This window comes from Streptomyces sp. NPDC058457 (assembly GCF_042720695.1).
Classification (GTDB): domain Bacteria; phylum Actinomycetota; class Actinomycetes; order Streptomycetales; family Streptomycetaceae; genus Streptomyces.
Genome location: NZ_JBHXLU010000095.1, coordinates 1 through 45,390, shown reverse-complemented (window position 1 = coordinate 45,390; position 45,390 = coordinate 1). Strand labels below are relative to the sequence as shown.

At 72.1% G+C, this 45,390-nt stretch carries 41 protein-coding genes and 2 pseudogenes; 13 read left to right on the top strand and 30 right to left on the bottom strand.

Features of this window, described 5'->3' with window-relative positions:
* Nucleotides 1-193, top strand: a 193-nt coding sequence (locus tag ACFWPS_RS44395; RefSeq protein WP_383717250.1) for an SDR family NAD(P)-dependent oxidoreductase, incomplete at its 5' end; no start/stop codon positions are given.
* Here the strand turns inward: ACFWPS_RS44395 and ACFWPS_RS44390 are convergent.
* From ACFWPS_RS44390 to ACFWPS_RS44365, 6 genes are all read right to left on the bottom strand, one after another.
* Nucleotides 180-1,661, bottom strand: a complete 1,482-nt coding sequence (locus ACFWPS_RS44390) for an aldehyde dehydrogenase family protein (RefSeq protein WP_383717247.1) — start codon at nucleotides 1,659-1,661, stop codon at nucleotides 180-182. The two genes, ACFWPS_RS44395 and ACFWPS_RS44390, sit on opposite strands and share 14 nt — an antisense overlap.
* Before the next feature lie 50 nt (nucleotides 1,662-1,711).
* Nucleotides 1,712-2,734 (bottom strand): oligopeptide/dipeptide ABC transporter ATP-binding protein, encoded by a 1,023-nt coding sequence (locus tag ACFWPS_RS44385; protein WP_383717244.1) that lies wholly within the window; start codon nucleotides 2,732-2,734, stop codon nucleotides 1,712-1,714.
* On the bottom strand, nucleotides 2,727-4,718 hold the full coding sequence (locus ACFWPS_RS44380; protein WP_383717241.1) for a dipeptide/oligopeptide/nickel ABC transporter permease/ATP-binding protein: 1,992 nt from the start codon (nucleotides 4,716-4,718) through the stop codon (nucleotides 2,727-2,729). The genes ACFWPS_RS44385 and ACFWPS_RS44380 overlap by 8 nt, the downstream gene beginning before the upstream one ends.
* Nucleotides 4,715-5,653, bottom strand: coding sequence for an ABC transporter permease (locus ACFWPS_RS44375; protein WP_383717238.1), 939 nt, complete (start codon nucleotides 5,651-5,653; stop codon nucleotides 4,715-4,717). The genes ACFWPS_RS44380 and ACFWPS_RS44375 overlap by 4 nt, the downstream gene beginning before the upstream one ends.
* A gap of 64 nt (nucleotides 5,654-5,717) precedes the next feature.
* A complete protein-coding gene (locus ACFWPS_RS44370) occupies nucleotides 5,718-7,331 on the bottom strand; it encodes an ABC transporter substrate-binding protein (RefSeq protein ID WP_383717235.1) in 1,614 nt (537 codons plus the stop codon).
* 565 nt (nucleotides 7,332-7,896) lie between these two features.
* Nucleotides 7,897-8,700, bottom strand: coding sequence for an IclR family transcriptional regulator (locus ACFWPS_RS44365; protein ID WP_383717232.1), 804 nt, complete (start codon nucleotides 8,698-8,700; stop codon nucleotides 7,897-7,899).
* Between the two features lie 158 nt (nucleotides 8,701-8,858).
* On the opposite strand from ACFWPS_RS44365, the gene ACFWPS_RS44360 reads away from it, so the two are divergent.
* The 4 genes from ACFWPS_RS44360 (at nucleotide 8,859) to ACFWPS_RS44345 (ending at nucleotide 13,063) form a co-directional block, all read left to right on the top strand.
* Nucleotides 8,859-9,725 carry an alpha/beta hydrolase gene (locus ACFWPS_RS44360; protein ID WP_383717229.1) on the top strand — a complete coding sequence of 289 codons (867 nt, stop codon included), beginning with the start codon at nucleotides 8,859-8,861 and terminating at the stop codon, nucleotides 9,723-9,725.
* A gap of 259 nt (nucleotides 9,726-9,984) precedes the next feature.
* The gene (locus ACFWPS_RS44355; RefSeq protein WP_383717226.1) at nucleotides 9,985-10,614 is read left to right on the top strand and encodes a carboxymuconolactone decarboxylase family protein; all 630 of its coding nucleotides are present in this window, start codon (nucleotides 9,985-9,987) and stop codon (nucleotides 10,612-10,614) included.
* The gene (locus ACFWPS_RS44350; protein WP_383717223.1) at nucleotides 10,614-11,546 is read left to right on the top strand and encodes an aldo/keto reductase; all 933 of its coding nucleotides are present in this window, start codon (nucleotides 10,614-10,616) and stop codon (nucleotides 11,544-11,546) included. The genes ACFWPS_RS44355 and ACFWPS_RS44350 overlap by 1 nt, the downstream gene beginning before the upstream one ends.
* Entirely contained in the window at nucleotides 11,543-13,063 is a 1,521-nt protein-coding gene (locus ACFWPS_RS44345) for an MDR family MFS transporter (protein WP_383717220.1), read from the top strand. The genes ACFWPS_RS44350 and ACFWPS_RS44345 overlap by 4 nt, the downstream gene beginning before the upstream one ends.
* Here ACFWPS_RS44345 and ACFWPS_RS44340 read toward each other — a convergent pair.
* Complete coding sequence (locus ACFWPS_RS44340) at nucleotides 12,966-13,913, bottom strand: LysR family transcriptional regulator (RefSeq protein ID WP_383717217.1); 948 nt, start codon at nucleotides 13,911-13,913, stop codon at nucleotides 12,966-12,968. The two genes, ACFWPS_RS44345 and ACFWPS_RS44340, sit on opposite strands and share 98 nt — an antisense overlap.
* A gap of 158 nt (nucleotides 13,914-14,071) precedes the next feature.
* Here ACFWPS_RS44340 and ACFWPS_RS44335 point away from each other — a divergent pair, with 158 nt between their 5' ends.
* Nucleotides 14,072-14,767, top strand: coding sequence for a type 1 glutamine amidotransferase domain-containing protein (locus tag ACFWPS_RS44335; protein WP_383717214.1), 696 nt, complete (start codon nucleotides 14,072-14,074; stop codon nucleotides 14,765-14,767).
* A 28-nt stretch (nucleotides 14,768-14,795) separates the two neighbouring features.
* Complete coding sequence (locus ACFWPS_RS44330; RefSeq protein ID WP_383717212.1) at nucleotides 14,796-15,311, top strand: SRPBCC domain-containing protein; 516 nt, start codon at nucleotides 14,796-14,798, stop codon at nucleotides 15,309-15,311.
* 243 nt (nucleotides 15,312-15,554) lie between these two features.
* Here ACFWPS_RS44330 and ACFWPS_RS44325 read toward each other — a convergent pair whose 3' ends face one another.
* From ACFWPS_RS44325 to ACFWPS_RS44295, 7 genes and pseudogenes are all read right to left on the bottom strand, one after another.
* Entirely contained in the window at nucleotides 15,555-15,689 is a 135-nt protein-coding gene (locus ACFWPS_RS44325; RefSeq protein WP_383717209.1) for a hypothetical protein, read from the bottom strand.
* A 50-nt stretch (nucleotides 15,690-15,739) separates the two neighbouring features.
* Nucleotides 15,740-16,519 carry a polysaccharide deacetylase family protein gene (locus ACFWPS_RS44320; RefSeq protein ID WP_383717206.1) on the bottom strand — a complete coding sequence of 260 codons (780 nt, stop codon included), beginning with the start codon at nucleotides 16,517-16,519 and terminating at the stop codon, nucleotides 15,740-15,742.
* Nucleotides 16,520-16,600: 81 nt separating this feature from the next.
* Nucleotides 16,601-16,738, bottom strand: a pseudogene (locus ACFWPS_RS44315) (acyltransferase); the annotation flags it as partial.
* Between the two features lie 2 nt (nucleotides 16,739-16,740).
* Nucleotides 16,741-17,131, bottom strand: a pseudogene (locus ACFWPS_RS44310) (class I SAM-dependent methyltransferase); the annotation flags it as partial.
* 89 nt (nucleotides 17,132-17,220) lie between these two features.
* Nucleotides 17,221-18,177, bottom strand: a complete 957-nt coding sequence (locus ACFWPS_RS44305) for a transporter (protein ID WP_383717203.1) — start codon at nucleotides 18,175-18,177, stop codon at nucleotides 17,221-17,223.
* Nucleotides 18,174-19,088 carry an ATP-binding cassette domain-containing protein gene (locus ACFWPS_RS44300; protein WP_383717201.1) on the bottom strand — a complete coding sequence of 305 codons (915 nt, stop codon included), beginning with the start codon at nucleotides 19,086-19,088 and terminating at the stop codon, nucleotides 18,174-18,176. The genes ACFWPS_RS44305 and ACFWPS_RS44300 overlap by 4 nt, the downstream gene beginning before the upstream one ends.
* On the bottom strand, nucleotides 19,075-19,515 hold the full coding sequence (locus ACFWPS_RS44295) for a GntR family transcriptional regulator (protein ID WP_383717198.1): 441 nt from the start codon (nucleotides 19,513-19,515) through the stop codon (nucleotides 19,075-19,077). The genes ACFWPS_RS44300 and ACFWPS_RS44295 overlap by 14 nt, the downstream gene beginning before the upstream one ends.
* Nucleotides 19,516-19,836: 321 nt before the next feature.
* On the opposite strand from ACFWPS_RS44295, the gene ACFWPS_RS44290 reads away from it, so the two are divergent.
* The gene (locus ACFWPS_RS44290) at nucleotides 19,837-20,676 is read left to right on the top strand and encodes a hypothetical protein (protein WP_383717195.1); all 840 of its coding nucleotides are present in this window, start codon (nucleotides 19,837-19,839) and stop codon (nucleotides 20,674-20,676) included.
* A gap of 289 nt (nucleotides 20,677-20,965) precedes the next feature.
* Here the strand turns inward: ACFWPS_RS44290 and ACFWPS_RS44285 are convergent, their stop codons facing one another.
* From ACFWPS_RS44285 to ACFWPS_RS44250, 8 genes are all read right to left on the bottom strand, one after another.
* Complete coding sequence (locus ACFWPS_RS44285; RefSeq protein ID WP_383717192.1) at nucleotides 20,966-21,901, bottom strand: sugar phosphate isomerase/epimerase family protein; 936 nt, start codon at nucleotides 21,899-21,901, stop codon at nucleotides 20,966-20,968.
* A complete protein-coding gene (locus ACFWPS_RS44280; protein ID WP_383717189.1) occupies nucleotides 21,898-22,506 on the bottom strand; it encodes a nucleoside deaminase in 609 nt (202 codons plus the stop codon). Before ACFWPS_RS44280 ends, ACFWPS_RS44285 begins: the two co-directional genes overlap by 4 nt.
* A 2-nt stretch (nucleotides 22,507-22,508) precedes the next feature.
* Nucleotides 22,509-24,017: a GMC oxidoreductase gene (locus tag ACFWPS_RS44275; protein WP_383717259.1), complete on the bottom strand. Its 1,509-nt coding sequence runs from the start codon at nucleotides 24,015-24,017 to the stop codon at nucleotides 22,509-22,511.
* Nucleotides 24,018-24,113: 96 nt separating this feature from the next.
* Entirely contained in the window at nucleotides 24,114-25,244 is a 1,131-nt protein-coding gene (locus ACFWPS_RS44270) for an ROK family protein (protein WP_383717256.1), read from the bottom strand.
* Between the two features lie 8 nt (nucleotides 25,245-25,252).
* Nucleotides 25,253-26,593, bottom strand: a complete 1,341-nt coding sequence (locus ACFWPS_RS44265; RefSeq protein ID WP_383717185.1) for a carboxylesterase family protein — start codon at nucleotides 26,591-26,593, stop codon at nucleotides 25,253-25,255.
* Entirely contained in the window at nucleotides 26,590-27,474 is an 885-nt protein-coding gene (locus tag ACFWPS_RS44260) for a carbohydrate ABC transporter permease (protein ID WP_383717182.1), read from the bottom strand. The genes ACFWPS_RS44265 and ACFWPS_RS44260 overlap by 4 nt, the downstream gene beginning before the upstream one ends.
* On the bottom strand, nucleotides 27,471-28,343 hold the full coding sequence (locus tag ACFWPS_RS44255; RefSeq protein WP_383717180.1) for a carbohydrate ABC transporter permease: 873 nt from the start codon (nucleotides 28,341-28,343) through the stop codon (nucleotides 27,471-27,473). Before ACFWPS_RS44255 ends, ACFWPS_RS44260 begins: the two co-directional genes overlap by 4 nt.
* Entirely contained in the window at nucleotides 28,340-29,638 is a 1,299-nt protein-coding gene (locus tag ACFWPS_RS44250; RefSeq protein WP_383717177.1) for an extracellular solute-binding protein, read from the bottom strand. The genes ACFWPS_RS44255 and ACFWPS_RS44250 overlap by 4 nt, the downstream gene beginning before the upstream one ends.
* A gap of 276 nt (nucleotides 29,639-29,914) precedes the next feature.
* Here ACFWPS_RS44250 and ACFWPS_RS44245 point away from each other — a divergent pair, with 276 nt between their 5' ends.
* The 3 genes from ACFWPS_RS44245 to ACFWPS_RS44235 all read left to right on the top strand — a co-directional run bounded on the left by ACFWPS_RS44245 (nucleotide 29,915) and on the right by ACFWPS_RS44235 (nucleotide 33,371).
* Nucleotides 29,915-30,760 carry an MOSC domain-containing protein gene (locus tag ACFWPS_RS44245; protein ID WP_383717175.1) on the top strand — a complete coding sequence of 282 codons (846 nt, stop codon included), beginning with the start codon at nucleotides 29,915-29,917 and terminating at the stop codon, nucleotides 30,758-30,760.
* A 176-nt stretch (nucleotides 30,761-30,936) separates the two neighbouring features.
* The gene (locus ACFWPS_RS44240; RefSeq protein ID WP_383717252.1) at nucleotides 30,937-32,433 is read left to right on the top strand and encodes a hypothetical protein; all 1,497 of its coding nucleotides are present in this window, start codon (nucleotides 30,937-30,939) and stop codon (nucleotides 32,431-32,433) included.
* Nucleotides 32,430-33,371 (top strand): YbhN family protein, encoded by a 942-nt coding sequence (locus ACFWPS_RS44235; protein WP_383717173.1) that lies wholly within the window; start codon nucleotides 32,430-32,432, stop codon nucleotides 33,369-33,371. Before ACFWPS_RS44240 ends, ACFWPS_RS44235 begins: the two co-directional genes overlap by 4 nt.
* A 65-nt stretch (nucleotides 33,372-33,436) precedes the next feature.
* On the opposite strand, the gene ACFWPS_RS44230 is transcribed toward ACFWPS_RS44235, so the two are convergent.
* The 5 genes from ACFWPS_RS44230 to ACFWPS_RS44210 form a co-directional block, all read right to left on the bottom strand.
* Nucleotides 33,437-34,183 carry a response regulator transcription factor gene (locus ACFWPS_RS44230; RefSeq protein ID WP_383717171.1) on the bottom strand — a complete coding sequence of 249 codons (747 nt, stop codon included), beginning with the start codon at nucleotides 34,181-34,183 and terminating at the stop codon, nucleotides 33,437-33,439.
* 56 nt (nucleotides 34,184-34,239) lie between these two features.
* Nucleotides 34,240-36,891, bottom strand: a complete 2,652-nt coding sequence (locus tag ACFWPS_RS44225) for an FtsX-like permease family protein (protein ID WP_383717169.1) — start codon at nucleotides 36,889-36,891, stop codon at nucleotides 34,240-34,242.
* 67 nt (nucleotides 36,892-36,958) lie between these two features.
* Nucleotides 36,959-37,621 (bottom strand): ABC transporter ATP-binding protein, encoded by a 663-nt coding sequence (locus tag ACFWPS_RS44220; protein ID WP_383717167.1) that lies wholly within the window; start codon nucleotides 37,619-37,621, stop codon nucleotides 36,959-36,961.
* Nucleotides 37,608-38,342 carry an ABC transporter ATP-binding protein gene (locus tag ACFWPS_RS44215; RefSeq protein ID WP_383717165.1) on the bottom strand — a complete coding sequence of 245 codons (735 nt, stop codon included), beginning with the start codon at nucleotides 38,340-38,342 and terminating at the stop codon, nucleotides 37,608-37,610. Before ACFWPS_RS44215 ends, ACFWPS_RS44220 begins: the two co-directional genes overlap by 14 nt.
* Nucleotides 38,343-38,349: 7 nt before the next feature.
* Nucleotides 38,350-38,985, bottom strand: coding sequence for a hypothetical protein (locus tag ACFWPS_RS44210; protein WP_383717162.1), 636 nt, complete (start codon nucleotides 38,983-38,985; stop codon nucleotides 38,350-38,352).
* 153 nt (nucleotides 38,986-39,138) lie between these two features.
* On the opposite strand from ACFWPS_RS44210, the gene ACFWPS_RS44205 reads away from it, so the two are divergent.
* On the top strand, nucleotides 39,139-40,473 hold the full coding sequence (locus tag ACFWPS_RS44205) for a histidine kinase dimerization/phospho-acceptor domain-containing protein (protein WP_383717160.1): 1,335 nt from the start codon (nucleotides 39,139-39,141) through the stop codon (nucleotides 40,471-40,473).
* A 22-nt stretch (nucleotides 40,474-40,495) separates the two neighbouring features.
* On the opposite strand, the gene ACFWPS_RS44200 is transcribed toward ACFWPS_RS44205, so the two are convergent.
* The 3 genes from ACFWPS_RS44200 to ACFWPS_RS44190 form a co-directional block, all read right to left on the bottom strand.
* Nucleotides 40,496-41,590, bottom strand: coding sequence for an ABC transporter substrate-binding protein (locus ACFWPS_RS44200; RefSeq protein ID WP_383717157.1), 1,095 nt, complete (start codon nucleotides 41,588-41,590; stop codon nucleotides 40,496-40,498).
* A gap of 77 nt (nucleotides 41,591-41,667) precedes the next feature.
* A complete protein-coding gene (locus ACFWPS_RS44195) occupies nucleotides 41,668-42,549 on the bottom strand; it encodes an ABC transporter permease (RefSeq protein WP_383717154.1) in 882 nt (293 codons plus the stop codon).
* Nucleotides 42,546-43,406, bottom strand: coding sequence for an ABC transporter ATP-binding protein (locus ACFWPS_RS44190; protein ID WP_383717151.1), 861 nt, complete (start codon nucleotides 43,404-43,406; stop codon nucleotides 42,546-42,548). The genes ACFWPS_RS44195 and ACFWPS_RS44190 overlap by 4 nt, the downstream gene beginning before the upstream one ends.
* Nucleotides 43,407-43,640: 234 nt before the next feature.
* Here ACFWPS_RS44190 and ACFWPS_RS44185 point away from each other — a divergent pair.
* Nucleotides 43,641-45,390 (top strand): ATP-binding protein (locus ACFWPS_RS44185; protein ID WP_383717149.1); only part of this gene is annotated, 1,750 nt, incomplete at its 3' end.

The window sequence follows — 45,390 nt, the reverse complement described above, 5'->3', positions numbered from 1 at the left end:
CGGGATGGTGGAGCGCGGGCACGGCAGCGTCGTGGCGGTCTCGTCGGCTGCGGGGCTGATCGGAATATTCGGTTACAGCGCCTACGGACCGGCCAGGTTCGCCGTACGCGGGCTGCTGGAGTCGGTACGGGCCGAGCTGACACCCCACGGGGTGCACGGGCGGTGCGGGGCCACCCGCGTCAGCCGGCGTTGATGACCACGCACTTCACCTGCGTCCAGTCCTCCAGGTAGTCGGGGCCCATCGAGCGGCCGAAGCCGCTGTGCTTGTAGCCGCCGAAGGGTGCGCCGATCGCTCCGGCCGGCCCGCCGTCGCCCAGGGTGTTGACGGCGATCTGGCCGGCCTGGACCCGGCGGGCCAGGCGTACCGCGCGTCCGACGTCCTGGGTCCAGACGGTGGCGGTGAGGCCGTAGCGGGTGCCGTTGGCGATGGCGACGGCCTCCTCCTCGTCCTCGTAGGTGAGGACTGACAACACCGGGCCGAAGATCTCCTCCTGGGCGATGCGCATCCCGGGCCGCACCTGGTCGAAGAGGGTCGGTTCGACGAAGTACCCGTCGTCGTACGGCGCACCGGTCAGCTTGCCGCCGCCGACGACCACTTCGGCGCCCTCCTCGCGTCCGACGGTCAGGTAGTCCAGGACCCTTTTCTCCTGGCGGGCGTTGATGAGCGGCCCCATGTCGACGGGCTGGTCCCACAGTCCGACCCGGACGGCGCGGAAGGCGTCCGCGACCTCGGTCACGAGCCGGTCGTGCAGCGAGGGGTGCACCAGGACACGGGAGCCGGCGGCGCAGACCTGGCCGCTGTTCATGACGATGCTGCGCACGATCGCCGGGACCGCCTTCGTCAAGTCGGCGTCGGGCAGCACGATCTGCGGGGACTTGCCGCCCAACTCCAGTTGCAGCGGTATGAGGTTGCGGGCGCAGGCCTCCATCACGGCGGTGCCGGTGGCCGGTGATCCGGTGAAGCTCATCTTGCGGATGCCGGGGTGGGCGGGCAGGGCCGCGCCGGCCTCGGAGCCGTAGCCGGTGACGACGTTGAGGACGCCGGGCGGGATCCCCGCCTCCGACGCCAGCCTGGCCAGGTACAACGCAGTCAGCGGGGCGTCCTCGGCGGGCTTGAGGACGACCGTGTTGCCGGCGGCGATCGGGGCGGCCGTGTTGAACACCGTCATCGGGCCGGGCGCGTTCCAGGGGATGATCGCGCCGACGACGCCGTAGGGCTCCCGCAGGGTCAGTCCGAGCAGGTCGGGGGAGCGGGTGGGCAGGGTGTCGCCGAAGATCTTGTCGGCCTTGCCGGCGAGGTAGGTGAGGCGGGCGGCGATGGGGGAGGGGCCGACGGGGTGGCCGACCTCCATGGCCTCCAGCCGGTTGATGTCGTCGTCGTGCTCGCGCACCAACTCGGCCCAGCGGTAGAGGAGTTCGCCGCGCACAGCGGGGCTGGTGTCACGCCAGGCGGGCAGGGCCGCCTCGGCGGCGCGTACGGCGTCGTCGACGTCCTCGGCCGTGCCGCGGGGCACCCGGGCGAGCAGGGCGCCCGTGGCCGGGTTGCTGACTTCCAGTACGGCTTTGGAGCGGGCGGAGACCCATTCGCCGGCGATGAGGTGCGTGCCGTCGGGCAGGAGCGCGGCGATGTCGAAGGAGCTGGCGGGGGCGGTGGTGGTCATCGAGTTCCTTGTGAGGTGGGGTGGTGGGAGAGGCGGGGCCTGCTGGGTGGTCAGGCGGCTCCGGCCGGCGATCGGAGGGGCCGGGCCGTACCGGCGGCGATCTCTTCGCTGCGGTGGCAGGCGACGGCGACCCCGTCGTGCTCCACCAGTTCGGGCCGGTCGGACCAGCAGGTCTCCTGCGCGAACGGACAGCGGGCGGCGAAAGCGCAGCCCGCGCCGACGCGTCCGGTGGCCGTGGTGGTCGTGCCGGCTGTGCTCGCGAGGCGCCGCTCGGCCTGCCGGCGGCGCTGGGCGATCGGGTCGGGGACCGGGGCGGCCGCCAGCAGGGCCCGGGTGTAGGGGTGGGAGGGGTGGTCGGCGACCAGTGCCGCCGGGCCGCGCTCGACGACCCGCCCTGCGTACAGGACGACGACGGTGTCGCTGAGATAGCGCACCACGGCCAGGTCGTGGGAGATGAAGAGGTAGCTCAGGCCCCGCGTCTGCTTGAGGCGGGCCAGCAGGTTGAGGACCTGCGCCTGCACCGAGAGGTCGAGGGCGCTGACCGCCTCGTCGCACACGATGAAGTCGGGCTCCATGACCAGCGCCCGTGCGATGGCGATGCGTTGGCGCTGGCCGCCGGAGAAGGCGGCCGGGTAGCGGTGGGCGGCGCCGGGCGGCAGGCCCACGTCGCCGAGGGCGCGCAGGACGCGCTCGCGGATCTCGTCCGCGGGCAGGCCCAGGTTGTAGCGGAGCGCTTCGGCGAGGGTGTCGCCGACCGTGTGCGCCGGGTTCATGGAGCCGTACGGGTCCTGGAAGACCACCTGCATCCGGCGGGCCAGCAGCCGACGGTCCGCGCGGGTGGCGTGCGTGATGTCGGCGCCGTCGAACTCGACGCTGCCGCCGGTCACCGGTACCAGCCCCAGCACGGCGGAGCCGATGGTCGACTTGCCGGAGCCGGACTCGCCGACCAGGCCGACGGTCTCGCCGCGGCCCACGGTCAGGTCCACGCCGCGTACCGCGTTGACGTCGCCGCTGCGCAGCCGGGAGCGGCGGTAGGTGACGTCCAGGCCGCGTACCCGAAGAAGCTCACTCATGCGCTTCCCCTCCGATCAGTTCGAGCGGCCGTATGCACCGCGTCGACCGTTCCAGCTCGACCAGATGGGAGATCACGACGGGTTTCTCCTTGCAGGCCTCGGTCACCCGCGGGCAGCGGTTCTGGAAGTGGCAGCCGACCGGCCACTGCGTCGGCGGCGGCACCGCGCCCTCGACGGCGGGCAGCGGCTGCCCCGGCAGGGCGTGGTGGGGGTCGGACCCCAGCAGGCCGGCCGTGTACGGGTGCGCGGGCGTGGTGACGAGGTCGGTGACCTCGGCCTCCTCGACGACCTCGCCGGCGTACATCACCACGGCCCGGTCGCACAGATCGGCCAGCACGCCCCAGTCGTGGGTGATGAGGATGATGGAGGTGCCGCCCGCCTGCAGTTCGCGCAGCAGGTCGAGGATCTCGGCCTGCACGGTCACGTCGAGCGCGGTGGTCGGCTCGTCGGCGATCACCAGGGCCGGGTCGCCCGCCAGCGCGGCGGCGATGCCGACCCGTTGGGCCATGCCGCCGGAGAGCTGGTGCGGGTAGCTGCCCGCCACCCGGGCCGGGTCGGGCAGTCGTACCTTCGCGAAGAGCTCCAGGGTGCGCTCCCGGGCCTGCTTGCGGGAGCAGCCGGTGTGCAGGCGCACTGCCTCGGCGACCTGGGCGCCGGCGGTGAAGGACGGGTCGAGGCTGGAGACGGGGTCCTGGGAGATCCATCCGATACGACGGCCCCGTACGCGGCGCATCGCGGCGGTGTCGGCGAGGGCGAGGTCGGCACCCTCGAAGAGGACGGTGCCGGAGGCGATCTCGCCGCCGGCGGGCAGCATGCCCAGCAGCGAGGTGGCCGTGACGGTCTTGCCGCAGCCGGTCTCGCCCACGATCCCGAGCACCTCACCGGCCCGCAGGTCGAACGACACGTCCCGGATGACCTCGGTGGGCGTGCCCTCGATGCGCAGGGACACCGTCAGACCGCGCACCGACAGCAGCGCGTCGGGGTCGGGCTCCACGATCACTCGCGGGGCGTCCGGGACCTCGGCCCGCACCGGCTCGGGCGCGGCTCCCCGCGGCCGGCCCATGCGGCGGGACGGCGGCTTGTCGGCCGGGGGCGCGTACCGTTCCGCGAGTGTGTCGCGCAGACCGTCGCTGAGCAGGCCGAGCGCCAGGATGAAGCTGATGATCATGAAGCCGGAAGGGACCAGCAGCCACGGGTCGGTGCCGATGTTCTTGGACGCCTCGGCGATCATGCTGCCCCAGCTGGCCTGGGTGGTGCCGAGGCCGAGGAAGCCGAGCCCGGTCTCCAGGAGCACGGCGTAGGCGCCGAACACCGAGGCCTGGACGAGGACCACTCCGGTGACGCGGGGCAGGACGTGCCGCCGGATGATCACCCGGTCGCGGATGCCGCCCGCCACCGCCGCCCGGACGTACAGCTCCTCCTTCACGCCGAGCGTCGCCGAGCGCACGACCCTGGCCAACAGGGGAGCGCCGAGCAGGCCGTTGGTGGCCATGGCCGCGCTCTCGTTGTTCGTGAAGACCGACAGGACCACCAGCAGGACGATGATCACGGGAACGGCGGAGATCAGGTCGGCGCTCTTGAGGACGAGTCGGTCGAACCAGCCGCCCCGGTAGCCCGCGATCATCCCGGCCGGGACACCGAGGGGCAGATACACGGCCAGGGTGATCAGCACGCCGAGCAGGGTGATCTGCCCGCCGTGCATCAGCCGGCTGAGCACGTCCCGGCCGAGTTCGCCGGTGCCCAGCAGGTGGGCACCGCTGGGGCCTTGCAGCGCCGCGGTCAGGTCCTGTTCGTCGGGGTCGTAGGGAGCGAGCGGACCGGCCAGCAGAGTCACCAGGACGATGAGGAGGAGGTAGCCGGCGGAGGCGGCCGCGGCGGGCTTGCGCACCAGCCGGGCGGTGAAGCCGCGCTGCGCCGTGCCCCGTCGAGGACCTCCCTTGCCGCTCTCGGACGCCGTCCTGCTCGCGGTCGCCGGGGCCTTCATGTCCGCACCTTCGGGTTGAGCATCGCGTACACCACTTCGATCAGGAGGTTGATCAGCATCACGGTGACCGTGAAGACGAGCGCGACGCCCTGGACCATCGGGATGTCCTGCGTCTGCGCGGCGGTCACGGCCAGGCCGCCGAGGCCCGGCATGACGAACAGGGTCTCGGCGAGCACGGTCCCGCCGAACAGCGTCACCACGACCACGCCCAGGACGGTGACGATGGGCGCCGCCGCGTTGCGCAGCACGTGCCGGAAGATCACCGAGCGCTCCGGGATGCCCCGGGCGCGCAGCACACGGACGTAGTCGCGGTTCAGCTGCGTCAGCACGCCGTCCCTGGTCTGCTTGGCCACGGGCGCGGTGGCCGGCACTCCGAGGGTGAGCACCGGCAGGACGAGGGACTCGAACCACTGCACCGGCGAGTCGGTGAACGGCACGTACCCGGAGACGGGAAAGAGCGGCAGCCGCACGGCGAACGCGGTCATCAGCACCAGCCCGAACCAGAAGTTCGGCACCGCGAGGCCGACCAGCGCGATGCCGTCCACGGCCCGCCCCAGCCAGCCGCCCTTGAGCGCGCTGAGGACACCGAGGGCGACGCCGGCGACGGCCGCGACCAGGATCGCGCCGCCGATCAGCGACAGTGTGGTGCCCAGGCGGGAGGTGAGCTGGTCGCTCACCGGGACGCCGGAGGTGATCGAGTCGCCGAGGTCTCCGTGCAGGGCGGCGGTCAGCCAGTCCCAGTAGCGGACCGGCAGCGGATGGTCGAGGCCGAGTTGGGCGTCGAGCGCCTTGACCTGGGCGGGACTCGCGTTCGCGCCGAGGATGGTGCGGCCGGGGTCGCCGGGGACCAGGCTGGTCAGGACGAACGTCAGAACGGTCACGCCGAACACCACGGGAACCGCGCCGACGAGCCAGCGGAAGAGGATCCTGTGCATCTCACCTCGCTCCTTTCTCGGGCCGGGCGGCCCCCGTGGTCAGGCCGGGGGCCGCCCGGAGCGCTTACTTGGTGGCGTAGATGGCCAGGGGGCTCACGAAGGGGGCGCCCGCGCTGACCTTCACTCCGCCGATGCCGGGGCGGACGTAGTAGTTGACGGGGGTGAAGGCGACCGGGGCGTACCAGGCGTTCTTCACCAGGTACTCCTGCATCTGCTGGTCGAGCTTCGCGCGCTCGGCGGGCTCGGCGGCGGCCGCCTTGTCGAACAGGTCGGTCAGCTCGGGGGCGGTGCTGCCGAAGCCGTTGAAGACCTTCGAGCCGGGCATGAAGAGGTCCAGGCCCTCCAGGTACATCGGCTCCTCGGTGAACCCGCCGGAGACCGCCGGGTACTTGTGGTTGGTCTGGTTCTCGACGAAGGAGGTGATGCTGGTGACGGCGGTGACCTTCACCTTGATGCCGACCTTGGAGAGCTGGCCGGCGATCGCCTCGGCCATGGTGTCGAAACCGACGAAGGTGGCGGCCAGGACGGGCAGCGTGAAGCCGTCGGGGTAACCGGCCTCCTTGAGCAGCTGCTTGGCCTTCGCCGGGTCGTAGGGGTATTCCTTCGCCAGGTCGGCCGAGTAGCCGTCGCCCCCCTTGATGACGGTCTGCACGGTCGGTGTCCCGGCCGAGCCGAGCAGGGCCTTGGTGACGGCGTCGCGGTCGATGGCGTAGTTGATCGCCTGGCGGACCCGGACGTCGCCGAGCGGCTTGGACACCTCGCCCTTGCGGTCGATCAGGCTCAGACCCTGGAGGATCACCGGGAGGCCGACGGTGGACATGCCCGCGGCCTTGGCCGAGGAGGCGGAGGTGTAGTCGCCCTTGTAGACGTCGATCTGGCCGGTCTTCATGGCGTTGACCGCGGTCTGGCCGTTCTGCACGATCCGGATCACGATCTTCTTGTAGTGCTGCTTGGACTTGTCGTAGTAGCCGGGGTTGGCGGTGTAGGTGTAGTGGTCGCCGGCCACACTGTCGGACGGTTGGTAGATGTACGGCCCGGCGCCCTGGCTGGTCTTGGTCGGGGTGAGGCTGGAGGCCGCCGCCAGGCCCTTGGGGCTGATGATCTGCCCGATGCCGTACGACTGGGTCAGCAGGGTGGGCAGGATCGGGTTGGCCTTGGCCAGCTTGATGGTCAGGGTGAGCGGGCCGGTGGCCGTGATGGTGGCGTCCGTCAGGTAGTGCGCCTGGTTGCCCTGGGCCTTCTTCGCGTACTCCAGGGAGGCCTTCACCGCGTCGGCGGTGACCGCCTCGCCGTCGGCGAACTTCACGCCCGAGCGCAGGGTGACCGACAGCTCGGTGTTGCCGGAACCCACGTACTTCCAGGACTTCGCCAGCGCCGGCTGCACGGTGCCCTCGGGGGAGAGGTAGAACAGCGACTCGTACGACAGCATCGTGAAGTCGACGAAGCCGAGGTCCAGGCTGCCCGGGTTGAGCGTGGGCGGGGCCTGCTGCTCGGCGACGGTCAGGGTGTCGCCCGGCACCGCCTTGCCGGTGCCCTGGGCGCCGGTGGCCGCGTTCGTGCCGCCGCCGCAGGCGGTCAGGGTCAGGGAGAGCACGGCGCACGCGGCGACGAGGCCGGTGCGAGCGGTCCGGAGTGTTCTGGGTGTGAGCCGACGGGAGGTGCGGTCGAGGGAGTGCATGTACTTCTCCTTGCGCCACGGGAGGTCCGCCAGGGCAACAGGGGCCGGAAGGCGGGCAGCTGGGTGTCATGAGGAACATCTGCACGTGCCGGGCGCGGACGAGGGGGTCGCGGGGCCCGGGCGGCGCCCGGAAGGGAGGCCACCTGCGCGTGTTCACGGAGGGTGCGAGTCGGCCGGCGGAGGGCCGGGAGGTGCGGAGGGTCGGGTGCGTCGCGGGGGACCGTCGTGCGGTGCCGGCCGGAGCGGGCCGTGCGAAACCGGCGGTCCTGAGAGATGAGCGGCGACGAACCGGAGGTGCTCCCGCTGCTCGCGAGGATGAGGCTCAGGTACTGAGGTGGTGCCGGTCCACCGGGGGCTGGCCGGTGAACCGGGGCCTGGGCGTCCTTCGGCCGCAGTGCGGACGAGACGCGATCGGCCCAGTGGTGTAACCCTGATGAAACGGGGCCCTGCTGTCCAGCATCCGTGCAAGGGGAATTGGGTGCCGGCCGCGAAAGATAAGCGTGCGGATCATGGACTGGTGTACACACCGGACCTTGTTGTACAGGCGGGGTTGTAGAGGCGGGCGTCAGCCCAGCAGGCCGTGCAGCGCCTCCGCCGTCGTACGCACGGTGTCGGCCCAGCCCACCAGTGCCTCCCGTGTTTCCAGGAAGGTGATCGTCGAGACGTTGACCGCGCCGACGACCGCGCCCTTGGCGTCGCGGACCGGTACGGCCAGGCAGCGTACGCCGAGTTCGTTCTCCTCGTCGTCCAGGGCGAAACCCTGCTCGCGCACCTTGGCGAGTTCCGCGCGCAGTCCGGCGAGGTCGGTGAGGGACTTCTCCGTACGCGGCGGCAGCCCCGATCTGTCCACCAGAGCGGTGAGTTCCCCGTCGGCCAGACCGGCGAGGACGCACTTGCCGATGGCGGTGGTGTGCAGCGCGAGTTGCTGGCCGACCCGGGAGGAGTCCTGTACGGCGTTCGGTCCGGACACCTTGACCAGCAGGGTCACCGCGTCCCCGGTGCGCACGCCCATGTGCACGGTGTGGCCGATGCGCCGGCCGAGCACTTCGAGTTCGGCCCGCATCACCTGGTCCTCCTCGCAGCCCTGGGTGATCCGGGCCGCGAGCGCGCGGATCCGCGGCCCGGGGCTGTAGCTTCCGGCTCCGTCGGAGGCCAGGAAACCGGTCGCCACCAGGTTCTGGAGGATGCGGTGCGCACTGGCCTTGGGCACTCCCGCGGTGGCCGCGATGTCTCCCAGGCGGTGCGGATAGCCGGGGGCCGAGGCGGCCTCCAGCAGGTTGAGCGCCTTGTCGGTGGCGTTGCCCGCGTTGGAACTGCGTCCCCCGCGGCCGCCCGTCTGTGAGTCCTCTGCAGTTTCGATCCCGACCATTGACAGGCTCCCGTCGCACGGTTTCACTGATGAGCGTTCCACAAGAGAATACATCATTCCACGTAATGGAACGCCGGGTTGGTGGGTCGGAGGGCTGCCGCACCTGCCTCGGAGGACCCCGGAACCGCACCACGACCATCCCCGAGAGGACAACCCCCGTGCCAGAGAAGGTCCACAAGGTACGCACCACCCCCGAGCAGATGGCAGAGATCGAACAGCAGTGGATCGACGAGGTCCAGGAAGACCAGGAACTCACCACCTTCGGTCTCTACCCGCAGCCCTCGCGCGGCAGCGCGGACGCCCAGGGCAGCTACCAGCTCTATCTCCCGCCGCAGTACGAGACCGAGCCCGACCGGCGGTTCCCCGTCATCTACTGGCTGCACGGCGGGTTCGGCAACGCCCGCCAGGGTTCCGAAATGGTTGCGCGGATCGACAAGGCGATCCGAGGCGAGGTGATGCCCCCGGCGATCGTGGTCGTACCGCAGATCCTGCCGATCGGCTGGTACGTCGACTCCAAGGACGGCGCCCGCCCGCTCGCCCAGATCACCGCCTTCGACCTGGTCCGGCACATGGACCACACCTACCGGACGATTCCCGAAGCCGCCGCCCGTACCGTCGAGGGCTTCTCCATGGGCGGCTTCGGAGCCCTGCACCTCGGCCTGAAGTACCCGAAGATCTTCGGCAAGGTGTCCGCGGTCGCCCCCGCCATCCTGCGCCTCCTCAAGGACGAGCCCGCGGACCGGGTCAACAACACGTACTTCGGCGACCAGGAGTACTACGACCTCTGCCACCCCTGGAGCCTGGTCCTCGCCAACGCTCCCGAACTGCGCCGCACCAGCCAGGTCCGGCTGCTGTCCGGTCGGCTCGACACCCGACTGGCCCCCACCATCCGTGACCTGGACACCCGCTTCACCGACCTCGAAGTGCCGCACGACTTCTTCGAGTTCCCGGACGCGGACCACGAGTACGCGGACATCATGGACGGCTACGGCGACAAGTACTACGCGTGGTGGCGCACCGCCTGACGACCTCCGTCCACCTGCTCCAGCGGGTTGAGCATCCCGTCCGCGGTGTTCCCCGCCCGAGTCACCACATGGCCCCCTTCTCCCCGGTCGCCGAGAGGCCCTCGCCCTCGGCCCACCGGCGCGGCCGTCCGTGCCCGGGGCGCCTCCCCCGACACCCGTCCTGACCGCGGGACCGCACGCCCCTCGGGCGCGGCCCGCGGTCACGGACGGCCCTGCCCCGGGCGCGGGCCTCTCCGACGGACCAACACCGTCGTCTCCCGTGAGCGCAGACCGCGACTCGGTGATCCACCTCCCCCTGAAAGGCAGCGCGACCATGCGACTGACCCCGCTGACCAGCCTCACCCCCGAGCAGACCGAACTCCTCGAAACCATCGTCGGCCCGGGCGTCGAACCGCCCCCGCCCTTCCTCGTCTGGGCGCGCAACATGGAACTCGCCCACTGGGTGGAGAACCTCGGCCGGTACTGCCGCAACGAGTCCCGCTTCCCGCAACGCCTGCGCGAGCTGAGCGTGCTGATCGCGGCCCGGCACTTCGACAGCCAGTCCGCCTGGAACGCCCACATCCAGCAGGCCGTCGAGGGAGGTGTGCCGTCCGACTGCCTGGACCGCCTCGCGCGGGGCGAGGACCCCGGCTTCAAGGCGGAGGACGAGCGCGTCTTCCACGCCTTCGCCCACGAGATGCTCCACGACCACTTCGTCACGGACGCCACCTACGCCGAGGCGATCGGGCTGTTCGGCGAGGACGGGGTACTGGACCTGATCGGCTGCATCGGCAGCTTCAGCATGTCCGCGATGATGCTCAACACCTTCCACGTCCCGCTCCGGCCGCATCTGCCCCGGCCGTTCGCCGACGTCGACGGCTTCCGACGGGTCCCCGGGGGCGACGCCTGATGCCCCGTTCCCCGCTGCAGTTGCTCGACGGGCTCCTCGACGAGGACGGCATGGAGAGCGCCGCGCACCGCTTCGTCCTCGGGGGCCCGTTCGGCGCGGAGCCCGCCGCGGCCACCGCCGAGCGGCTCGCCCACTTCGCCGACGCCGGCGGGCTGCTGGTGGAGACCTCGCACAGCTACGCCGGCGGGCAGGCCGAGGCGGCGGTCGGCGCGTGGCTGCGCGCGAACCCCGGCACGCTGGGCGTGGCCACCAAGGTCGGCCACGACACGACCGGCGGTGACATCCCGCTGGACCGGGACACCGTCCTCGCCCACGTGCGGTCAGCGCTGGTGAACCTCGGTGTCGAGGTCATCGATGTCCTCCTCTACCACTGCGACGACCCCACCCGGCCGGTCGCCGAGCTCGCGGACACCCTCGTGAGCCTCGTCGACGCCGGACACGTCCGCCGCGTCGGCGTCTCCAACTGGCGGGCCGAGCGGCTGTCGGAGCTCGCCGCCGCACTCGTCGAGAGAGGCCACACGCCCGTCGCCAGCTACCAGTTCAGCCTCGCCGAACCAGACCCGGCCCTGCTGGAAGGCAGCCTGCACGCCGACAGCGCCGTCCTCGACGTCGTCCGCGGACACCGGCTGCCCCTGCTCGGCTGGTCCTCGCAGGCCCGCGGCTACTTCGCCCGCACCGGACCCAAAGAACACCACGGCAGGCCCGACCCCTACGACACCGAGGACAACCGCGCCCGACGGCAGCGCTGCCGGGAACTCGCCGGACAACTCGGCTCCCGGCCCGAGACCGTCGCGCTGGCCTGGACCCTCCACCACCCCGGCGTGTGGCCGTCCGTCGGCGCGCGGACGACCGCCCAGATCGACATCTCGCTCCAGGCGCGCCGCCTCACCCTGACCGAGGAGCAGGTCCACTGGCTCCGCCACGGCCGGTGAGCTCCGAGCGGCCGGCCGGGCCGCGGTTCGGTCACCGTGTCCCCGCGAAGGTCGCCGTCTGCGGTGTGTTCGTCGCCGCGAACTTCATGGCCATCATGGACACCACGATCGTCAACGTGGCCCTCCCGGCCGTCGGACGCGACTTCGCCGTCGACACCTCAGGTCTGAGCTCCGTCAACGTCGGCTACCTCGTGGCCCTCGCGGTCTGCATCCCCGTCTCCGGCTGGCTCGGCAACCGCTTCGGCACCCGGCGCACCGCCCTGGGCGCCCTGCTGCTGTTCACCGTGGCCTCCGCGCTGTGCGCCACCGCCGGCTCGCTCGAAGCGCTCACCGGGTACCGCGTGCTGCAGGGCGTCGGCGGTGGTCTGCTCGCCCCCGTCGGGATGACGATGATGCTGCGGGCGTTCCCCGTGACCGAGCGGCTGCGTGCGCAGCAGTACGTCATGCTGCCGACCGCCGTCGCCCCGGCCCTCGGCCCGGTCCTGGGCGGCTGGCTGGTGGACACCGCCTCCTGGCACTGGGTGTTCCTCGTCAACCTGCCCGTCGGCGTCCTCGCCCTGCTCTTCGGGTCGGCTGTCCTGCCCGACTTCCCCGGCCCGGGCGCGCCCCGTTTCGACGTGCCCGGCTTCGTCCTCGCGGGAGGCGGCCTCGCGGCGGTCCTGTACGCCCTCACCGGCGCCCCGGACCGGGGCTGGGGAAGCATCGGCACACTGGTTCCGCTGGTGGGCGGCGTGGCGTTCCTCGCCGCGCTCGTTCCGTGGGAGCTGCGTGCCGCCCACCCGATGATCGATCTGCGGGTGGCCGAGGACCAGCTGTTCCGCACGACTCAGCTGGTCCTGCTGCCCACCGGGGCCGCCTTCATGGGCGTCCTGTACCTCTACCCCCAGTTCCTGCAGACCGACCTGGGCTACGACGCGCTCCACTCGGGCCTGGCCACCTTCCCGGAGGCGCTCGGCATGCTGACCGCCTCCCAGATCGTGCCCCGCCTCCACGACCGGGTCGGCCCCCGCCGCCTGATGGTCGCGGGCGGCGCCGGAGCCGCGCTGGTCATCGTCCTCCTGGCGATCCTCACGGCCACCCCGCATCCCGTCGCCCTGTACCCGTCGATGTACCTGCTCGGGACCTCCGTCGGCCTGCTCTTCGCGAGCGCCCAGAACGCCGCCTTCGTCACGATCCCGCCCGCCCGTACGGCCGACGCCACCACCCTCCTCAACATGCAGCGGCAGACCGCCGGCGCCTTCGGAGTGGCCCTGGCCGGGACCCTGACGGCGTCGCTCGTCCCGCCGACCGGCACTGGCACCGGCACCGCCTTCGCCGACCGGGTCGCCTTCCTCACCCTGGCCGCCCTGTGCCTGGGCGCCTCCGTCCTCGCCCTGCGCGTCAGCGACCGACGCGTCCGGGAGGCGTACGCCGCCGCCGCTACCAGGCGCGGGCAGTGCGCTGAAGGGTGTCCCGTACCCGGAGCACGTCGGGGTTGGCCTCGGCGCCGGGGCGCTGGACGAGGAACAGCGTGTTGAGCGGCGGCTCCTGCGGGGCGTGGAGGAGAACGAGACGGCCGGAGTCGAGGTACTCCTGGCACAGTGAACGGGGCAGCACGCTGAAGCCGGCACCCGCGTTGACCGCCGAGAGCACCGCATACAGGTTGGGCACGGTGACGGCGGCACGGGCGGTGAGCGGCCTGCCGAACACGGTGCGCCAGTAGCGGCGGACGATCGGCAGGTCCTCCGCGTACGTCACCATGGGCACCTCGCGCAGGCAGGCACAGAGGTCGTCCGCCTCCGGGTGGCCGGCGAGGCGTTCGGCCCAGACCGGACTCGCGACCAGGAGGTACTCCTCGTCGGCGAGCGGTACCGACTCCAGCGCCCGGCCGCGGGGCCGCCGGGTGGCGATGACCAGGTCGTGGCGACCGGCCCGCATCTCCTCCAGCAGTGGCTCGGGCAGTCCTTGGGCGACACGGAGCCGGACGCCGTCGGCGACGAGCGGGACGAGCGCGGGCAGGACCCGTACGCACAGCAGCTCCGAGGGCCCGGCCAGGTGTACCGGCGCGGCGGCCGCACCGGACTCCTCCAGGCCGCTCAGCGCGTCGAGCGGGGCGGCGATCCGTCCCGCCATCTCGTGGGCGTACGGCGTGGGCTCCACGCCTCGGGGCAGCCTGGTGAACAGGTCGCGGCCGGTCTGCTGTTCCAGCGTGCGGATCTGCGCGGTCACCGTGGGCTGGGAGAGCCCGAGCCGCGGCGCCGCCGCCGTGAACGACCCCGCACGGTACACGGCCAGAAAGGTCCGCAGCAGGTTGAGGTCCGCGTGCTGCGGGAGCTGTCCGCCGCCTGCTTCCCCGGGCGTGACCGTGGCGTGCGTGTGGTGCTTCATGGCCTCCAGCCTAACCGGACGGGCCATCGGCTTTCCGATAGGGGAAATCGACTTCCCTATTGGTGATCGGATGGGTGGACGTCCTAGCGTGAGAGGCGTCGCCGAGTGGCGGCGGCCCGTCCGAGTGGCGACGATGCAGGCAGAAGCAGGGGAGAGACATGGCGGAGATCCTTTTTGTGATGACCGGTGCCGACCGGTGGACGCTGGCCGACGGCACCGCACACCCCACCGGCTTCTGGGCCGACGAGGCCGTCGTCCCCTACGAGGCGTTCAAGGCCGCAGGCCACGAGATCACCGTCGCCACCCCGGGAGGTGTGATCCCGCCGGCCGACCCCGTCAGCCTGACCCCGCAGGCCAACGGCGGCGAGGAGAACGCCGTGGCGGTCCGGGCGGTCGTGGCGGGCGCCCCGGAGTTCCGCTCCCCGGTCGCCCTCACGGACGTACGGCTCGACGACTTCGACGCCGTGTACGTCCCCGGCGGGCACGGCCCGATGGAGGACCTGGCCGTCGACGCCGACTCCGGCCGCATCCTCACCCGCGCCGTGGAGTCCGGCCTGCCGGTGGGCGTGGTCTGCCACGGCCCGGCCGCCCTGCTCGCCGCCGTCAGTGAGGACGGCAGCAACGCGTTCGCCGGCTACCGGATCACCGCGTTCACCAACACCGAGGAGCGGCTCGCCGGCAGCGCGGACAACGCCCGGTGGCTGTTGCAGGACCGGCTGACCGAAGCGGGCCTCAAGGTCGAGGCGGGCGAGCCGTGGGCCCCGCACGTCGTGGTCGACCGCAACGTCGTCACCGGCCAGAACCCGGCCTCCTCCGGCCCGCTCGCCGCCGAACTCCTCAAGAGGCTTTCCTGACAACGCACTTCACCGTAAGGACACCCGCATGACCACGCAGAACGCGATCAACTGGCCCGAGAAGTACCTCCCCGGCACCGGCGACAACTTCGTCTCCAACGAGGTGATCGTCAAGGGCCTCACGGCCGCCCGGGTCTGGCACTACCTGACCGACACCTCCGAGTGGGAGGGCTACTACGACAACGTCGCCGACATCTCCTTCCCCGAGGGCGGCGGCCCGCAGCTGAAGGACGACCAGGTCTTCAGTTTCGGCACCTTCGGCTTCCCGCCCCTGGACGCGCATGTCGTCGAGTTCCAGGCCCCGGCGGACGGCGTCGCGGGCCGGCTGTCCTGGACGGCGAAGCAGGACGGCAGGCCCGAGGAGCGGCTGGACGTGCTGCACGCCTGGCTGGTGGAGGACCTGCCCGGCGGCCGGGTGCGGATCCTCACCCAGGAGACCCAGATCGGCGAACCGGCCGCGGCCCTGGCGAACGAGCGTCCGAACCCGATGCTCAACGGCCACCAGGCCTGGCTGGACGGCCTGGTCCGCGCCGCCGCCAAGTGACCCGTGCTCCAGGGTGCGCCTCCGGCCTTCGGGGGCGCACCCAGCCACGTCCTCGTTGTCGCGCAGCAGGAGCTGGAGCAGGAAAGCCGACGTCATGACCGACGAGCTCACCGCGAGCGTCCCGGGCGCCGGCACCATGGGCGCCGCGATGGGCCGCAACCTCGCCGGTGCCGGACAACTGCTCGTCCTCGCCGCAGGTCCGTGTGACGCCCTACTGTCCCTCGTGCGCTCTCCCGAACGACCTCATCCGACGGCGCAGTGCTGCTGCTTGGCGTGGTGTCGGCCCTCGTTGACCACGGTACGCACCGTCGTGCCCTGGATGCCGTCCTGATCGCTTCGGGGGTGCCGCATCGAGACGTGCAGACGCGCTTGTGGCATGACGCCTTCGCTCTGACCTTGGATGCATACGGGTTCGCCGGTGAGCCGGCTCAGGGCCGGTAGACCATCCCGGGCTGGGGCTTGGCGGGGGCGAGCAGCTGCGACACGGTGACGATGGTGTAGCCGCGCTGCTTGAGTGCCTTGAGAATCCCGGGGACGGCGGGCACGGTCCCCTTGTGCAGGTCGTGCAGGAGGATGATGCCGTCGCGGTGGGTCTGGTCGAGCACCCGCTTGGTGATCAGGGCTGAGTCGGTCGTCTCGTAGTCCTTGGCGGTGACGCTCCACAACACCTGCGCCAGCCCCAACTCCCGGCAGACCTTGGCCACTTTGCGGTTGGTGCGGCCCTCCGGCGGACGCATCAGGACGGGCCTGGTGCCGGTGATCCTCTCGATGGCGTCCTGTGTCCGGGTCAGTTCCTGCCGGGCGTCTTTCTCGTCGAGGTCGGTCAACCTCCGGTGATTCCAGGTGTGATTGCCGATTTCATGCCCCTCGTCCGCGATACGGCGCAGGATGTCCGGGTACTTCGAGATGTGACCCTTGCCCTGCACGAAGAACGTGGCGTGCAGCCCTTGCTGCTTGAGGATGTCCAGCAGCCTGGGGGTCGTCGGGCTGGGACCGCCGTCGAAGCTGAGTGCCACGCACTTCGCCTTGCGGCAGTCGACGCTTCCGGTGACCGATCCCGATGCCTTGGCTCGGGCGGCGCGCGGGGAGGTGTGGTCGTAGGTCGTGACCGTCAGGGCCAGAGTCACGGCGACGGCCAGGACGGTGGCCGCCGCCGTAGCGACGGCGATGAGTATGCGTGACCGTCTTGTACGTGTGCTGAAGAGCATACGAGCCCTTTCTTCGGTGGGGTTACGGGGTTACGGGGTTACGGCGTGCGAGTGAGAGCAGGCTGCGCGGTGAGGTCCTGCGGCGCCCAGGAGTACGGCGCACCAGTAGGCAGGGAAGAGCCGTGAGATCCGGGAGACGGTGAACTCTGCGGGAGTCCGTCCCCAACTGCTCATGCAGATCACGAATCCGCTGATGAGGAAGAAGAACTCGACGCCGAGCCGGTGAAGTCGAAGAAGCCGGTTTCGGTCAGCACACGGCCGACGTGGGCGAGGCACTGGTCGATGACCTCCAGCGGCGAGTGGGAGAAGACGCTGTGCGCGTGGACGACGTCGAAGTGGTCACCGGGCGGGAAGTCCAGGGTCAGGTCGCCGGAGATCGCCAGGTGCGGAAGTCTGTCCTGGAGGCGGCGCTCGACGAGGGTCTTCTTGCCTGCCATCAGGATGTCGGGCGAGATGTTGGTCGGGGTACTTGAGACGCGGCCACGCGTCCCGGCCGGCCCGGCGGAGGTACGGGACCACGCGGCCGGGGTGGCGCAGGGCGTAACCGGTGTTGTGGGTGAGGGCGGCGCGGTTGTGGCGCAGCTTCTTCGGCGACCTGGCGTCGGCGGGCATGGCGAAGCGACCTCCGTGCAGAGAAGAGCAGAGATGAGCAGAGACAAGGGGAATCCGGGTGAGTGGTGAAGGAGATGACGGCGATGGCGTCAGACGCGGCGGCGCAGGAGCAGCACGGTGACGACCGTGAGCAGGACGGTCAGACCGCCGAGGACCGCGGTGTCGGTCCACTGGAAGGTCCAGTAGTCACCGGCCGGGTTGGCTTCGTAGAAGCGCGCGACGTACCCGTGTGCCGTCATGCACTCCTTGAGCTGGGTTCCTGACGGGAAAGGGCAGTTGAGCACGGAGTCGTGCCGCCCGGAGGCCGTGATCAGGCCGTAGTCGCCGGTCGACCACTTCTCGCCCATCGGCGCTTTGGGGATGGTGCCGGCGCTGACGTAGGTGCGCGGCGGGACCAGCAGCCGGGACCAGTGCGTCCACTCCAGCAGGAGCGTCGTCAGCCCGGTCGTCAGCAGGGTCAGGCCCATCGCTGCCAGGACCCGGCTGGTCAGCAGGCCCAGGAGTGTGCCGGCTGCCAGGCCGAACAGGGCGGCCGCGACGACGCGGGGGCCTGAGCCGCTCAGGGCCGTGTCGTCGTACCAGAACAGTCCGTAGCTGCGGTCGGCGGCCGGTCGCCACCACCAGGCGAACACTCCCGCGAGCAGGCCGGCGAGAACGGTCGTGGTCGCCGCGGCCAGGGCGAACCGGGAGGCGAACCACTGACCGCGGGTCGGACCCTGGGCGAGGATCAGGCGGTGTGTCCCCAGTTCCCGGTCGCGGCCCAGCAGCGGGGCGCCCCAGAAGACGCCGATGACGACAGGCAGGGCGATGTTCAGCGCCCCGAGGTACTTCAGCGTCTCGACGTCCAGCAGAAGGGGCAGGCCGCTGTCGGACCGGGTGCAGTACAGCGGTCCCGTGGCGCAGTGGTCGAACAGCCCGCTGCGCAGGGCGTCGAGCATGCCCGAGCGGAAGTAGACGGCGATCGCCGCGGTGAGGACCAGGGCGGCCGCGCCGATGCCGGCCGGCACGCGTTGCTGGCGCCAGGCGAGCCAGAGGGAGCCCTTCACGCCGCGGCCTCCGTCCGCTCGCCCGCGGCCGGGTGCCCCGGCGCTTCCTCGGCCTGGAGGTAGCCGATCAGGATGTCCTCCAGCCTGGGCCTTGCTATGTGGCAGTCGCCGCGCAGTGGTCCGCGTCGCCGAATCAGGGCGGTCAGCTGTCTGCCGGCGGTACGGCGCTGTACGACGGTGTGCTGTGCGGCCAGGGCGTCGGCCCGGTCGGCGGGTCCGGTCAGCACGAGGTGACTCTCGCGCAGAGCCTCGGCGTCCTCGCTCAGCACTGCGCGGCCGTCGCGCAACACCAGCACCCAGTCGCAGGTCTCCTCCACCTCGGGCAGGACGTGCGAGGACAGCACGATGCTCGTGCCGCGCTCGGCGGCCTCGGCCATGAGCTCCGCCATGATCTCGCCTCGTGCCACCGGGTCGAGGTCGGCCAACGGCTCGTCGAGCAGCAGGAGTTCGGGCCGCTTGCCCAGGGCCAGGGCGAGCGCGACGCGGGTGCGGCGCCCGGGGGACAGCTCCCCGACGCGGGCGTGGAGCGGGATGCCGCCCTCGTGGACGATCCGCTCGGCGGCCGTCCGGTCCCACGAGGAGTTCAGCTTCTCGCCCATCAGCAGGGTGTCCGCCACGGTGAAACGGGGGTAGAGCGGCTTGTCCTGGGTGAGCAGGGCGACCCGGGCGCGGGCCTCGGTCGTGCCGGGCGCGGCGCCCAGCACGCGCAGTTCCCCGGAGTCGGCTGGCAGGAGGCCGCCGGCCAGGTGCAGCAGGGTGCTCTTGCCGGCGCCGTTGCGTCCGACGAGGGCGGCGACACGACCGCCGGGTACGGTGAACTCGCAGTCCCGCAGGGCCCAGCCGCCCCGCCTTCGGTACCGGAATCCGAGTCCCGTGGCGCGCAGTGCGGCCGGCGCGTCAGGCCCGGTCATGCGTCCTCCTCTTCCGTCCCCGGTCACCCGGGGTGGGGCTGTCGTGTTCGTTGTCGTAGGCGTCCAGGACGGCTGTGACCAGGGCAAGGACATCGGCCCGCTCCAGGCCCGCGGCCCGGGCGCGAGCCACCCAGTCGGTGACCTCCCGGCGCAGCGGCGAGTCGTCCTCCGCGCCGGGCCGGGCGAGTGACCGCGTCACGAAGGTTCCGAGACCGCGGCGCAGTTCGACCAGACCGGCCTGCTCCATGTCGCGGTAGGCCCGCAGCACGGTGTTGGGGTTGATGGCGGTCGCCGCCACCACCTCCTTGGCGGTGGGCAGTTTGTCCCCGACCTTGAGGAAGCCCATCCGGAGCGCGCGTTCGGTCTGCTCGACGATCTGTACATAGGCCGGTACGCCGCTGCCACGGTCGATCCGGTAGTCGATCACGTCGCCTTCCTCGGTTCCACCATGATTGTACTAATGAATTAATGGAAGCATGGTGGATGTCCGGTGGTGCTGTCAAACACATGTGAGACACGAGGGCCGGCAGAGCGCCGCGCCGCCCGAGTCTGGACCTCGTCCTGGTGGTCGGGTTCGCCGTCGAGGACGGCGCGAGACCGGCGCGAGCACGCTCAGCCCCGGCACGCAGGTGCGTCCAGTGCCGATTCCCAACCTCACACCCCGGCCGGGACGGACGTGAACAGCCCGTGCCGCAGCGGCAACCCCGCGTGCGGTGGGCGGTAAAACGGCGGCGCCAGCCTGGTCGCCATGACCGTCCTCGCCACCGCAGCCGCGCCCCCCGCCTCCTGCCGCGACCTGCCGTGGGCGGTCGCCCGCGAACGCGCTCACGAGGCCTCGGTCCCGCTCCCCGCCCGGCAGGTTCCCCTCGCACGGGCCGCAGGGCTGACGCTGGCCGACATGTTGTGCACCCCGCAGCCGATGCCGGGGTTCGACACGGCCGCCATGGACGGCTACGCGGTCGGTCCCGGGGCCGGACCCTGGCGGGTGCGAGGCGCGGTGCGTGCGGGCAGTGCCTGGACCGGCGGTCCGCTGGACGTGGGTGAGGCGGTCGAGATCTCGACGGGGGCGCCCGTTCCCGCGGGGGCGCGGGCGGTGATTCCGCTGGTACGGATCGACCGCTCCGGCACGCTCGTGTGGGGGCCGCCCCTGGCCGACGGCAAGCACATCCGCCGCGCCGGCGAGGACGCTTCCGCCGGTTCGCCCCTGGCTCCGGCCGGCACCCGCGTCGGCCCCGCCCTGCTCGGACCGGCCGCGGCATCCGGTCACGACACCCTTCCCGTACGACCCCGCCCCCGCGTACGGGTCCTGGTCACCGGCGACGAACTCACCCACACCGGCCGCCCCGCCCCCGGCCGGGTACGCCGCCCCCTGCCCGCCCTGCCCCGCATCCCGTTGACCGGCGACATCCGCACCGCGCCCGGCCGCACCCGGCTGATCCCGGTCACCTGGGACGGCACCACCGCCCAGCCGGTCGGCGGCCACCGGCCCGCCTTCCTGCACGGCGCGGCCCTCGCGGACGCCCTCGCCGCCGTACCCCAGGACTGGCGCCCCGGACAGCCGACGCCCCTGCTCCTGCTCACCGGTTGACCCGAGAACCACACGTCCGGTCGGCGGCCTGGTGAGCGCCGGGAAATCGCGCGGCAACCCCCGGGACCCCAACCCATGCCACGCAGATCAGTGACAGACCGGCCGCATCCGCTCGGCAGGCGTCAACCTCGTCCTGACTTCCCGGCCTCTCCTCCACGCACGCCATCGAGCACGCGGCAGGCTTCGCAGCGAGCCGTAGCCTTGGACGAAGCTCACCCGTCGAGTGCCATCCGGGTGCGGGTGCGGGTGCGGGTGCGGGTGCGGGTGCGGGTGGGCGTGGGCGTGGGCGTCACGCGGCCCCGTTGAGTGATGCCCGTGCCACCGCCGTTCCGGCCCGGAGCGCCGCGACCGGGTCCGGCGCCATGTCGAGTTCGATGAGGATCGTGCCGGCTCCGGGCGTGCGGGACATGGCCCCCGCCCAGCCGTGCCAGTCCACGATGCCCTGGCCCAGTTCCGTCATGTACGGCTGCTGCCGGGCGTACACGGTCTCGTCGATGGTGAGGTGGGTGTCGATCGGTCCGACCGCGTCCTTCCAGTGCGCCAGGGCGATGCGCGGTGCGTGGCGGCGGGCGACGGCCACCGGATCGCCGCCGCCCAGGGCGATGTGGCAGGCGTCCGGGCACAGCCAGACGTACTGCGGGTCGGTGAGGGCCATGAAGAGGTCGATGTCGCGCTCGTACCAGAGGGTGCTGTTGGACTCCGTGTGCAGGGCGAGTTTCACGCCGTGCCGGGCGACGGCCTCGCCGACCGCGTGCGCGACGTCGGCCATCCGGTTCATGTAGGCGGCGTCGACGAACAGGGGCGGGCGGGTCCCGAACGTCCGGCGCATGGGCAGTCCGGCGACGAGGAGGTCGGCCCCGGCCTCGGCGAGGAAGGCCGCGCGGCGCTCCGCGTCGGCGACGATCGCCGGGAGGCCGCTGTCGTCGCGCCAGTCCGGGGCGTCGCTGTCGGCGACGAAGGCGCTCACCAACGACAGTCCGCGGGAGGCCAGTTCGCGCCGGAACGCCGACGCGCTGCCGAACGCCCGCAGCACCGAGCCGATGTCACCGGGTGCGAAGGTCAGCTCGATGCCGGTGACGCCGGATTCGGCCAGCGCGTCCATCACCCGCTCCCAGAAGGCCACGGGGTGGGCGAGGGCCCGGTCGCGCACGGCGTCGGCGGAGTCGAGTCCCCAGAAGACGGGGTGGTAGAAGGTGATGACGTCGGTGGCGAATCGCGGTGTCACTCGGACCCTCCTCGGGCGTTGTAGACGTCGACCTCGTCCGCGTCGACGGCTTCCCGGTAGGCGCGGAACACGGTCAGCGCCTCGTCGCGGAGCACGTCCCGCACGACCTTGATGCCGCGGGCCTCGAACTGTTCGGCCCAGTCCGTGCCGAGCGGGCCTTCGTCGAAGGTGGTGATCTCCTCCAGTTCCGGGCCCTGTCCCGCGACCACGAGACCGCGCACCCCTGACCACATGGCGGCGCCGTAACACTGAACGCACGGACGCCAGTTGACGACGAGTTCGTGTGCCGGCAAGCCGTGGCCGCCCAGGTCCCAGCCACCGGTCGCCGTCTGCGCGAGCCCGAGGGCGACGACCTCGGCATGGGCGCTGGAGACACCGGAGGCGAGGACGACGTTCACGCCCACCGAGACGATCCGGCCGGTGTCCTGCTCCGCGACCAGCGCGGCGAACGGACCGCCGTTGCCCTCACGCCAGTTGCGGTCGGCCAGCCGGTGCACGAGCCGCATCCGGTCCGCCCGGTCGGGGATGACGGCGGGCACGTCGGCCAGCTCGTCGTCGATCCACGCGGGCAGCGAGACGCGGAACTCCCTGGGAATGTCGATCATGGTCAGGCTTTCTGTCGAAGGGTGGTGGTGAGCGCGGACTTCCGCCGACCAGCGGTGTGTGCGGTGACGGCCCGGGCGGCCCGGACGGCGGTCACGGCGCCCGTCAGGGTGACGTTCGCGGCCATCGCCGTGGGGATCACGCCATTTCCGGCGAGGTACAGATTGTCGTGGCCCCACACCCTGCCGTCCGGGTCGCACACGCTGGTGCCGTCGTCGGCGAGGCCCGAGCGGACGGTACCGGTCAGATGCAGTGAGGAGCCGGGCGGCAGCAGGGCGCTCTCGGTAGCGGGGTCGAAGGGGCCGAACTCCTCGGCCAGTGAGCGGACTTCGTCCTGAGCCCGGCGGATCAGCGTCCGGTCGGCGGCGGAGTGGGCGAACTCGACGCCGATCCGGGGCATCCCGGCGAGGTCCGTGTCCGACTCCGAGAACACCAGCCGGTTCTCCGGACGCGACTCCATCGGGACGTACAGCGAGATGCCGACCGAGTGGGCGAGCGGGCGGCCCGCCTCGTCCAGGTACGTGCGGTTCATGATCTGGCCGTGGAACGGCTGCTCGGCACCGTTGTGCGGCAGCCACAGGGAGTCGGTGCTGAACTCGCCGGGGCGTGGCAGCGGCAGTGCGTCGAGGCCGGTGCCGAACCGGTCGAGGTCGAGCAGCGCGCGGCCGGTGACGAAGGCGTGTTCGTTGAGCCGACGGCCCAGCGCGTCCGGGCGGATGCCCGAGGCGAACAGCAGTTGCGGGGTGCGCAGCGCGTCGGCGCACACCACCACGGCGTCCGCGTCCAGGTCCGACTCGAAGCCGTCGGCGACCCGGCGCAGCCGGGCGCCCGCGACCCGGCCGTACGCGACCCGGAGCCTGGTGACGAGCGTTCCGGTCACCAGGGTGAAAGCCGGGTCCGTGCCCGTCGCGAGGGCCGGGAAGATGGTCCCCGGGGCCGTGCGCGGCATGGGACCGGCGGCCGTCGGAGTGACGGCCATCGGCATCGGCTGCGGGCGCCGGTCGGCCGGTCCGATGCCGTCGTACCGGCGCCGCAGTACGTCGAGGACCAGGTGCCCCACCCCGGTCGGGCCGATCGCGGCCGGTACGACCGCGAGGAGCCGGCGTGCGGTGTCCAGGTCCGTCGCCCAGGCGGCCGGGTCCCCGAAGTCGAACACCTCGTGGCCGGCCGGCCAGGGTGTCGCGGCCGTCCAGTGCACGCCCATGCCTCCCGCGTTCCACGCGAGCGCGGCCTGGGGCATCGCCTCGGCGTCCTCCCCGAAGGCGAGCGCGTGGTACATGCCGGGCGGCAGGGAGCCGAGGTCGCGGGGAACCTCGCGCACCACCTCGGCTCCCGTGTACATGCCCTGGATGCCGGTGGCGACCTGCTCGTTGTAGCGGGCCCACAGGAGGGGGTCGTCGAGGTCGTGCAGGTGTCTGCCGGGCGTGTCGCCGATCGTGGTGCCGGCGTCGACCATCGTGATCCGCAACGCCGGATCGGACTCGCGCAGCAGCCGGGCCACGACGGCGCCCATGATGCCGCTGCCCACGATCAGGACATGGGTGTGCGGGGCGTGGGGGGTGTGGGTCACTGGAGACTCCATAGGTCGGTGGATCGGTGACGCGAGGGATCAGAGGCTCGGTACGAGGGGGCCGAACAACTCGGTGTCCATGCGGTCGAGTGCCAGCTTCACGGCACCGACGAGGGCGGCGTCGCGGCCCAGGCCGGTGGCCCGCAGCTCGACCGCGGGGGTGCGGGCGGCGCGCAACGCCTCGCGCACCCGGGGCAGCAGCACGTCGGCCGCCTCCTCCAGACCGCCGCCCAGCACGATCAGGGAGGGGGCGACCGTCCAGGACAGCGTGGTGAGGATGGTGGCGATGTGCGCCACGAACTCGTCGACCTCGGCGAGCGCGCCCGCCTCGCCCGCCCGGGCGGCCTCGACGCGACCGAGCGCGATGGCACGGCGCTCCGGCTCCGGCGAGGTGAGCCAGGCGACCGGCCGGTGCTCGACCGAGTCCGTCCGCATCGGCACCGCCTCGATGATCTCGCCCGCCGCTCCGTCGAGCCCCCGATGCACCGCTCCCCGGATCAGGATGCCGAGGCCGGCCCGGTTGCCGAGCATCGCCCAGACGACGTTGTCGTGGTCACCGGCCACGCCGCGCCAACGCTCCCCCAGGGCACCGAGGTTGGTGTCGTTGTCCGCGAACCAGGGCACCCGGATCCGGCGCGTGAGTTCCGCGGGCAGATCCACGCCCTCCCACCGGGTCGTGTGCACGAGCCGCCGCACCACTCCGTCGTCGTCGATCGCGCCGCCACTCGCGAGCGCACCGGCGCGCAGCCGCTCGACCGACCCACCCGCGTCCTCCAGTGCCTCCCGCACCAGCGTCGCCACGTCGTCGAGCGAGGCCCGCGGGTCCGGATAGGAGCGCAGCGGACGGTGCGCGCGGCCGACGATACGGCCGCGCACGTCGGCGACGACCGCGGACACCGTCTCCGTGGTGATCTGCGCTGCCGCCAGCAGGGCGTGTTCGGCGCGCAGTTCGTAGCGCCGGGCGGGCCGGCCGGCACAGCCCTGGGCGGGTACCCGGTCGAGTTCGGCCACCCAGCCGGCCGTCAGGAGGGAGTCCAGGATCAGCTCTATGGTGCGCCTTGACAGAGTCGTCCGCTCGGCGAGGGCGGTGAGCGTCGTCGGCCCGGCCGACACCGCCAACGCCCGCAGGATCACGGAGGTGTTGACCCGGCGTACCGCGCTCTGATTCATCCCCGCCATCAGCAGGCCTCCGTCGCTGCCGGGACCACGGGGTCGTACCCGCCCGTGACGTCGGCGGCGGACACGGCGCCGCGACGGCCGTACTCGCGTGCCGTATCGCCCGGTTCGCCGGTCGCCGGTGCCCAGGACGGCCGTCGTCCGTGCACGAACCCGACGAGGTCCGCGTGCATCGGCGCGGCCAGCTCCTTCGGCGGACGAGGGCCCAGGGCCGCCCGGACGCCGGGTGCGTCGAGGACGTCGAAGAAGAACGGGATGTCGACGCAGTGGGTGGCGCCGCCGGTGATGGGGGAGGGCCACTCGAAGGAGTAAAGCCAGGTGCCGGCGGTGGCCTTCCGCCGGAGGCGTGCCACGCGCGGGCAGGCGGCGCGGAAGAGGGTGTCGGTGACCCGGGTGCCGGCCGCGCGGGCGGACCGCGCCGCCACGACCGCTCCCGCGCCGCCGTCGAACTCGTCGCCGGTCGCCCCGAGCAGCAGCGGTACGTCCAGCCCGTGCCCGGCGAGCCCTTCGGCGAGGGACACCGGCAGGATGTCGTCACCCGTGACCGGCCCGAGCACCAGAGCCTCCTCGCCTCTCACATCTCTTACGGTCGCTTGCAGTCGTGCCACGCCGACGGCGCTGAATCCCTCCCGCGTCGGCGGTACGCCGAGCCGGTCCCCGAGCCGTTCCAGCAAGCCGCGAGCGATGTCCCTTCCCACCTCGAAGAAGCCGCCGGAGATGCTCATCGCCCGCTGGAAACGGCCCCGTCCGGCCGGTGACGCCAGCAGCGCCAGCACCGCCGCGCCTCCGGCCGACTGCCCGGCGAGGGTGACCCGGTCCGGATCACCGCCGAACGCGGCGATGTTCTCCCGCACCCAGTCGAGGGCGAGCAGCATGTCGCGCAGCCCGAGATTGGCCGGCACGCCGTCCAGCGGCGCGAACCCGTCCACGCCCAGCCGGTATCCGACCGTCACGGTGACGACCCCGTCGCGGGCGAAGGAACGCCCGTCGTACCAGGGGCTCGCCGGGCTACCCGCGAGGAAGCCGCCGCCGTGGATCCACACCAGGACCGGACAGCGCTCGGCGTCGGCCGGGGCGACGACGCTCAGGTTCAGCACGTCGTCGCCCGGCACGGACGGCTCCGGGATCGTGGTCGTCGCCGACAGCGGCACCGCCTGCGCGGTCGCGCCGTGCCGGGACGCGTCGTACGGCTCGGTGAACCGGCCGCGCGGGACCGGCGCCGCGAACCGCCGTACGCCGATGGGCGCTTCGGCGTACGGGATGCCGAGGAACCGCCGCACCCGGCCCTCTCGGCGGCCGATCACCGTGCCCGCCGGGGCCCGCACCGTGTCCGTCGTGATCACCGCATCCCCGTTCCCGCGATGCCCTGCACGAAGTACCGCTGGAGGCACAGGAAGAGCACCAGCACCGGCAGCATCACCACGATCGCACCCGCCAGCATCAGACCGTAGTCGGTGACGTGCGCCGCGGCCTGGCTGGTGGCGGCGAGACCCACCGGGAGGGTGTACGTGGACATGCTCTGGGCGACGACGAGCGGCCAGATGAAGTTGTTCCACGAGGTGAGGAACGACATGATCGTGATCGTCGCGACCGCGGGACCGGCCAGCGGCAGGAAGATCCGGAAGAAGATCCGGAACTCGCTCGCCCCGTCGATCCGGGCGGCCTCCAGCAGCTCGTCGGGGACCGACAGCGCGTACTGGCGCATGATGAACACCGACAACGGCAGCGCCACGGCGGGCAGCGCGATGCCGGTCAGGGTGTCCGCGAGGCCCAGGTCGACGGTGATCACGAACTGGGTGACGAAGACCGTGGTGAACGGCACCATCATCGCCCCCATGACCGCCCCGAACGCGAGCCGCTTGCCCGCGAACTCCAGCTTGGCGAGCGCGTATCCGGCTGCCGACGCGGCCACCACGTTCCCGACGACCACCATGACCGCCACGACGACGCTGTTCACGAGGAACCGGCCGAAGCCCTGGGTGCGGAACAGCCGGACGAAGTTGTCGAGGGTGACATGGTGCGGAAGCCAGGCGCCGGGGTCGGAGCGGATCTCGTCGAGGCTGCGCAGCGAGCCGCCGGCCACCCAGACGAACGGCAGCAGCGTGAGCAGCGCGCACAGCACCAGCGCCCCGTACAGCAGGGGCTGGGCGACGGACCGGCGGCGTACGGCGATCCGGTCGGCGGCGGCGGGTTCGGCGTTCTGGTACGCGGCTACGGCGGTCATGAGCGGGGCCTCAGCAGTCGGAACTGGACGACACTCACCAGGGCCACCATGACCAGCATCACGAAGGACGCCGCGGACGACATGCCCAGCTGGCCCGAACCGAACTGGTGGTAGGTGTACAGCGCCACCGACTCGGTGGAACCTAGCGGGCCGCCGTCGGTGAGCAGGTAGGGCTCGTCGAAGACTTGCAGGTAGAAGACGGTCAGCAGGACCGACACCATCAGGGTGGTGGGCATCAGCATGGGCAGGGTGATGTGCCTGAGCTGCCGCCACCGGCCCGCCCCGTCGAGGGCCGCCGCCTCGTACACGTCGCCCGGGATCGCCTGGAGTCCGGCGAGGAACAGCACCATCGCGGTGCCGAAGTTGCGCCAGACGCCGAGCGCGATGACCACGGGCATGGCCAGATGGGTGTCGTCCAGCCAGTTCGGGCCTGCCAGGCCGACGGCGGACAGCACGCTGTTGACGGTGCCGTTCTCGTTGAAGGCGTACCGCCAGATCAGGGCGACCGCGACGACGTTGGTGACGACGGGTGCGAAGAAGACCGTGCGGAAGGCGCCGCGCAGCCGCCGGATGCCGGAGTTCAGCGCCAGGGCCAGCACGAACCCGGCCGCCATGGTCAGCGGCACCCCGACGGCCACGAACAGCGCGGTGTTGCCGATGTCCTTCACGAAGCTGTCGTCCTGGAACAACCGGACGTAGTTCTCCAGGCCGGTGAAGTCCACCGCGAGCGGATGCCGCAGGTCCGAGCCGCGCAGGTCGGTGAGGCTGAAGCCGAGTGCGGCGACGGTGGGCACGGCCGTGTAGACCAGGAAGACCAGCGTGAACGGCGCGAGGAACAGCCAGCCGACGGCCGTCCGGCGGGTCCTCACTGCGCTCCCGTGCCGAGACTCTCGGCGTACGCCTGCACGTTCGCCGCCGCCTTCGCCGCGCTCTCGGTGCCCTTGGCCACGGCTTCCATCTCCTTGCCGAGCCGGGTGGCGACCTGCTGCCAGGTGCTCACCTGCGGGAACGCCCGGGTGTTCTTGAGCTGGGTCAGGAAGGCGTCCAGCAGCGGCTGTCCCTTGATCGCCGAGTCGTCCCAGGCGGAGACGACGGCCGGCAGCGAGCTGTACGCCTTGTACTGCGCGACCTGGGCAGCGGGTTTCGCGAGGTGGCGGACGAACTTCCATGACGCGTCGGCGTTGCCGGCGTCGGCGAGCACGCCCCAGGTGCCGCCCGCGGAGAAGGACACACTGCCCGACGAGCCCGCCGGCAGTGGGGCGGTGGCCACATGGGCGGCCGTCCAGCCGGTCTTCTTCGCCGCGGTGTCGAGCTGTCCGATCACCCACGGGCCGGTGATCATCATGGCCGTCTTGCCGGACACGAAGTACGGCTGCGCGTCCAGGAAGGTCGGTCCGCTGGTGTCGGCGGCCTTGGAGGTGAAGAACGACGCGTTGTACTTGAGCGCGTCGGCCATGGCCGGGGTGTCGAGCGTCCACTTCCCGCCGGAGAGCAGCGAGCCGCCCGCCTGCCAGGCGTACATGGCGACGTCCTGGCCGTTGAAGATGTCCCAGCCGATGTCCGCCCCCAGGCCGTGCCCGGCCCCGGCGCCCTGGAGCGCCTTGAGGAAGGGCACCGTCCCCGCCCAGGTGGTCGGCGCCGTGACGCCCGCCTTCTCGGCGAGGTCGGAGCGGTAGACGAGCGCGTAGGTGTACGCGTACCAGGGGACCGTGTAGGCGACGTCCTTGACCACACCGGCGTCCCACAGGCTGGTGAAGAAGGACTTGGGGTCGACGAGGTCGTCCGGCACGGCCCGCAGGATCGACGGGTCGAGGAACTGGGCCTGCGACTCCGGGAAGAACTGGGCGACGTCCGGTCCCTTGCCCGCGGCGATCGCCGACTGGAGCTTCGTGTAGTACTCGGCGTTCGGGATCAGCGTGAACTTCACCGAGAGCTTCGGGTTCGCGGCCTTGAACGGCTTGATCACCTTGTCCAGGACGTCCGCGTCGCCCTGGGCGGCCCAGACGTTCAGGGTGCCGGTGGCCGGAGAGTCGTCGATGGGCGTGGCGGAGGACTTCGCGGCCGTGGTCGCGTCGCCGCGGCCACAGCCGGTGAGCGCGCCGGCGCCGAGCAGCGCCAGACCGGCGGTCAGCTTCAGGGCACCGCGTCTGGAGGGGAGGGACATTCGGGGGCTCCTGGATTTCGCGGGAAAGCAGCGTTATCGCTGACTGCGAAGCTACGAACGCCGTGTTGCACGGGCGTGGCCGAGCCATCACGAATAATTTCGGAACTTGTAGCGAAATCGGCGCCGCGTCCATGACCTGGCGAACGAGATGCTCGGTGCGACCCGCCTGCCACGGCCACTGCCACCGGATCCTGGAGCTCCATCTCATCGACCATGGGCGGGAGTTCGGCGGCTGCTCCGAGGAGCTGCCCTCCCTCTGGCAGTCATAATCGATCCATGGGGACTGTGACGGCGTTGTTCCGGTATCCGGTGAAGTCCATGCTGGGTGAGGCCGTGATCGCCGTGGCCGTCACGGAACGTGGTTTCTCCGGCGACCGGGTCTACGCCGTGCTGGACGAGACAGGTGCGGTGGGCAGTGCCAAGCACCCGCGCAAGTGGGGGGATCTGCTGCGCTGTCGGAGCCGCCTGGACGACTCGGGTGCGGCCCGGGTCGTACTGCCGGACGGCGCTGCTCTCCCGGCGGAGGATCCGGACCTGGACGTGCGGTTGTCCAAGCTGCTGGGCCGGCCGGTGTTCGTCTCGGCCGTCGCCCCGGAACAGAGCAGGCTGGAGCGGGCCGTGCCGGACTACGAAGGCGGTGTTCCGGACGTCGTACGGGCGACCGCTTCCGTCGATGCCACGGGAGCGAGTATCACGACGGGCAGCGTCGCGCCCGGCACGTTCTTCGACTTCGGGCGGGTCCATCTCGTCACCACGGCGTCCCTGGACCGGATGCGGACCGTGTATCCCGCCGGGGACTTCGACCCGCGCCGTTTCCGGCCGAACCTGGTCGTGGACACCGATGGAGGGCCGGGCTTCCCCGAGGACGCCTGGCCGGGATCGCGCCTGCGCGTGGGCGAGGCGCTGTTCCGGGTAGTGGTGCCCACGCCCCGCTGCGTGATCCCGACCCTCGGCCACGACGAACTGCCGCCGGATCCCGGCATCATGCGCGCGGTCGCCAGGGATCACCGCGTACCGGTGTTCGACCTGGGTCGGCTTTCGTGCCTCGGTGTCTACCTGGACGTCCTCGAAGCCGGAACGGTCCGGGTGGGCGACGTGCTCACGTTGCAGGAAGCCGCCTGACCGTGTGCTGTCCGGGCGCTTCGCGTCGGCCGTTGCCCGCCATGCCGGGCACTTGGCGGAGAAGCGCGGCGGCGTCCTCTCACCCGCCTCTCACCCTACAAGTCGTAGGGTGGGATGTCCTCCTGCGAGCTGCCGGAGGATCCGGCTCCGTGGCGCGCGACGACGAGAGGTGCAAGATGGCCGAGGGCTCGAACGCCACGACGACCGGTGTCCCTCGGACCGGCCTCCCCGCGAAGGCCGTCCGGCCTCGGCGCTCGCGGGGCGAGCCCCGGCTCGGGGTGGTCGCGGCCGCCTTCACGCTCGCCCAGCTCGTCCTGGTACGGCCGGATCTCGGTCTCGGCTGGGACGAGACCGTCTACGTCAGCCAGGTCAGCGGTCATGTTCCCGCCGCCTACTTCAGCGCGCCCCGCTCCCGTGGCATCTCACTCCTTGTCGCCCCGATCGCGTCGTGGTCCGACTCCACCGTCCTGCTCCGGATCTACCTGGCCGTCCTCTCCGGCCTGGCCCTCTACCTCGCCCTGCGGGTCTGGCGAGGCCACCTCGGGCCCGGCGTCCTGGCCTTGGCCGGCGCCCTGTTCGCCTCGTTGTGGGTGACGCTGTTCTACGGTCCCCAGGCCATGCCCAACTACTGGGTCGCCATCGGCGCCCTGGCCTGCGTCGGCTGCTTCCTGCGCGCCCGCGCGAACGCACGGGACCGGGCGGCCTGGTGGGGTGTGTTCGCGGGCGCGGCGCTGATGGCGTGGATGCGTCCGACGGACGCGGTCTACGTCGTGCTGCCCCTGCTCGCTCTCTCCCTGCGCCGCCCGCGTCTTCTCGTCGTGCTGGTCGTGGGGCTGGTGGCGGGTGCCGGCGAGTGGGTGATCGAGGCGTATGCGAGCTATGGCGGCCTCGCGCAGCGCCTGTCCGCCGCCTCCGCCATTCAGGGCGGCCTCGGCTGGCACCTCGCCGTGGTCGACCAGTTGCGCAGTCTCGGCGGGCGCACCCTGTGCCGGCCCTGCACCGGATCGGCCCCCAGCCCGGTGGTGACCCTGTGGTGGTTCGCGCTGCCGCTCCTCGCCGTCCTGGGCGCGGTGGTCGCCGTCCGCGCCCGCCGCGCGCTGCCCGTCCTGCTCCCGGGGGCCTGCGCCGCCACGGCCGCGGTCCCCTACCTGTTCCTCATCGGCTACGCGGCCCCCCGCTTCCTGCTGCCCGCATACGCCCTGCTCGCCCTCCCCGTCGCCCACGGCCTCGTCCACCTGGTCAGCGCCCCGGCACACCGGGCCGGGCGCACCCTGGCCGTCGGCCTGGTGGCGGTCGGCCTGGCAGGCCATGTGGCCGTGCAGTACGTCGTCCTGGAGCACACCGTGCACAGCTCCGCCGCCTCCCGCGCCGACTGGGCCCGCACCGCCGCCGCCCTCCGCGAACTCGGTGTACGGTCGCCGTGCCTGCTCAGCGGATACGACGCCGTCCCCGTCGCCTTCGCTGTCGGCTGCGGCTCCGCCCAGACGGCGGGGCATGACACCAGCACCACCGTGGCCGAGCTGAGGCGCGCCGCCCACCGCACGTCCTTCGCCGTCCTCACTTCGCCGAGGGGGCGTCCACCCGCGTACGCGCGCACCTGGCCCGAGGAACGGGTCGGCGTTCTCCGGGCGTACATGGCACCCGATGTACGGCAGGGGAGGCGACCGTCGTGACCGTCGCCGAGAGCCTGCCGGTCACCGTGGGCAGGCGGCGCCTGTACGTCCAGCTGGGCATCACCCTGGTGGCGCTCGCCGCCGCCGGCGGGATGCTCGCCGCACACCGGGCCACGCTGGACAGCGGCACCGACCGGCTGGCCGACGCCGACGGGGAGTGGCTGGTGCTCGCCTGCCTCGCCGCCCTGGCCACCTGGGTGTGCGCGGCCGTGGCGCAGCAGGGAGCGGTGGTCGAACAGCTGCCCAAGGGCCGGCTGGTGGCGGTGCAGTTCGCGGCCGGCGCCGCCAACCACCTCCTTCCGGCGGGGGCCGGAGCGGCAGTGGTCAACCTGCGGTTCCTGACGCGGTGCGGGCTGTCCACCCGGAGCTCGGCGACCGCGCTGGCGGTGAAGGCGGCCGTCGGCGGGATCGTCCGGTGCGTGCTGGGTGTGGCCCTGCTGGTCGCCTCGCCCGGCACGGTCCCGCTCTCCGTGCGGATCCCGCATGTGCTGGTCCTGCTGCCGGTGGCGGCCGGAGCCGCCGTCCTGGCGGTCGCGATCAGCGGCCGCCTCGGACGAGTGGTGAGCCGGGCCCTCGCCGACGTGCGGGACGTGCACCGGTGCCGGGCGCGGGCCTGTGCGCTGTGGGGCGGTTCGGTCGCGTTCGCTCTGCTGCATGCCGGGGTGGTCGTCGCCGTGGTCCATGCGATCGGCCTCGGCCTCCCCACCAGCCGTGTGGTCATGGCCTACCTGGTCGCCAGTGGCGCGGCGGCGCTGCTGCCCACGCCGGGCGGACTGGGGTCGCTGGACGCCGCGCTCGCCGTCGGGCTCACGGCGGCCGGCGCGCCGGGACCGGCGGCGGTCTCGGCGGTCCTCGGCTACCGTCTGCTGACCGGGTGGCTGCCGATGCTCCCCGGGCTGCTGGTCCTGGCGCTGCTGGCGCGCCGCTCGGCATTGTGAACCGCCTGGACGCCTTGCCTTCCTCCCGGCCGTGCGGCCCACTGCCCCGGCCCACCGGCAGTGTGTCAGTCCGGCGGATCCGGTTGCCGGTCCAGCCGGTACCCGTGCCCCCGCAACGTGGTGATCCGGGGCAGCCGGGCCTGCCGCCCGCCCGCCTGCGCCGCCTCGGTCAGTCTGCGGCGCAGGCCCGCCAACGTCACGTCGAGGGTCTTGGTGGAGCCGAACCAGTTCTCGTCCCACACCTCGGCCATCAGCGTCTCGCGTGAGACCGCCTCGCCGACCCGCTCGGCCAGCACCGCGAGCAGGTCGAACTCCTTTGCCCGCAGCGGGACTTCGGCACCGAGCAGGGCGCAGCGCCGGGCCGTCACGTCGACGACCAGATCTCCCAGCTGTACCGGCTCCCGGGCCGGCGCGGCCACCGCGTGCCGCCTGAGATGAGCCCGCAGCCGGGCGAGCAGCACGGTCAGGCTGAACGGCTTGACCAGGTAGTCGTCGGCCCCGGCGTCCAGCCCGGCGATGATGTCGATGTCGTCGGTCCGTGCCGTCAGGACGACGATCAGCAGGTCGGGTAGTCGGGCACGCAGCTGCCGGGCGACGTCCAGGCCGTCCATGTCCGGCAGCCCCAGGTCCAGCAGCAGTACCTCGTACGGTGCCCGTCCGGCCTCCGTCAGTGCGGCCGCTCCGGTGCGGCACCACGTCGGCGCGTAGTCGTGGCCGCGCAGGCCGGTTTCCAGGTGGCGGCCGATGGTGTCGTCGTCCTCGACGACGAGGACGCGCAGTCGGTTGCGGTCCGGTGCGGCGGGCGTGCGCATGGTCGACAGCCTAGGAGCCCGTGGGGCGAGGGGCCCGGCGTGGGTGCTCGCCGTGTTCACAGGTCGCGGAGCTCCTCCACGGCGGGGCGGTGGCTGCCGCGGACGCCGTTGAGGGCCGCGGCCAGGATGGCGGCGACGGCGGCTGCCCCGGTGAGCGCCAGGTAGACGCCGGGAACCGACAGGGCCGCGGGTGGCGGATCGAAGACTCCGGTCAGGACCTTGACCAGCATCTCCGACAGGGCCCAGCCGATGAGGGCGCCGCCGGCCAGGCCGCCGAAGGCCAGCAACAGGGCCTCGGAGAGGACCATGCCGCGCAGCTGGCGGGGTCGCGCGCCGAGGACGGTGGCGATGGCGAACGTGCGGCGGCGTTCGGCGAGTCCGAGGCCGAGGACCAGGCCGCCGGCCCCGGCGGCGAGCAGGACGGCGAAGGCAAGCTCGATGCGGGTGAGGCCGGCCAGGTCGACGGAGGTCAGGCTGGTGCCGACGGTGCCGCGGGTCTGGGTGAGGTCGGCGACGGTGGCCCGGGTACCGAGCTGCCTGCGCAGCCGGTCGGCGATCTGCCGCTGGTGCGTGCCACCGGTGTCGAGGAGGAAGGCGCCCACCGACTCGTCGCCGGTGGCCTTGGCGATGTAGGAGGCGTTGGCGACGAAGAAGCTGTCCTTGGGGGCGGTGGGGAACTCCTTGGCGATGCCGGCGTAGTGGAAGGGGACCGTGCGCAGGGACTTGGTGCGGGCGTCCTGGATGCGCAGGTTGACGGTGTCACCGGGGGAGAGCTGGAAGTCGTTCACGGTCTCGACGCTGACGAGGAGGTTGTCCGGGCGCTGGGCGAGACGGCGCATCAGCTGGTCGGCGGTGCCGCCCGCGAAGTAGGCGTCCTGGAGCGAGGTGGCCCGCGCGATGGTGCCGGGGCGGACGCCGTAGAGGTCCTGGAGGTCGGAGCCGATGTAGGCGAAGCGGTGCTGGAGGGGTTCCACGTGCCGTACGCCGGAGATCTTCAGCGCTGCCCCGGCGGTGGGCGGGACCTGGGCGCCGGGTGGTTCGGTGACGGTGACGTCGGCGCCGTTGGTCAGCCGGGCGTCGACCTCTGCCTGTTGGTGGTAGGTGGCGTTGAAGACGGCGGTGGAGATCGCGAAGGAGACGGCGAGGGCGAGCAGGACTACCGACCGGGCGACCGGGCGGCGCCGCCGGGAGAGCGTGGCCGCGGTGGTGCCGGCCAGGGTCGCGGTCAGCGGCCGGACCAGCCGGGCCAGGGCGGGGCGGCCGTGGGTGAGGGCGAGCAGGGTGAGGCGCCACAGCAGCAGGGCCGCGCCGATCCACAGCAGGGCGGGGCCGAGGAAGGCCCAGTACGACACGGAGATGCTGGGGACGCCCTCGGGCGCGAGGACGAGTGCGTACTGGTTGCCGGAGGAGGCGCGGAAGACGAGCCACGAGCCGATCAGCAGGGCGAAGTCCAGGCCGTACCGCATCCACCAGGGCGACCGGGGGTGTCGTACGGCCTCCTGTCTGCGGGTGTCGGCGACGGTGGCCGTGCGCAGGTCCCGCAGGGCGGGGGCGAGGACGGCGCCCGCGGCCACCGCGGCTCCGAGTACGAAGGCGACGGTGTACCAGACGGACCAGGTCGCCGCGCTCGCGCCGAAGGAGGCCGTGCCGAAGGCGAGACGGCCGGTGAGGGCGGCGATGCCCAGCCCGGCCAGACCTCCCGCGAGGCCGATCAGGGCGGCCTCCAGACCGGCGAGTGCGGTGATCTGACGGGGCCGCAGGCCACGCAGCCGCAGCAGCCCCTGTTCCTGCCGGCGCCGTTCGCCGCCGGCCGAGGCGACCGCCGCCGTCAGCGTGGCGGCCAGCACCGCGCCCGGCACACCGAGGAAGAGGAAGAGGATCTGGGCGTAGAGGGCGTCCTGGCGGGCCGAGTCGAGAGCCGCGCCGACGTTGTTGCCGACCAGGGCCGTTCCCGCGGCGCGGGCTTCGAGGTGGTGGGCGGCGCCGGTGACGGCGGAGTACGCCGAGGCCGGGTCGGCGGGCAGCCGGGCGTTGTCGCGGGCGGCGTGGATCTGGGTGGTGACGCCGGTGGCGCCGCGGGTGAGGGCGGCGAAGGTGGTGGCGGGCAGCAGGACGACGTTGTCCGGGGGAGCGGTCGGCTGGGACTGGCTGGGGGCGCCGACGGTCTGGAAGAGGGAATCGGCCTGGGGCAGGTCGACCACACCGTCCACCTTCACCTGCCGCAGACCGGCACCGGGGAACTGGACGCCGATGGTGTCGCCGGGGGCCGCGTGCAGGTTGGAGGCGGTCTGCTGGGCCAGCAGGACACCGGTGGACGAGCCGGAGAGGGTGCGGACGGCGTCGGGGAAGCGGGCGCGGTAGCCGTCGGGCAGGCCGAGGGCCATGCCGGGGCCGGTGGCCTGGGTGCTGCCCTGCACACGGGCGGTGAAGCCGCCGGTGTGCGCGAAGCCGACGGGCAGGGCGGTGCGGGTGCCCGGAGTCCTGGCCACCAGGGACAGGACCGTGTGCGGGTCGGCGCCGGGCTGCACCTGGACCTGCCAGTCCACGGCGACCGAGCGCACGGCGCGCTGGGTCATGGTCGCCTTCGACGCGGTGAGGAAGGAGCCGAGCGCGGCGACCAGGGCGACCGCGAGCGCGATGCCGGTCAGGGCGGCCAGCAGCCGTCCGCTGCGGTGGCGGGCCAGTCCGCGGGCCCAGGTGGCGATCATGGCAGCTCCTCGGCGGCCGGCGGGGTTCCGGTGCGGTGCCGGTGCGGTTCCTGCGTCCGGGCGGTGGTCACGGAACCTCCTCGGGTGCGAGCAGCCGTCCGGCGCGCATGCCGCGGCGGACGGTGAGCCGGGCGGCGACGGCCGGGTCGTGGGTCGTGACGACGAGTGCCGCGCCGGTGTGGCCGGCGGCAGTCAGCAGGGCGTCCAGAACGCGGGCGCCGGTGGCGTGGTCGAGGCGTCCGGTGGGTTCGTCGGCCAGGATCAGGCGTGGCGCCTGGGCCAGGACCCGGGCGGCGGCCACCCGCTGGGCCTGGCCGCCGGAGATCTCCTCGGGGAGCCGGTCGGCCAGGTCGGCGGCGTCCACCAGGGCGAGTGCCGCGAGCGCGCACAGTCGCGCCTCGCCCTCCGGACGATCGGTGAGGACCAGGGGCAGGGCGGTGTTCTCCGCCACGTTCAGGGCGGGGATCAGGCTGTCGCCCTGGAACACCAGGCCGATGTCGTACGGCCCGAGCGAAGCGGCCCGGGTGACGGTGCCGCTGGTGGGTTGTTCGAGCCCGGCGAGCAGGTGCAGCAGCGAGCTCTTGCCCGACCCCGAGGGGCCGACGACCGCGAGCCGGTCCCCGGCCCGGATCTCCAGGTCGGCCCCGTGCACGGCCACGACCGCCTGCGGTCCCCGGCCGAAGGTCAGGGCCGCGTCCGCGCAGCCGACGAGCACCTCATCCGACGGCATCGGACGCCTCCTCGCGGTCCGGCCGCCGGGCCTCGGTGGCCCTCCCGTCCGTCAGGGTGATCACGCGGTCCGCGATGCGGACGGCTTCCCGACTGTGCGTGACGATCAGCACCGCGCACCCCTCCGCGGCCCGCTCCCGCAGCATCGACAGGACCAACTGCTCGGTCTCGCCGTCCAGTTCACCGGTCGGCTCGTCGGCGAGCAGGACAGCGGGCGCGTTGGCCAGCGCCACGGCGAGCCCGGCCCGCGCCAGCTCTCCGCCGGACAACTGGTACGGCAGGACGTGCGCCCGGTCGGCCAGCCCCACCCGGGTCAGCAGTTCCCCGGCCGGGACGGGGGCCCGGCGGCCCCGCGCCCGCTGCGGCAGGCGGACGTTGTCCCGCACGCTCAGGTGCGGCAGCAGGTTGCGGGTCTGCAGCAGGACGCCGATGTGCCGGGCCCGCAACCGGGCCCGCTCGGTCTCGGGCCGGTGGCTGATCCGTACGCCGCCGACACGGACCTCGCCGCCGGAGGGCTCGTCGAGTCCGGCCAGGCACGCCAGCAGGGTCGACTTGCCGGCCCCGGACGGGCCCACGACCGCGACCGTCTCACCGCGCCGCACCCTCAGCGACACCCCGCGCAGCGCGAGTGTCTCCTCCTCTCCGGCCCGGTAGAAGCGGTACAGCTCGCGGGCCGTGAGGACGTCGTCGGCGACGCCGTTCATGTGTGTGCCGTCGGGCATGGTGCACTCACCGCCAGGAGAAGGAGTCGCTGACGATGCGCCACGGGTCGACGTTGTCTGCCATGACCGGCCCCGACAGGGTCAGGTCCACCTCGTGCCCCGCGCGGTGGAACGCGTACCGCTCGAAGGCGTCCCGCACCACCTTGCCGGTGACCGGGTCCTTCGCCGAGTCGCCCTGATAGGTCAGCAGGACAACACGGCCGGCGTGCCGGGTCACCTCACTCACCTTGGGCGAGGAGAACTTCGGCACCTGGGAGCGGAGTCGGGGTATGACCGCATTCGTGACCGACCCGATCGTGGGTGCATCGGAGGCGGAAACCCCGGTGATCCTCACGGTGTTGAGCTTGTCGGTGAACGTGGTGGTGCCGCCCTGACTGGTGCGGGCCCAGCCCTCTGGCACCTTCAGGGTGAAGCCGGTGAAGGAACCGCCGGTCGGCCGGTAGGAGACGTACACCTGGTTGTCGGGGATGTCGCCGGGCGGATTGGACTCGGTGGGCGCCGGCTGGTTCTGTCCGCTGACGGTGGTCGAACCGGACGCGGGGCTGCCGGAACCGGCGTGCGACCCGGAACCGGAACAGCCGGCGGTCACCGTCGCCACGAGGGTCAGCCCGACGACGGCGTACGCCCTTGTGTGTGCTGCCATGGCCACTGCCCTCCAGGGGAGCCTCGGACCGGACGGTCATGGCACCGACGCTAGGAGGCGGCCGGTTAACGCCCCCTTCGCCGAGGGTTAGACGACGGCAAAAGCGTGTGGCGCAGTGCATTCGCCCAGGTGGGCGGCGCGCATGATGAGGGCATGAGACAGCGCGTGGTGAGAGTCGCCCTGACCGCCGCCCTGGTCGCCGTCGTCCTCCTCGCCGTCCCGCTGGCCCTGGCGATCAGGTCGTCCCTGTACGCCGACCAGCGAGACACCCTGGAACGGTCGGCCCTGGCCGCGGCCGTACGGGTGAGCCCGGACTTCGTGACCGGCGACCCGGTGGAACTGCCCGCGCCCCCGGCCGGCGGTCGTCTTGGCCTGTACGACCCTCAACTGCGACTGCGCGCGGGCAGCGGCCCACGGCCCGGCGACACCCCGGTCCGGCAGGCCCTGGGCGGTGCGGCGGTACGGGGCCGGGCGGGCGCCGACCTGGTGGTGACCGTGCCCGTCTCGCACGCCGAGAAGGTGATCGGCGTCGTACGGGCCTCGACCCCCGCCGCCGCCGTGCGCGACCGGGTCCTCGTCGCCTGGACGCTGCTGCTCGGCGTGGCCGCGCTCGCGCTGGCCGTCGCCGTCCTCGTCGCCCGCCGGCAGGCCCGGGCGCTGGCCGCGCCGCTGGAGGACCTCTCCCGCCACTGCCGGGCGGTGACCGAGGGCGACCTGACCGCACGGGCCGCCCCGAGCGGCATCGCCGAGATCGACCAGGTCGCCCGCACGCACAACGACATGCTGCACAGCCTCTCCGAACTCCTGCGCCACGAACGTGACTTCACCGCCAACGCCTCCCACCAGCTGCGCACCCCGCTCACCGGCCTGCAACTCGCCCTGGAAGCGGGCCTCGCCCAGGACGACGACACCCGGCTGCGGCCCGTGCTGGCCGAGGCACTGGCCACCACCGAGCGCCTGCATCACACGGTGGAGGAGGTGCTGCGCCTGTCCCGCTCCAGGGAGACGGTTCGCCCCACCGCCGGGACGGTCGCCGTACGACAGCTGCTGCGGGAGACGGAGGAGCGGTGGCACGGCCTCTTCGCCCAGGACGGCAGACGCCTGGAGTGCGCCGGCCAGGACGCACCGGCCGACGTCCGCGTTCCGGGCGGGCCTGTGTCGGAAGTGCTCGGCATCCTGCTGGACAACGCCCGGGTGCACGGGCGCGGCACGGTCCGCGTGACGGTGCGGGACCTGGAGGACGCCCTCGCCTTCGACGTGAGCGACGAGGGAGCCGTGACGGGCGAGCCGTCCCGGCTCTTCGACCGCGGCCGCACCGGGGACGGGCGCGGAACGGGCATCGGCCTGGCCCTCGCCCGAGACCTGGCCGTCTCGCTCGGCGGCAGGTTCTCCCTGACCCGCCGACACCCGACCACGTTCACCCTGCTCCTTCCCGTCGACCAGGACGAGACGGAAATGGTGCGGGGCCGCCCGGTGGATGTCACCTGAGCGGCCCCGCGTCCGGTGTCGGTCAGCCGGTCGGTCCTGCCGGGGACGTGGTGGTCCTGAAGCCCTCGGTCTTGTTGGCCTGGAGGGCGAACTCGTTGGTGAACGTCTTGCTCAGATCCACCGACCCCTTCACGTTGCCGACCAACTGCTCCGTCGCCAGGGAGGTCTTCGGACCGCCGGCCGGCATGAGGCCGTCCGGGAGGAACTGGCCCTTGTCCTCGGTCAGGGCGGTGATGTAGTCGGCCTTGGTCACCAGCTGGTTCGACACGAACGACGCCGGCAGCTTGTTCGCGATGTCGGCCGCACTGTGCGTGTTGATCCAGTGCATGGTGGCGACGAGCGCGTCGACGACCTTCTGCACCGTGTCCTTGTGCGAGTTCACCCAGTCGGTGCGGGCGAGCACACTGGCTGCAGGGTAGGCGCCGCCCATCGCCGCCTTGGCGCCCTGCGTGGTGGCCAGGTCGATCGCGGAGGCGCCGACCCCCTTCTTCTGGATCGCGGCCACCGTCGGCTGCGTCGTCATCACGCAGTCGACCTTGCCGTTCTGCAGAGCGGCGATGGCCGTGGAGCCCGCGCCGACCCCGATCCGGTGGAACTGACTCGTCTTGACGCCCTTCTTGGCGGCCAGGAACTGGGTGAGCGTGTCGGTGCCCGATCCCAGGTCGGTGACGCCCAGGGTCTTGCCCTTGAAGTCGGCGCCCGAGGTGACGCCCGACTTCTTGGTGCACATCTCCCGCTCGCCCGGCGCGCCGGAGAGCTGGACGACGTCCTCCACCGCCTTGCCCTTGGCCTGGAACTCGATCGTGTGGTTGTACCAGGCACCCGCCATGTCCACCTGTCCGGATGCCATGGCCTCCTCCGCGCCGACACCGCCGTCCTGCTCGGTGCTGAGCTGGACGTCGACGCCGTACTTCTTGTAGAAGCCGAGGTTCTGGGCGAGCTGGTAGGGCAGATAGATCTGCTTGTCGATACCGCCCACCATGAGCTTGACCGACGGTGTGCCGCCGGAGCCGCTGCTCGCGGTGGTGCTGCCTGAGTTGCTGGAACAGGCGCTGACCGCGCCGAGGGCGAGAACGGCGAGGAGAGACGCGGCAACGGTGACGGGTCGTCTGGACATGGCTGGCCACATTCCTTTTCTGAGGTGCGCTGGAACAGAACGGGGAAGAGCGGGGGAGAGGGAGTGGGAGGGCCGGGTCAGAGCGCGTTGGACGCCTCGGACGGGGCCGGCGGGCGCCAGGACAGCAGCCGGCGTTCGAGCTTGCCGATCACCCACTCGGCACCGAGCACGATCACCGAGATGACGAGCATCGTCGCGAACACGCCGTCGGGGTCGAAGTTGTTCTGCGCGGTCTTGATGACCAGGCCCAGGCCGCTCTGCGCGCCGAGCACCTCTCCGACCAGCGCGCCGACGATGGCGAAGCCGAAGGCGCTGTGCAGGCTGGCGATGATCCACGTGAGCGCGGAGGGCACGGTGACGTGCCGGATGATCTGCAGCTGGGAGGCGCCGAGCACCCTGGCGTTGGCGAGGATGTTGCGGTCGACCTCGCGGACGCCCTGGAAGGCGTTGAAGAAGACGATGAAGAACACCAGCACCGCGGCGAGCAGGATCTTCGGCAGCACGCCGATGCCGAACGCGACGATGAAGATCGAGCCGAGGACGATCCGCGGGATCGCGTTGACCATCTTGATGTAGGGGCCGAGGACGTCGGCGAGGAAGCGGCTCTGGCCGAGCGCGACTCCGAAGATCACACCGGTGACGGCCCCGAGGGCGAAGCCGACGAGGGCCTCCTGGATCGTCGTCCAGATGTTCGCGTAGAAGGATCCGAACTCGGTGCCGTGCCGGAAGAGGTCGACCAGCCGTTTGGCGATGCCGGAGGGCTGCCCGAAGAAGAACGGGTCGACGATCCCCCAGGTGGTGAACGCCTGCCAGCCGCCGATGACGAGGACCGCGAGGCCGATGCGGCCCGCCCACACCTGGGCGATGCGGCGCCGATGAGCGCGTTTGGCGGCTGCCCCGGCCGAGAGCCGTGCGCCGCCCCTGACGGGAGCGGGGGAAACCGTGGATGCCGTGCTCATGCCGTACCTCCTGCGGTGCGTGCGTAGGCGCGCTCCACCTCCTCGCGCAGCGAGTCCCAGATCTGGTGCTGTAGTTCGATGAAGCGGGGCTGGAAACGGATCTCCTGGACCGAGCCGCGCGGGCGCGGCAGGTCGATGTCGAAGACCGCCTTGACCGACCCGGGACTTGACGTCATGACGACGACCCGGTCGGCGAGTGCCACGGCCTCGTCGAGGTCGTGGGTGATGAAGATGACCGACGGCCGGATCTGCTCCCACAGTCCGAGCAGCTCGGTCGACATGATCGCCTTGGTCTGCACGTCCAGGGCGCCGAACGGCTCGTCCATGATCAGGATCCTGGGTTCGTTGATCAGCGCCGCGGCCATCGCCACGCGCTTGCGCATACCGCCGGAGAGCTGGTGCGGATAGCGGTCCTCGAACCCCGACAGGCCGACCCGGCGCAGCCAGTCCCGCGCCGAGACCTGGGCCTGCTGCTTGGGCACCTTCCGGAAGACGGGGCCCATCAGCACATTGCCGAGCACGGTCTTCCAGGGCAGCAGCGCGTCGGCCTGGAACATGAAGCTGACGCCGTCGGTGACGCCGTCCACCTCACGGCCGCCGACCCTGACCGATCCCTCGCTGGGCCGGTCGAGCCCGGACACCATGCCCAGCGTCGTCGACTTGCCGCACCCGGTCGGACCCACCACCGCGCAGAACTGGCCGGGCTCCACGGTGAACGAAACGTCCTGGAGCGCCGTGAACACCTCACCGGCAGGAGTCAGAAATCGTTTGGTGAGCCCGGAAATCTCGACTCGCGCGCTGTCCTGGCCGGCTTTCCCGGCTACCGGGCTCACCGCGGCATCGTTTCGTGAAGCCATCTGAGGCCCTCTCCTTCCTAACCTCGGGGTCGAGGAAGGCAGACGCTAGAGGCCACCGGGTGTTACGTCGCTGTTTCATCCGTATCCCGCGTTAGCCGTGTTAGCCGGGCTTCTGCTCGTTCTGCTCAGTGAGCCGGGGGTGGGCAGAAGGGCGACAGCGGGGGCACAATCACGCCACCACGGGTACGGCGAAGGGGCCGAGCCCGGTAGCCGTACGACAGGCGAGAGGCGCTGGTGAAACCCATCCGTATACCGGTCGGCCGTGGCGGGAAGGGGCGGCTCTCCGCGCGGATCCTGGCCAACCAGCTGGTCATCCTGACGGTGACCGGGTTGATCGGTTTCGTGCTGTTCGCCTTCGCGCAGCGGGGCGAGATCGACCGCGCCTACGAGCAGCGCGCGCTCGACATCGCACAGACCACGGCCGCCGAGCCGCAGATCCGGCAGGCCGTGGCCTACGGGGGCGGCGGCGACGTGGTCCAGACCGTGGCCGAACGTATCCGCAAGGCGTCAGGGGCGTCGTACGTGGTCGTGCTCGACCTGCGCGGCATCCGCCACTCCCACCCCGATCCGGCGCTGGTCGGCGAACCGACGGGCGATCCGATCGTGGTGCTGGACGGCAGGCCCCACGTCGGCACCGACCAGGGCGCGACCGGGCGTTCCGCCAACGGCAAGGCTCCGCTGTACGGGCCCACCGGCAAGCTGGTCGGCGAGGTGTCCGCCGGTATTCCCGAGCACTATGTGCTGGGCGAGCTGTGGCGCGAGCTGCCGACCTTCGGCCTGTACAGCGCCATCGCCGTCGCGCTCGGCTCGGCGGCCGCGTTCCTGCTGGCCAGAAGGCTCAAGCGGACGACGTTCGGGCTGGAACTGGAGGAGATCGCCGGGTTGCTGCAGGACCGGGAGGCGATGCTGCACGGCATCCGTGAGGGAGTCGTCGCCTTCGACCCCGACGGCAGGATCACGGTGGTCAACGACGAGGCCCGGGACCTGCTCGGCCTCGGCACCGCGCTCGGCAGCACGCTGGCGGAGGTGCTGCCGGACGGGCGGCTGCGCCGCGCCCTGGACGGCACCCTCGCGGGCAGCGACATCAGCGTGCTCACCGACGACCACTGCCTGGTCGTCAACCGGATGCCGGTGGCCCTGCACGGCCGTGAACTGGGCGCGGTGGTCACCGTGCGCGACCGCACCGAGCTCATCGGGCTGCTGCGCGAACTGGACTCGGTGCGCGGGCTCACCGACGCGCTGCGCGCCCAGCAGCACGAGTTCACCAACCGGATGCACACGGTGGCCGGGCTGCTGGACATCGGCGACCACGGCGCCGCCTACGAGTTCGCCGTCGAGACGGCCGGCGCCGAGCAGGCGCTGACCGAGTCGGTACGGGAACGGATCGGCAACCCGCTGCTCGTGGGACTGATCGTCGCCAAGACCACGGTGGCCGCGGAGCGCGGCGTGCGGATCGTCCTCAGCGAAGACTCCGCCCTGGGCGAGGACCCGCCGCATCTGCGCCGGCTGCTGACCATCGTCGGCAACCTGCTCGACAACGCGATCGACGCGTCCGCGAGCGGACCGGCACGGCCGGGCGGCTCCGAGGTGCGGCTGTCGTTGATCGAGGCCGTCGACGTGGTGCGGGTGGAGGTGGCCGACACCGGGCCGGGCATCGCGCCGGGCACCACCGAGTCGATCTTCGAGGACGGCTGGTCGACCCGTCCGGACCGGGGCACCGCCCGGCGCGGCCTCGGACTCGCCCTCGTCCACCGGCTGGTGCAGCGGCACGGCGGCACGATCACCGTCAGCGAGGGGCCGGGCGCGGTCTTCACCCTGACGCTGCCCGTGCCCGACACCGCCCCGGCCCCGCAGGGCGCCCTGTTCACGACGCCTCCGCCGGGGGCGGGGGGGGGGCCCGCCGGCCCCCCGGGGGGGGGGCCCGGGGGGTGCGGGCCCGGGGGGTGGGCGGCGACTTACGGGGGAGCCGCCACCACAGCGACAA

Excerpts from the sequence above, each read along its gene's own strand:
- ACFWPS_RS44290 (WP_383717195.1), top strand. The coding sequence starts at position 19,837 with ATGACCGTCCTCGCCACCGCAGCCGCGCCCCCCGCCTCCTGCCGCGAC.
- ACFWPS_RS44200 (WP_383717157.1), bottom strand. The coding sequence starts at position 41,590 with ATGTCCAGACGACCCGTCACCGTTGCCGCGTCTCTCCTCGCCGTTCTC.
- ACFWPS_RS44325 (WP_383717209.1), bottom strand. The coding sequence starts at position 15,689 with ATGCCACAAGCGCGTCTGCACGTCTCGATGCGGCACCCCCGAAGCGAT.
- ACFWPS_RS44230 (WP_383717171.1), bottom strand. The coding sequence starts at position 34,183 with ATGCGCACGCCCGCCGCACCGGACCGCAACCGACTGCGCGTCCTCGTC.
- ACFWPS_RS44210 (WP_383717162.1), bottom strand. The coding sequence starts at position 38,985 with ATGGCAGCACACACAAGGGCGTACGCCGTCGTCGGGCTGACCCTCGTG.
- ACFWPS_RS44190 (WP_383717151.1), bottom strand. The coding sequence starts at position 43,406 with ATGGCTTCACGAAACGATGCCGCGGTGAGCCCGGTAGCCGGGAAAGCC.
- ACFWPS_RS44215 (WP_383717165.1), bottom strand. The coding sequence starts at position 38,342 with ATGCCCGACGGCACACACATGAACGGCGTCGCCGACGACGTCCTCACG.
- ACFWPS_RS44245 (WP_383717175.1), top strand. The coding sequence starts at position 29,915 with ATGGGGACTGTGACGGCGTTGTTCCGGTATCCGGTGAAGTCCATGCTG.
- ACFWPS_RS44270 (WP_383717256.1), bottom strand. The coding sequence starts at position 25,244 with ATGAATCAGAGCGCGGTACGCCGGGTCAACACCTCCGTGATCCTGCGG.
- ACFWPS_RS44370 (WP_383717235.1), bottom strand. The coding sequence starts at position 7,331 with ATGCACTCCCTCGACCGCACCTCCCGTCGGCTCACACCCAGAACACTC.
- ACFWPS_RS44250 (WP_383717177.1), bottom strand. The coding sequence starts at position 29,638 with ATGTCCCTCCCCTCCAGACGCGGTGCCCTGAAGCTGACCGCCGGTCTG.
- ACFWPS_RS44375 (WP_383717238.1), bottom strand. The coding sequence starts at position 5,653 with ATGCACAGGATCCTCTTCCGCTGGCTCGTCGGCGCGGTTCCCGTGGTG.
- ACFWPS_RS44275 (WP_383717259.1), bottom strand. The coding sequence starts at position 24,017 with ATGGGCGCCGTCGTGGCCCGGCTGCTGCGCGAGTCCGATCCGGCGTTG.
- ACFWPS_RS44365 (WP_383717232.1), bottom strand. The coding sequence starts at position 8,700 with ATGGTCGGGATCGAAACTGCAGAGGACTCACAGACGGGCGGCCGCGGG.
- ACFWPS_RS44225 (WP_383717169.1), bottom strand. The coding sequence starts at position 36,891 with ATGATCGCCACCTGGGCCCGCGGACTGGCCCGCCACCGCAGCGGACGG.
- ACFWPS_RS44260 (WP_383717182.1), bottom strand. The coding sequence starts at position 27,474 with ATGACCGCCGTAGCCGCGTACCAGAACGCCGAACCCGCCGCCGCCGAC.
- ACFWPS_RS44350 (WP_383717223.1), top strand. The coding sequence starts at position 10,614 with ATGCCCCGTTCCCCGCTGCAGTTGCTCGACGGGCTCCTCGACGAGGAC.
- ACFWPS_RS44300 (WP_383717201.1), bottom strand. The coding sequence starts at position 19,088 with ATGACCGGGCCTGACGCGCCGGCCGCACTGCGCGCCACGGGACTCGGA.
- ACFWPS_RS44195 (WP_383717154.1), bottom strand. The coding sequence starts at position 42,549 with ATGAGCACGGCATCCACGGTTTCCCCCGCTCCCGTCAGGGGCGGCGCA.
- ACFWPS_RS44380 (WP_383717241.1), bottom strand. The coding sequence starts at position 4,718 with ATGAAGGCCCCGGCGACCGCGAGCAGGACGGCGTCCGAGAGCGGCAAG.
- ACFWPS_RS44280 (WP_383717189.1), bottom strand. The coding sequence starts at position 22,506 with ATGATCGACATTCCCAGGGAGTTCCGCGTCTCGCTGCCCGCGTGGATC.
- ACFWPS_RS44220 (WP_383717167.1), bottom strand. The coding sequence starts at position 37,621 with ATGCCGTCGGATGAGGTGCTCGTCGGCTGCGCGGACGCGGCCCTGACC.
- ACFWPS_RS44385 (WP_383717244.1), bottom strand. The coding sequence starts at position 2,734 with ATGAGTGAGCTTCTTCGGGTACGCGGCCTGGACGTCACCTACCGCCGC.
- ACFWPS_RS44330 (WP_383717212.1), top strand. The coding sequence starts at position 14,796 with ATGACCACGCAGAACGCGATCAACTGGCCCGAGAAGTACCTCCCCGGC.
- ACFWPS_RS44205 (WP_383717160.1), top strand. The coding sequence starts at position 39,139 with ATGAGACAGCGCGTGGTGAGAGTCGCCCTGACCGCCGCCCTGGTCGCC.
- ACFWPS_RS44390 (WP_383717247.1), bottom strand. The coding sequence starts at position 1,661 with ATGACCACCACCGCCCCCGCCAGCTCCTTCGACATCGCCGCGCTCCTG.
- ACFWPS_RS44340 (WP_383717217.1), bottom strand. The coding sequence starts at position 13,913 with ATGAAGCACCACACGCACGCCACGGTCACGCCCGGGGAAGCAGGCGGC.
- ACFWPS_RS44240 (WP_383717252.1), top strand. The coding sequence starts at position 30,937 with ATGGCCGAGGGCTCGAACGCCACGACGACCGGTGTCCCTCGGACCGGC.
- ACFWPS_RS44335 (WP_383717214.1), top strand. The coding sequence starts at position 14,072 with ATGGCGGAGATCCTTTTTGTGATGACCGGTGCCGACCGGTGGACGCTG.
- ACFWPS_RS44320 (WP_383717206.1), bottom strand. The coding sequence starts at position 16,519 with ATGCTCTTCAGCACACGTACAAGACGGTCACGCATACTCATCGCCGTC.